Source organism: Streptomyces sp. NPDC007264 (assembly GCF_042869095.1).
In the GTDB taxonomy this organism is placed as follows: Bacteria; Actinomycetota; Actinomycetes; order Streptomycetales; family Streptomycetaceae; genus Streptomyces.
In genome coordinates this window covers 170496-227460 of record NZ_JBIAFD010000010.1, presented here as the reverse complement: position 1 = coordinate 227460, position 56965 = coordinate 170496, and the positions used below count along the sequence as shown (strand labels likewise).

Here is a 56965-nt window from a genome sequence, read left to right as displayed (position 1 = left end):
GTGTGCGACGGCGCGCCGGACCGGCTCCGCCGCCCTCACCGCGACCCTGTACGCCGCGTGAGAGCAACGTTCCCTTCCGGTCACTCACAGCCACAGGCAGGAAACGCGTCCTCCCTACCTTCGGGACTCATCACCGCGCACGACACCTGGGCACCGGAGAACCGTGGAGGCGTCATGACAGCCCCGAGCACAGCCCCCGCCCCTGGCAGGGGAGGCCGCTGGATCCAGCACTGGGATCCGGAGGACGAGACCTTCTGGAACGAGACCGGGGAGAAAGTCGCCCGGCGCAACCTCTTCTTCTCCGTGCTCTCCGAGCACATCGGGTTCTCGGTGTGGACCCTGTGGTCCGTGCTCGTGCTGTTCATGGGCCCGGAGTACGGGCTGACGCCGGCGGACAAGTTCCTGCTGACCTCGATGGTCACGCTGGTCGGGGCCGTCGTCCGCGTGCCCTACACCTTCGCCGTCGCGATCTTCGGCGGGCGGAACTGGACCATCGTCTCGGCCGCCCTGCTGCTCGTCCCGACCGTCGCCGCGTTCACCGTGATGGAGCCCGGCACATCCTTCTCCACCTTCCTGCTCGTCGGACTGCTGGCCGGTGTGGGCGGCGGCAACTTCGCCTCCTCCATGACCAACATCAACGCCTTCTTCCCGCTCAGGAAGAAGGGGTGGGCGCTCGGACTCAACGCCGGCGGCGGCAACATCGGCGTGCCCGTGATCCAGCTGGTGGCGCTCGCGATCATCGGCGCGAGCGGGGGACCGCGCGTGCTGCTCGGCATCTACATCCCGCTCATCGTCGTCGCCGCCACCCTGGCCGCGCTCTACATGGACAACATCGCGTCCGTGCGCAACGACACCGGCGCCGCCACGGACGCCGCGAAGGACGCCCACACCTGGATCATGTCGTTCCTGTACATCGGCACCTTCGGCTCCTTCATCGGCTACAGCTTCGCCTTCGGGCAGGTGCTGACCAACCAGTTCGGGCGCACACCGCTCCAGGCGGCCTACGTCACCTTCCTCGGCCCGCTGCTCGGCTCGCTGATCCGGCCCGTGGGCGGCAGGCTCGCCGACCGCTACGGCGGCGCGCGGATCACCGCCTGGGCCTTCGTCGCCATGGGCGCCGCCACCGCGGTGCTGATCGTCGCCTCCATGCAGAAGTCGCTCGCCCTGTTCACCGCCGCCTTCGTGGTGCTGTTCGTGCTCACCGGCCTCGGCAACGGGTCGACGTACAAGATGATCCCCGGGATCTTCCAGGCCAAGGCCGGCGCCCGGGGGCTCACCGGGGAGGAGGCCGCCGCGTACGGGCGCCGGCTCTCCGGGGCCTCCATGGGGCTCATCGGGGCCGTGGGCGCGCTCGGCGGCGTCGGCATCAACCTCGCCTTCCGCCAGTCCTTCCTCTCCTACGGCTCCGGCACGGGCGCCTTCGTCGCCTTCCTCGCCTTCTACGGCGTGGCCCTGGCGGTCACCTGGGCCGTATACCTTCGCCGTCCGGCCGTCCAGCCCCGGGCGGAGGTCGCCGCGGAAGCGAATCCCCAGCTCAGCTATGCCGAGGTGTGACGTAACACCAGTGACACGAAGCAGGACCGAGCCTGTCATGCGCCGTTGACAGGCTCGGTCGGCATGTAGGTACGACGACGACGTACGACGACGTACGACCCTTTTGCAGACTCGAGTGCGGGACGAGAGCCATGTACGACAACCAGCAGCGACCAGAACACGGCCCGCTCGCGGGGTTCACCGTGGGCGTGACGGCCGCGCGGCGGGCCGACGAGCTGGGCGCCCTGCTCCAGCGGCGCGGCGCATCCGTCCTGCACGCCCCGGCCCTGCGCATCGTGCCGCTCGCCGACGACGGCGAACTGCTCGCCGCCACCAAGGATCTGGTGGAGCAGGTGCCGGACGTGGTGGTCGCCACCACCGCGATCGGCTTCCGCGGCTGGATCGAGGCCGCCGACGGCTGGGGGCTCGGCGAGGACCTGCTCGCGCGGCTGCGCGGGGTGCGGCTGCTCGCACGCGGGCCCAAGGTCAAGGGGGCCGTACGGGCCGCCGGTCTGATCGAGGAGTGGTCGCCCGCCTCGGAGTCCATGGCCGAGGTCCTCGACCGGCTCCTGGACGAGGGCGTCGACGGCCGCCGCGTCGCCGTCCAGCTGCACGGCGAGCCGCTGCCGGGCTTCGTGGAGGCGCTGCGGGCCGGGGGCGCCGAGGTCGTCGGGGTGCCGGTGTACCGGTGGATGCCGCCCGAGGACATCGCGCCCGTCGACCGGCTCCTCGAGGCGACCGTCACCCGCGGCCTGGACGCACTCACCTTCACCAGCGCCCCGGCCGCCGCGTCCCTGCTCTCCCGCGCGGAGGTGCGCGGGCTGCTGCCCGAACTCCTCGGCGCCCTCCACCACGACGTGCTGCCCGCCTGCGTCGGTCCCGTCACCGCCCTGCCGTTGCAGGCCCGGGGCGTGGACACCGTGCAGCCGGAGCGCTTCCGGCTCGGCCCGCTCGTCCAACTGCTGTGCCAGGAACTGCCGGGCCGGGCCCGAGCGCTGCCCGTCGCCGGCCACCGCGTGGAGATCCGCGGCCACGCGGTGCTGGTGGACGGGGCGCTGCGGCCCGTACCGCCCGCCGGCATGTCCCTGCTGCGCGCCCTGAGCCGGCGGCCCGGCTGGGTGGTCTCCCGGGCGGAGCTGCTGCGGGCGCTGCCGGGTGCCGGGCGCGACGAGCACGCCGTGGAGACGGCGATGGCCCGGCTGCGGACGGCCCTGGGGGCGCCCAAGCTGATCCAGACGGTGGTCAAGCGCGGCTACCGGCTGGCGCTCGACCCGGCCGCGGACGCGAAGTACGCCGACGCGTGAGATCCGCCGCGCAGCAGCAGCGCGCGGGTGAGGCAGACCAGGGCGAGCGTGCACAGCAGGGTCCGTACGAGGTTCCAGGCGACCCAGGCGTCCTCGAAGTGGCCGCGCACGGCGGCCGGGTCGGTGAGGTGCGCCGCGGCGCCGGCGTGCGCGAGGCCGTCGTTGAGCGGCACGTTCGCGAAGGCGGTGACGAGGAAGGCGAGTCCGTGGGCGGCCAGGCCCCAGCGGATCCACCGCCGGTGCGGGGCCGTTCGCACCTGCCAGGCGGAGACCGCCGTGAGGAGCGGTGCGCCGACCAGGGGGAGCAGGAAGACGGGGTTCTGGATGACGTCGTTGACGTTCTGCATGACCTCGATGTAGACGCGGTCGTCGCTGCGGGCGAGCGCGGGCATCACGGCGCACGCGAAGACGAGGAAGGCACCGGCGATCAGGCCCGTGGCGACGGTGGCCGCGGCCAGGACGCCGTCGGCGAGGGCGGTGCGGGCGGCGCGGGCGGCGCGGGCGGTGCGGACCGTGCGGGCGGTGCCGTGCGGGGTCGTCCGTGTCATGACGGTGAGTCAACCCGGCCCGCGGGGTGGGGGACATCGCCGGGACGCGCGGCCGCATAAGCGGGCGTCCACGGTGCGACGGGCCGTAGGGCACCTTTTCGGGGCGCGCGCGGGCGGGCACTGTAGAGGTGTGTCGGGGAAGCCACGGCCCCCGGTGCGCCCTTGCGCGGACATCTCCCTCGGCGGACTCACCGGCCGTCGCTCGCGGCGGCAACTCCAAGGCGGTGACAGGCACATGGCATCGGACCCGGCCACGGCCCCGTACGAGCTGCGGTTCGACTCCGGGCGGATCTGCCTGGACCTGCTGGCGACCACGCATCCCGGGGAACGGCTCGACTCGGTGGAGCGGTTGCGGGCGTGGATCGCCGGGGCCGGGCTGGTCCCGGCGGGTACGCCCCTTGCGGGGGTGGACGCCGAGTGGCTGGCGGCCTTCCACGAACTGCGCTCCGACCTGGGGCGGTTGGTACGAGGGGAGTTGGACGGACAGCCGGCGGACGGCGCGTTGACGCGGGTCAACGCGGTGGCGCGGGCCGCGCCACCCGCGCCGTGCGCGCTGCGCGCGGAGGACGGCGGTCTCGTGCGGCGGCTGCGGACGCCGCCGGAGTGCGGGCAACTGCTGGCCGTGATGGCGCGGGAGGCGATCGAGCTGCTGACGGACCCCGGGGCGCGGGGGAGTCTGCGGCAGTGCGAGGGCGACAACTGCCCCATCGTCTACCTGGACACGTCCCGGGGCCGGCGCCGCCGCTGGTGCTCCAGCGAGGTGTGCGGCAACCGTGAACGGGTGGCACGGCACCGCCGCCGCGCCGCACTGGCCCGCGCGTAGGGGCGTTTGCTCCTTCTCCACAGAGATCCAGCAGAAGGGCCCAGCCCCGAAAACCGTCATCCAGGGCAAGTGGCGATCATTCAGCGGCAATCGGCGCCACCGTCTCGACAATTCCTCCACCATGCTTCGGCCAAATTTTCACACGGTGATCACGCCAAGGTCGGGAGTGAAGGACGAGGCGGTTGTGATCTGTGTCTCTTCGGGGCGGCGTGCGTATGTCCCCTTGGGGGAGAAATGGGTGCCCAGCGGTGCGGCGTCCCACACCTCTTCCGGGAATTTTGTGGTGTCACGTTGAACACGGCGGCGGCCGTCTGCGTACCCGGATACGAGCGACCGACTGGGGGAACCCCCGGACACCGGAGGTAGGCGTGCGCAAGGATTCCGCCGTGGCTGATGAACGCAGGCCAAGGGCCCGACATCGCATGACCTCGTCCCCGGCGTCCTCCTCGACGGAGCCCGACGAGGAACTGATGCGTGCCCTGTACCGGGAACACGCGGGACCCCTGCTCGCCTATGTGCTGCGGCTGGTCGCAGGCGACCGGCAGCGCGCCGAGGACGTCGTGCAGGAGACGCTCATCCGTGCCTGGAAGAACGCCGGTCAGCTCAATCGAGCAACCGGTTCGGTACGCCCCTGGCTGGTGACGGTCGCCCGGCGCATCGTCATCGACGGCCACCGCAGCCGGCAGGCCCGGCCGCAGGAGGTCGACCCGTCGCCGCTGGAGGTCATCCCCGCGGAGGACGAGATCGACAAGGCGTTGTGGCTGATGACACTGTCGGACGCGCTGGACGACCTGACCCCGGCTCACCGTGAGGTCCTGGTCGAAACGTACTTCAAAGGGCGTACGGTCAACGAAGCGGCCGAAACGCTCGGCATCCCCAGCGGAACGGTGCGCTCCAGGGTGTTCTACGCCCTGCGGTCGATGAAGCTGGCGCTGGAGGAGCGGGGGGTGACGGCATGAGCAATGTGTACGGGGGATTCGGAACCGGCGGCCCAGGCGCCGTAAGAGGTCCACAAGGCCAGGGCGACATCCACGAGACCGTCGGCGCGTACGCCCTCGGCATCCTCGACGACGCCGAGGCGACCGCCTTCGAGGCGCACCTCGCCACCTGCGACTGGTGCGCCCAGCAGCTGGACGACCTCGCCGGGATGGAGCCGATGCTGGCCGCGCTCGCGGACCTGCCCGACAGCCAGGGCAGCCCCGCCATCGGCGAGTCGCTGTCCGCGAAACCCAGCCCGCGGCTGGTGGAGCGACTGATCGACGAGGTCTCCGAGCGGCGCGCCCACAAGCGCCGACGCGGCTTCTACCTCGTGGCGGCCGCGGCCGCGCTGATCATCGGCGGCCCGCTCACCGTGATGGCGCTGAACGGCGGCGGCGACGGCGGCACCGTCGACCCGATGGCGGCCGGCCCCGCCAAGGTGGCCTTCCAGCACATGACCGACAAGCACGCGGCGACGGACCCGAGCAGCAAGGTCGACGCCGTGGTCGCGCTGGAGGCCAAGGACTGGGGCACGCACGCCGTTCTCCAGCTGAAGAACGTCAAGGGGCCGCTCAAGTGCTCCCTGATCGCGGTCGGCAAGAACGGGGAGCGCGAGACGGTCACCTCGTGGTCGGTCCCGACGTGGGGCTACGGCATTCCCGACGCCAAGACCGAAGAGGCGAAGAACCCGCTGTACGTGCACGGCGGCGCCGCCTTCAAGCCGAACCAGATCGACCACTTCGAGGTCATGACCTTCGACGGCAAGCGGCTGGTGGAGGTGAACGCGTAGCCGTCGCCCCCCGGCGAGCACCCCCCCGCGGCGGACGGACGAGCACGCCGCGGGTCGGCGTGTGCCGAAAGCCCGGCACGGGGGCGTAGCCTCGTCGGCCTCCCTTCGCGTACGGTGGACGGCTGCCCAGCACGTCAGAAGGGGGCCCGGTGGCCGCTCAGGTTCAACAGCAAGCCGCGCTCGGCCCGGTCGGCAGGTCCGCGCACGACTCGCTCCGCGACCGGGAGATCAGCGTCGAACAGGAACACCTCGACCGGGTGTACCGGCGCCTCGAGGAGAAGATCCACGAGGCGGAGTTCCTGATGCACGACGCGGCCAGGCGCGGGCAGGTCGGCACGCCGGGGGCGCTGGCGGAGCGCGACGCGCAGGTCTTCCGGGCGGGCATCCACCTCAACCGGCTCAACAGCGAGTTCGAGGACTTCCTCTTCGGCCGGATCGACCTGCTGCTCGGCAAGGACGGCAAGAAGGGCCCCGACGGCGCGTACACGGCGATCGAGCCCGCCGAGGGCGCGGTGCGCCCCGACAACACCGCCGACATCGCCGAGACCCTGCACATCGGGCGCATCGGCGTCCTCGACGCGGAGTACGCGCCCCTGGTCATCGACTGGCGGGCACCCGCCGCGGCCCCCTTCTACCGCTCCACCCCGGTCGACCCCGGACGGGTCGTGCGCCGCCGGGTCATCCGTTCCAAGGGCCGCAAGGTGCTCGGCGTCGAGGACGACCTGATGCGCCCCGAGCTGAGGGCCCGCCTCGACGGCAGTGAACTCGCGGTGATCGGCGACGGGGCCCTGATGGCCGCCCTCGGACGGGCCCGCAGCCACACCATGCGGGACATCGTGTCGTCCATCCAGGCCGAGCAGGACCTGGTCATCCGCGCGCCCGCCGCCTCCGTGACGTATGTCGAGGGCGGACCCGGCACCGGGAAGACCGCCGTCGCCCTGCACCGGGCCGCCTATCTCCTCTACCAGGACCGGCGCCGCTACGCCGGTGGCATCCTGATCGTCTCGCCGACGCCCCTGCTGGTCGCGTACACCGAGGGCGTGCTGCCGTCGCTCGGCGAGGAGGGCCAGGTCGCCGTCCGCGCCATCGGCTCCCTCGTGGACGGCGCCGAGGCCACCCTGTACGACTCCCCGGCCGTGGCCCGCGCCAAGGGCTCGTACCGCATGCTCAAGGTGCTGCGCAAGGCCGCGCGCGGCGCCCTGGAGCTGGGCGATCCGCCGACTCGGCTGCGGGTCGTCGCCTTCGGCCGCCGTCTGGAACTGGGGGCCGAGGAGCTGGAGCGGATCCGGCGCACCGCCCTGAACGGCACCGCCCCGGTGAACCTGCTGCGCCCGCGCGCCCGCAAGCTGCTCCTGGACGCCCTGTGGGAGCACTCCGGCGCGGCCGGCCGGCACACCGACCCCGAGCTGGCCGCCGAGCTGCGCTCCTCGTTCGACGAGGACATCACCTGCGAGGACTCCTTCACCGAGTTCCTGGACGCCTGGTGGCCGGAGCTGACCCCGCGGGCCGTCCTGGCGGCGATGGCCGACGAGCGGCGCCTCGGCCGCTGGGCGCGGCGCATCCTCACCCCCGGCGAGGTGCGCAGGGTGGCGCGTTCCCTGGGACGCGGCGGGCTGTCCGTGCACGACGTGGCCGCGCTGGACGAGCTGCAGTCGGTCCTGGGACTGCCGGCCCGTCCGAAGAAGAGGCGCGAGCTGGACCCGCTCGACCAGCTGACCGGCCTGGAGGAGCTGATGCCCGTACGGGAGGAGTCGCAGCGCGAGCGCGCGGAGCGGCTCGCCCAGGAGCGCACCGAGTACGCGCACGTGATCGTCGACGAGGCGCAGGACCTCACGCCGATGCAGTGGCGGATGATCGGGCGCCGCGGCCGGCACGCGACCTGGACCGTGGTCGGCGACCCGGCCCAGTCGTCCTGGTCGGACCCGGAGGAGGCGGCTCTGGCGCGCGACGAGGCGCTCGGCACCCGTCCGCGCCGCCGTTTCACCCTCACGGTGAACTACCGCAACCCGGCCGAGATCGCCGAACTGGCCTCGAAGGTGCTGGCGCTCGCCATGCCGGGTGCCGAGGCCCCGTCGGCCGTCCGCTCCACGGGCGTGGTGCCGCGGTTCACGGTGGCGGGGGACGTGCAGGGCCGGACCGTCCGCGCGGAGGCCGCACGGCTGCTCGACCTCGTCGACGGCACGGTCGGTGTCGTCGTGGCCATGCGCCGGCGTGCGGAGGCGGCCCGCTGGCTCGAAGGGCTCGGCGACCGGGTCGTGGCGCTCGGCAGCCTGGAGGCCAAGGGCCTGGAGTACGACGCGACGGTCGTCGTCTCGCCCGCGGAGATCGCCGACGAGAGCCCTGCCGGCCTGCGGGTGCTGTACGTGGCGCTGACCAGGGCGACCCAGCAGCTGACGGTGGTCTCGGGCGGCGGGGACGAGCCGGACGCGGACGGGGTGCCGGACCTGCTGCGGGACTGAGCGGACCGGGGGCGGCGGGACTGATCCGTACGGACGGCCGGGAGGACGAACTGGCGGTACGGGAATGGTCTTTCGGGATCCGTTTGTTAGCCTGGGTGTGGCACCGGCCCGATCCAAGCCCCCGGGCCCAACCTTCGTCGCTGAGAGCGACCACTTGCCGCGAGGCGAGCATGGCGGGTCGGTGTCACCTGGCGTTCCAGAGGTCCGCGTCACTCGTGACGCGGACCTCTTCCTCTTCTTGTTCCTTCCACCTCGGCCACCGCTTCTCGTATGGTGAAAATTGTCTTCCGAAGGTGGATCGGGCCGCCGCGGTGGCGACGTCCGGCGACGACTCGGTGAACAAAACGTTCGCAATGCGGCGTGGTTACCGCGTACTCCCCGGTAGGTGCGACGATCGGACGGCACAGCAGCGACAGGTGAAAGCAGAGGAAGTCGGTCATGGCTACGGCGCCCAGCGTCTCCTACTCGATGACGGTCAGGCTGGAGGTGCCCGCGAGCGGAACCGCCGTCTCGCAGCTCACCACCGCCGTGGAGTCCTCCGGAGGCTCGGTGACCGGCCTCGACGTCACGGCGTCCGGCCACGAGAAACTCCGTATCGACGTCACCATCGCCGCCACCTCCACCTCCCACGCGCAGGAGATCGTCGAGAAGCTGCGCGGCATCGAGGGCGTGACGCTGGGCAAGGTCTCCGACCGTACGTTCCTCATGCACCTCGGCGGCAAGATCGAGATGGCCTCCAAGCACCCCATCCGCAACCGCGACGACCTCTCCATGATCTACACGCCGGGCGTGGCGCGCGTGTGCATGGCGATCGCGGAGAACCCGGAGGACGCCCGCCGCCTGACGATCAAGCGCAACTCGGTTGCGGTCGTGACCGACGGTTCCGCGGTGCTGGGTCTCGGCAACATCGGTCCCAAGGCCGCGCTGCCCGTCATGGAGGGCAAGGCGGCCCTGTTCAAGCGCTTCGCCGGCATCGACGCCTGGCCGATCTGCCTCGACACCCAGGACACCGACGCGATCGTCGAGATCGTCAAGGCGATCGCCCCCGGCTTCGCCGGCATCAACCTCGAGGACATCTCCGCGCCCCGCTGCTTCGAGATCGAGGCGCGACTGCGCCAGGCCCTGGACATCCCCGTCTTCCACGACGACCAGCACGGCACCGCGATCGTCGTCCTGGCCGCCCTCACCAACGCACTTCGCGTGGTGGGCAAGGCGATTGAGAATGTGCGCGTCGTGATGTCGGGCGCCGGAGCGGCCGGTACGGCGATCCTGAAGCTGCTGCTCGCGGCGGGTGTGAAGAACGCCGTCGTCGCCGACATCCAGGGCGTCGTGCACGCAGGCCGCGAGGACCTGGTGGACGCCCCGGCCGACTCGCCGCTGCGCTGGATCGCGGAGAACACCAACCCCGAGGGCCTGACGGGCACGCTCAAGGAGGCCGTGCGCGGCGCCGACGTCTTCATCGGCGTCTCCGCCCCGAACGTGCTCGACGGTTCCGACGTGGCCGCGATGGCCGAGGGCGCGATCGTGTTCGCGCTCGCGAACCCGGATCCCGAGGTCGACCCGGCAATCGCCCGTCAGACGGCGGCCGTTGTGGCCACGGGCCGCTCCGACTTCCCGAACCAGATCAACAACGTCCTGGTCTTCCCGGGCGTCTTCCGCGGCCTGCTCGACGCACAGTCCCGCACCGTCAACACGGACATGATGCTCGCCGCCGCGACCGCCCTCGCGGACGTGGTGACCGAGGAGGAGCTCAACCCGAACTACATCGTCCCGAGCGTGTTCAACGACAAGGTCGCGGGCGCGGTCGCCGGAGCGGTGCGCACCGCGGCGCGGGCGGCGGGGGCGGCGGCGCACTAGTGCCCCGGCAGGCGACATTTGCCCGTCAAGGGGCGGCGTCCGGTGCGTCGGGGGCGCTGTGACCCTTGCCACGGTGGCCCGGCCCGGCGCGTCGCGGACCCCCGGGCGCCCGGCCGCCCTAGGGTGGCGGCCAGGCCGGGCCCGGAGGCCCTGCCGTCCGTTGCCGGGAGCCGACGCAGCGTCACCGCTGTGAGGCGGTGGCGCTCTTCGTGTGACTCCCAAGGGTGTTCTCACGACTCCTACGGGTGCCGGATTGGCTTTCCCGCCGCAGGTGGGGGCAGGATGCGTCTTCGGGCGCGAGGGTCTGACGACGGACCCGGGTCCGGGGACTCACCGAGGACCCTGGCAGCATCGGCTTCGCCGTGCCCGACATGCGGCTCCGCCGCGTGGCACGCCTCAACGGCAAGAAGAACACGGGAGTAACAACATGAACCGCAGTGAGCTGGTGGCCGCGCTGGCCGACCGCGCCGAGGTGACCCGCAAGGACGCCGACGCCGTGCTGGCCGCGTTCGCCGAGACCGTCGGCGAGATCGTCGCCAAGGGCGACGAGAAGGTCACCATCCCCGGCTTCCTGACCTTCGAGCGCACCCACCGTGCCGCTCGCACCGCGCGCAACCCGCAGACCGGCGACCCCATCCAGATCCCGGCCGGCTACAGCGTGAAGGTCTCCGCGGGCTCGAAGCTCAAGGAAGCTGCCAAGGGTAAGTGATCTTGCCGTCGTACGCCACGGACGGCGTACGAGGCCGTACCCGCGACGGGACGGCACGACGAGGCCCGGTGCCGCCACTGGCGCGGAGCACCGGCCCGGTAAGGCCAAGGGGCGGTCACCCGGTCGGGGTGACCGCCCCTCGCTCACGTCCTCCTCCGGGCCCCGGCAGGACGGCGGGCGGAGAAGCTCGCAGGACCCGTCGGCCGAGAATTTCGTAGGCCCCCGGCCGAGAACCCGCAGGGCCCGTCAGCCGAGGGCCTTGCCCGGGAGTTCGACCTTCGCACCCAGCTCCACCAGCTTCTCCATGAAGTTCTCGTAGCCGCGGTTGATCAGGTCGATGCCGTGGACCCGGGAGGTGCCCTGGGCCGCCAGGGCCGCGATCAGGTAGGAGAAGCCGCCGCGGAGGTCGGGGATGACCAGGTCCGCGCCCTGGAGCTTCGTCGGGCCCGAAACCACCGCGGAATGAAGGAAGTTGCGCTGGCCGAAGCGGCAGTCGGAGCTGCCCAGGCACTCGCGGTACAGCTGGATGTGGGCACCCATCTGGTTGAGCGCCGAGGTGAATCCGAGGCGGGACTCGTAGACGGTCTCGTGGATGATGGACAGGCCCGTGGCCTGGGTCAGGGCCACCACCAGCGGCTGCTGCCAGTCCGTCTGGAAGCCCGGGTGCACGTCCGTCTCCAGCGCGATGGACGCCAACTGCCCGCCGGGGTGCCAGAAGCGGATGCCCTCGTCGTCGATCTCGAAGGCGCCGCCCACCTTCCGGTAGGTGTTCAGGAACGTCATCATCGAGCGCTGCTGCGCGCCTCGGACGTAGATGTCGCCCTCGGTGGCCAGCGCCGCCGAGGCCCAGGACGCGGCCTCCAGGCGGTCCGGGAGCGCGCGGTGGGTGTAGCCGCCGAGCTTCTCCACACCGGTGATGCGGATCGTGCGGTCGGTGTCCATCGCGATGATCGCGCCCATCTTCTGCAGCACGCAGATGAGGTCCTCGATCTCCGGCTCCACGGCCGCGTTGGACAGTTCGGTGACGCCCTCGGCGAGCACGGCCGTCAGCAGCACCTGCTCCGTCGTGCCGACGGACGGGTACGGCAGCCGGATCTTCGTGCCGCGCAGCCCTTTGGGCGCCTCCAGGTACTGGCCGTCCGCGCGCTTCTCGATGACGGCGCCGAAGTGCCGCAGCACGTCGAAGTGGAAGTCGATCGGCCGGCCGCCGATGTCGCAACCCCCGAGGCCCGGGATGAACGCGTGACCCAGCCGGTGCAACAGCGGGCCGCAGAACAGGATCGGGATGCGCGAGGAGCCCGCGTGGGCATCGATGTCAGCGACGTTCGCGCTCTCGACATGCGTCGGGTCGAGCACCAGTTCGCCGGGCTCCTCACCCGGACGGACCGTCACGCCGTGCAGTTGCAGCAGCCCGCGCACGACGCGCACATCGCGGATGTCGGGGACGTTGCGCAGCCTGCTCGGAGCGCTGCCCAGCAGGGCGGCGACCATGGCCTTCGGTACGAGGTTCTTCGCACCGCGGACACGGATCTCGCCCTCCAGCGGGGTTCCGCCGTGGACAAGGAGGACATCGTCGTTGACGGTCATGTATCTCGTTCCGTGGAGTGGGCAGGGGCCGGAGACGTAAGCGTAATGGCCGCCCACCCCCCTTCAGTAAGCCCACGCACCTCCCAGCAACGTCATAGGTTTGCCACAACACGAACCGTGCGTAACCGGACGCACATGGTGACCGTCGTGGCACGGCCGCATTCACCCGTGTACCCCGATTGCCTCCCCATGCGGGGGGAAGATGCGGGATCATGTCTGGCATGACCGAGGTGTCCTCGCTCACAGGGCGGCTGCTCGTGGCCACGCCCGCCCTGGCGGACCCGAACTTCGACCGCGCGGTGGTGCTGCTTCTCGACCACGACGAGGAGGGCTCGCTCGGTGTGGTCCTCAACCGCCCCACCCCCGTGGATGTGGGCGACATCCTGGAGGGCTGGGCGGACCTGGCGGGCGAGCCGGGTGTCGTCTTCCAGGGCGGGCCGGTCTCCCTGGACTCCGCGCTGGGTGTCGCGGTGATCCCCGGCGGTGCCTCAGGGGAGAGCGCCCCGCTCGGCTGGCGCCGGGTGCACGGCGCGATCGGCCTGGTCGACCTGGAGGCCCCGCCCGAACTGCTCGCCAAGGCGCTGGGCTCCCTGCGCATCTTCGCGGGATACGCGGGCTGGGGGCCCGGCCAGCTGGAGGACGAGCTGGTGGAGGGGGCGTGGTACGTGGTCGAGTCGGAGCCCGGCGACGTCTCGTCCCCGGCGCCGGAGCGACTGTGGCGGGAGGTCCTGCGCCGTCAGCGCAGCGAGCTCGCGATGGTGGCCACCTATCCGGACGACCCTTCTCTGAACTGATGCCGGTGCGCTTCAGTACGCTTGGCGGTATGAGCACTCTTGAGCCCGAGCGCGGTACCGGTACGGGGACCCTCGTAGAGCCGACGCCACAGGTGTCGCACGGCGACGGCGACCACGAGCGCTTCGCCCACTACGTCCAGAAGGACAAGATCATGGCGAGCGCCCTGGACGGCACGCCCGTCGTGGCGCTGTGCGGCAAGGTGTGGGTGCCGGGCCGAGATCCGAAGAAGTACCCCGTCTGCCCCATGTGCAAGGAGATCTACGACTCCATGAGCGGCGGGGACGAGGGCAAGGGCGGCGACAAGTAGCCGCCCGGTCGGCCCTTCGACGACTGACGGTCCCCCGGGACGCCTTTCGGCGCGTCCCGGGGGTTTTCGCGCCTGTTTCCGGCCCTCCTCCGTTGCGCGGAGTGCGTCGGGCGGTCACAGAGTGGTTGAGACCTCTTGTGGGCATGTTCATGTAGTCCATAGCCTCCGGTGTGTTGTGCAGAGCAAAACGGCCATTGCGCATGTTGCAACGCGCTAGCTCCCGGAGGATGCTCCATGAAGCTCCCTGTCCGCACCGCCGCCCCCCTGGCCGCTCTGCTGCTCGCGGCCCTCACCGCCACCTCGTGCGCCCCCCGGGCCTCCGGCGGCTCCGCGTCCGGCAAGGACGAGAAGTCCGGCACCCTGCGCGTCTGGCTCTTCCGGGAGGTCGACAACGCGCCGAAGCAGGGGGTCGTCGACCGGACGGTCGCCGCCTTCGAGAAGGAGCACGAGGGGACGGACGTCACCGTCGAGTACATCCCCGTCGAGACCCGCGCCCAGCGCGTCAAGGCCGCCTTCAACGACCCCAGGAGCGCGCCCGACGTCATCGAGTACGGCAACACGGACACCGCCGGCTACGTCAAGGACGGCGGACTCGCCGATGTCACCGAGGACTTCACCGGCTGGAGCGAGTCCAAGGACACCGACCCCACCGCCCGCCAGTCGGTCACCGTCGACAGCCGGATCTACGGTGCCCCGTTCTTCGTCGGCGTGCGCGCCCTCTACTACCGCACCGACGTCTTCGAGGAACTGGGTCTGCACGTGCCCAGGACCCAGGCCGAGTTGATCTCGACCGCGCGGACGATCCACACCGCGAGGCCCGACCTGTACGGCCTCGCCGTCGGCGGCGCCTACACCTACGGCGCCATGCCGTTCATCTGGGCCCACGGCGGCGAACTCGCCGTCGGCAAGGGCGGTTCGTACAGCGCCGCCATCGACAGCGCGGAGGCGCGCAAGGGCATCGCGGCGTACACCTCGCTCTTCGGTGACGGCAACTGCCCCACCGCCAAGTGCGCGGGCATGGGCGGCAACGACACCGTGACCGCGTTCGCCTCCGGCGAGGCCGCCATGGCCATCGGCGGCGACTTCAGCCACCAGGCGATCGAGGCGGGGAAGGTCAGGGGCCGATACGCCGTCGTGCCGCTGCCGGGCCTGAAGGAGGGGGAGATCGCGCCGGCCTTCGCGGGCGGGAACAACATCGGCGTTCTGAAGAGCACCACGCACCGCACGCTCTCCGTCGACCTGATGGAGCGGCTCGCGTCGAAGCGGACGCAGGGCGAACTCTTCGACGCCATGGGCTTCCTGCCGACGTTCGTCGACGTGCGGAAGCGGGTCGCGCGCAAGGAGCCGTTCGTCGGGCCGTTCGTGCGCACCCTCGCCGCGGGCACCAGATTCGTGCCCGCCTCGCCGGCCTGGGCGCAGATCGACTCCTCGCTCGTCCTGCCCACGATGTTCCAGGAGGTCGTCAGCGGCAGGAAGGACGTCGAGGCGGCCTCGGCGGAGGCGGCGAAGAAGATGAACGACGCCTTCGGCTCCGTGGGCTGACCGGTGGCGGCACAGGACACGCTCGCGGACGTCGCCGCGCCCCCCACCGCGGTCACGCCACGCCCACGGGGACACCGGCGGCCCGGCTGGACCCCCTGGCTCTATCTCGCCCCCGCTCTCGTCGTGCTCGGCGGCCTGCTGGTGTACCCCGTCTACCAGCTCGGCCTGATCTCCCTGCTGACCTACACCCAGGCCCAGGTCAGCGGCGGCGAACCGGTCCGCTTCCAGGGATTCGGGAACTACGCCGCCCTCTTCGGCGACGACCAGTTCTGGTCCGTGCTGCTGGCCACGGTGGGGTTCGCGGCCGCCTGCGTCGTCTCCACCCTGGCCGTGGGCTGCGCGCTCGCCGTGCTGCTCACCCGCGTCCGCGCCCTGCCGCGCCTCGCCCTGATGCTGGCCGCGCTGGGGGCCTGGGCGACCCCGGCCGTCACGGGCTCGACCGTCTGGCTGTTCCTCTTCGACCCCGACTTCGGGCCCGTGAACCGTGTGCTGGGGCTCGGCGACCACTCGTGGACGTACGGGCGCTCCAGCGCGTTCCTCCTCGTGCTCCTCGAAGTCGTCTGGTGCTCCTTCCCGTTCGTGATGGTGACGATGTACGCCGGCATCCGTGCGGTGCCGGCCGAGGTCCTGGAGGCGGCCGCGCTCGACGGCGCCTCGCAGTGGCGGATCTGGCGCTCGGTGCTGGCCCCGTTGCTCCGGCCGATCCTGACCGTGGTCGCCGTCCAGTCGGTGATCTGGGACTTCAAGGTCTTCACCCAGATCTATGTGATGACGAACGGCGGCGGTATCGCGGGACAGAACCTGGTGCTGAACGTGTACGCCTACCAGAAGGCGTTCGCGTCCTCCCAGTACGGCCTCGGTTCGGCGATCGGCGTCGTGGTGCTGCTCGTCCTGCTGGCCGTCACGCTCGTGCATCTGCGGCTGCTGCGCGGCCAGGGGGAGGAACTGTGAACCTGGTACGCGCGGCCGTGCGGCGCCCCGGCCGTCTGGCGGCCGAGGCATCGGCGCTGCTCGTCGCGGCACTCGTCGCCTTCCCGCTCTACTGGATGGTGCTGAGCGCCGTCAAACCGGCCGGCGAGATCCGGTCGACCGAGCCGCGGCCGTGGACGCTGTCACCGTCGGCGGATTCCTTCCGGCGCGTCTTCGGACAACAGGAATTCGGCCGGTACTTCCTCAACAGCCTTCTCGTGGCGGGCTCCGTGGTCGTCGCCTCCGCGCTGATCGCGTTTCTCGCGGCGACGGCCGTGACACGATTCCGCTTCCGTTTCCGTACCACCTTGCTGATCATGTTTCTGATCGCCCAGACCGTGCCCGTGGAGGCCCTGACGATCCCCCTCTTCTTCCTCATGCGGGACCTGGGTCAGCTCAACACCCTGGGCTCGCTGATCCTGCCCCACATCGCCTTCTCGCTGCCCTTCGCGATCTGGATGCTGAGGGGTTTCGTGAAGGCCGTTCCCGACACGCTGGAGGAGGCCGCGTCCATCGACGGGGCGAGCCGTGCGCGATTCCTCTGGCAGATCCTTTTCCCGCTCGTGCTGCCCGGTCTTGTGGCGACGAGCGTGTTCTCCTTCATCTCCGCCTGGAACGACTTCCTGTTCGCGAAGTCGTTCATCATCAGTGACGTCTCGCGGTCCACGCTGCCGATGGCGCTCCTCGTCTTCTACCGGCCGGAGGATCCCGACTGGGGCGGGTTGATGGCGGCGTCGACGGTGATGACGATTCCCGTACTGGTCTTCTTCGTACTCGTACAGCGCCGGCTGGTCTCAGGGCTGGGCGGAGCGGTGAAGGGCTGACGACATGCGCGATTTTCCCGACTCCCGTCGCCCCGGACCCGAGGTGGCGCCGATCCCCGCCCCCAGGAGCATCTCGCCGTCCACCGGCGCGGGCACGGGACACGTCATCGACGAGGGAACCGGGATCGACGCGGCCCCCGGAACCGAGGGGGTCGCACGCTGGCTGAGGGCGACCGTGGGCGCGGCGACCGGGCTTCCGCTGCCGCCCCGCACCGGCGGTGCCGACGCCGCGAACCGTGTGCTGCTGCGGATCGTCCCCGCGCTCGCCGGGGAACTCGGCAGCCCCGAGGCGTACCGCCTCACCGCCGACGGACACGCCGTCGTCATCGACGGAGCGAGCGGGCGCGGCCTGTTCTGGGGCGCCCAGACGTTCCGTCAGCTGCTCGGCCCGGAGGCATTCCGTCGTGCCCCGATCACCGGTGGGCGGAAGTGGGCGGTGCCCGCCGTGACGATCCACGACGCACCCCGTTTCCGCTGGCGCGGCTTCCTGCTCGACGTCGCCCGGCACTTCATGCCCACGGAAGGAGTTCTGCGCCACCTGGATCTGATGGCCGCCCACAAACTCAACGTGTTCCACTTCCACCTCACCGACGACCAGGGCTGGCGCATCGAGATCAAGCGGTATCCGAGGCTCACCGAGATCGGATCCTGGCGGGCGCGCACGAAAATCGGCCATCGCGCCTCGACGCTGTGGGAGGAGAAGCCGCACGGCGGTTTCTACACGCAGGACGACATCCGCGAGATCGTCGCGTACGCGGCCGAGCGGCATATCACCGTCGTCCCCGAGATCGACGTGCCCGGACACAGCCAGGCGGCCATCGCCGCGTATCCGGAACTCGGCAACACCGACGTCATCGACACCGCCTCCCTCACGGTCCGGGACGACTGGGGCGTCTGCGTCAACGTACTCGCCCCCACCGACAACACGCTGCGGTTCTACGAGGGGGTCTTCGAGGAAGTCCTGGAACTGTTCCCGTCCGCCTTCGTGCACATCGGCGGCGACGAATGCCCCAAGGACCAGTGGCGGCGGTCCCCGGCCGCCCAGGCGCGCATCAGGGACCTGGGGCTGGCCGACGAGGACGAACTCCAGGCGTGGTTCGTCCGGCATTTCGCCACCTGGCTCGGCGAGCGCGGACGCCGGCTCATCGGATGGGACGAGATCCTGGAGGGCGGTCTGGCCGACGGCGCGGCCGTGTCCTCCTGGCGCGGGTACGCGGGCGGCATCACCGCCGCCCGCGCCGGCCACGACGTCGTGATGTGCCCCGAGCAGCAGGTGTACCTGGACCACCGTCAGGCGGGCGGCGAGGACGAACCGGTGCCCATCGGATACGTGCGCACCCTGGAGGACGTCTACCGCTTCGAGCCGGTCCCGCCCCAGTTCACCGAGGAGCAGGCGCGGCACGTACTCGGCACCCAGGCCAACATGTGGACCGAGGTGACGGAGGATCAGGCACGCGTGGACTACCAGGTCTTCCCCCGGCTCGCGGCGTTCGCCGAGGTCGCCTGGAGCGACCTGCCCGCCCCCGCGGACCGCGACTTCGCGGACTTCGAGCGGCGGATGACGGCCCACTACCGGCGACTCGACGCCCTGGGGGTCGCCTACCGGCCACCTGGGGGACCGCGACCCTGGCAGCGGCGACCCGGCGTGCTCGGACGCCCGATCGAGGGTGCGCCCCCGAACGTGTGAGGCGCTTCCCGAGGGGAGGGCGGGGGGCCGGTCTCCCTGCCAACGTGACCCGCACGGAAGAAAGTCCCACAAGGCTCACCGAAGAGCGGCAATGTGCCTCCAGCGGTGATGTCGTGGCAAAACGGACCATCGCGCTGGTGGGGGGCGAATGCCTCCTAGCGGACCCCCGCGTCGGCAGCGGGGGAAGATGTGCCAGAGTTGCCACGTCCGCCCTGTCAGCACGTACCGTACGGCAGCACAGGTGGGACCAGGTGGGGCAGCGGGAAGGGGCAGCCGGTTTGACCACGCACGCACCGCAGGCGGCGCAGGCCGTGACGCTGCCCGCCTCGCTGGACGAGGCAGTGGCGGTCCTCGCCGCCATGCCGGCCGCCGTCCCCGTGGCGGGCGGCACCGACCTGATGGCCGCGGTCAACTCCGGGCAGCTGCGGCCCGCCGCGCTCGTCGGGCTCGGCCGCATCAGCGAGATCCGCGGCTGGCAGTACCAGGACGGCCACGCGCTGCTCGGCGCCGGCCTCACGCACGCGCGCATGGGACGCCCCGACTTCGCGGCCCTCATCCCCGCCCTCGCGGCGGCGGCGCGCGCGGCCGGGCCGCCGCACATCCGCAACGCGGGCACCCTGGGCGGCAACATCGCCTCGGCGGCCCCCACCGGAGACGCGCTGCCGGTGCTGGCCGCCCTGGAGGCCACGCTGATCATCGCGGGCCCCGACGGGGCCCGGCGTGAGATCCCGGTCTCGCACCTGCTCGCCGGCGTGGAGATGCTGCGCGCCGGTGAACTCATCGGCTACGTGCGCGTGCCGCTGCTGCACGCCCCCCAGGTCTTCCTGAAGGCGACCGGGCGCACCGGGCCCGGCCGCTCCCTGGCGTCCGTGGCCCTCGTCCTCGACCCGGCCCGGCGCGGCGTGCGCTGCGCCGTCGGCGCCATAGCACCGATGCCGCTGCGCCCCCTGGACGCCGAGCAGTGGGTCGCCCGCCTCATCGACTGGGACAACAACCGCGCGATCGTCCCCGACGCCCTCTCCGCCTTCGGGGAGTACGTCGCCGCGGCCTGCATCCCCGACCCGGCCCCGGCGGAGGACGGCACCGTGCAACAGCTTCCGCCCGCCGTACTGCACCTGCGGCGCACCGTCGCCGCGCTGGCCCGACGAGCACTGGGGAGGGCGCTGTCGTGACCGACGACCGGCACGAGGAGCAGGACGGCCGCGGCTCCTGGGAGCGGCTGCCGCAGGGGGACTACGACGACGGCGCCACGGCCTTCGTCCAGCTCCCCGAAGGAGGGATCGACGCCCTCCTCGCCTCCGACAGCCCGCTGGCGGCACCGGGCCACGGCTATGTGCCCCCGACGTTCACGCCGGCGGACACGGGCGCGAACCCGGCGGCCGGCGACATCTGGGGCACGCCCGCCGAGGGCGCCCGGTGGCCCGAGCCGGACACCGCCCAGGGGGAGGGCGGCGACGGCTTCACGTACCACCCGGGGTCGACCGGGCAGTGGGACTTCCAGGAGGCGGCGGGCGCGCAGCAGCCCACCGCCCCGGGGCACGACGTCACCGGCGAGTGGTCCATCCCGGTGGCGGGCGGTGACCTGCCGGACGAATCGGGCGAGTTCAGTACGTCGTCGCTCGTCGAGCAGTGGGGCGGCACCCCGCCCCCGACCCTGCCCGGCGGCGCGGCCGCGCCCTGGGCGACGGAAGCGGGCGGACAGCCGTGGCCGGAGCAGGACGGGGAGCCCCCCGCCGACCCGGCCGCGGAAGCGCCCGCCCAGGGCCCTGGAGAGCCGTCCGGAGGGTCGTACGGGTACGCGGGGGCAGCGGGTGCCCCCGGGGCGCCGGAGGCCGCCCAGGAGCCCGTCGGGCCCGTCGGTGCGCCCGACGCCGGGCGGACGCAGGACCCCGTACCCCCCGCCGCCGTGCCGGATCCGGCACCGCAGGCCGCCGACCCGCAGGAGCCCGCTCCCGAACAGGACGCCGAACAGGACGCCGGGCAGGACGCCGGGCAGGATCCCGCGCCCGCACACGACGAACACTCCCTGGCTTCGTACGTCCTGCGGGTGAACGGCGCCGACCGGCCCGTCACGGACGCGTGGATCGGCGAGTCGCTGCTGTACGTGCTGCGCGAGCGGCTCGGTCTCGCCGGCGCCAAGGACGGCTGCTCGCAGGGGGAGTGCGGCGCCTGCAACGTGCAGGTCGACGGACGGCTCGTCGCGTCCTGCCTGGTGCCCGCCGCCACCGCCGCGGGCAGCGAGGTACGCACGGTCGAGGGCCTCGCCGCCGACGGACAGCCCTCGGACGTGCAGCGGGCGCTCGCCCGGTGCGGCGCCGTGCAGTGCGGCTTCTGCGTGCCCGGCATGGCGATGACCGTGCACGACCTCCTGGAGGGCAACCCCGCCCCCACGGAACTGGAGACCCGGCAGGCGCTGTGCGGCAACCTGTGCCGCTGCTCCGGCTACCGCGGAGTCCTGGAGGCCGTCCAGGAGGTCGTCGCCGAGCGCGAGGCGCACGCCGAGGCCGAGGCGCCGGACGGCGAAGAGGCCCGCATCCCGCACCAGGCGGGCCCCGGGGCGGGCGGCGTCCACGCCTCCGCGTTCGGGAACACGGCCCCGCACGAGCACCCGTACGGCCAGGACGGAGGCCAGGCGTGAGCAACGAAGCCGCCACCGCGACCACCCCCGCGGCCGCACCGGCCCCGGAGCCGCTGCCGCACGGCCTCGGCGCCTCCCTGCCGTCCTCCGACGCACGGGCCAAGGCCGAGGGCACGTTCCCCTACGCGGCCGACCTGTGGGCCGAAGGCCTGCTGTGGGCGGCCGTGCTGCGCTCCCCGCACCCGCACGCGCGCATCCTCTCCATCGACACCCGCCACGCGCGCGAGATGCCCGGCGTCCGCGCCGTCGTCACCCATGAGGACCTGCCCGCCGGCGCGCTCCACGGCCGCGGCGCGGCCGACCGCCCCGTGTTCGCCTCGGAGGTCGTGCGCCACCACGGCGAGCCCATCGCCGCCGTCGCCGCCGACCATCCCGACACCGCACGCCTGGCCGCCGCCGCCGTCATCGTCGAGTACGAGGTGCTCGACCCGGTGACCGACCCCGAGCAGGCGTTCGAGGCGGAGCCCCTGCACCCCGACGGGAACCTCATCCGGCACATCCCGCTGCGCCACGGCGACCCCGCCGCCGCCGGAGAGGTCGTCGTCGAGGGCCTGTACCGCATCGGCCGCCAGGACCCGGCGCCCATCGGCGCGGAGGCCGGCCTGGCCGTGCCCCGGCCCGACGGCGGGGTCGAGCTGTACGTCGCCTCCACCGATCCGCACACCGACCGCGACCGCGCCGCCGCCGTCTACGGGCTGGCACCCGAGCAGGTGAAGGTCGTGGTCACCGGGGTGCCCGGCGCCACCGCCGACCGCGAGGACCAGAGCTTCCAGCTGCCGCTCGGACTGCTCGCCCTGAAGACCGGCTGCCCGGTGAAGCTGACCGCCACCCGCGAGGACTCCTTCCTGGGGCACGTCCACCGCCACCCCACCCTGCTGCGGTACCGCCACCACGCGGACGCCGAGGGCAGGCTGGTGAAGGTCGAGGCGCAGATCCTGCTGGACGCGGGCCCCTACGCGGACACCTCCTCCGACGCCCTCGCCGCGGCCGTCTCCTTCGCCTGCGGCCCGTACGTCGTCCCCAACGCCTTCATCGAGGGCTGGGCCGTGCGCACCAACAACCCGCCGTCGGGCCATGTGCGCGGCGAGGGCGCGATGCAGGTGTGCGCCGCGTACGAGGCCCAGATGGACAAGCTCGCCAAGAAACTGGGTGTGGACCCGGCCGAGCTGCGGCTGCGCAACGTCATGGCGACGGGCGACCTGCTGCCGACGGGCCAGACGGTGACCTGCCCGGCACCGGTGGCCGAACTGCTCCAGGCGGTCCGGGACCACCCGCTGCCCCCGCTGCCCAAGGACATCCCCGAGGAGGAGTGGCTGCTGCCCGGCGGCCCCGAGGGCGCCGGCGAACCCGGCGCGGTGCGGCGCGGCGTCGGCTACGGCCTCGGCATGGTGCACATGCTCGGTGCGGAGGGCGCGGACGAGGTCTCCACGGCGACGGTGAAGGTGCAGGACGGGGTGGCGACCGTGCTGTGCGCGGCCGTCGAGACCGGTCAGGGCTTCACCACGCTGGCCCGTCAGATCGTCCAGGAGACGCTGGGCATCGACGAGGTGCGCGTCGCCCCCGTCGACACCGACCAGCCGCCCGCGGGCGCCGGCTGCCGGGGCCGCCACACCTGGGTGTCGGGCGGCGCGGTGGAACGCGCGGCGAAGATGGTCCGCACGCAGTTGCTGCAGCCCCTGGCGCACAAGTTCGGCATGTCGACGGAGCTGCTCCAGATCACCGACGGGAAGATCACCTCGTACGACGGCGTGCTGTCGACCACCGTCACCGAGGCCATGGACGGCAAGGAACTGTGGGCCACGGCGCAGTGCCGCCCGCACCCCACGGAGCCGCTGGACGAGACCGGCCAGGGCGACGCCTTCGTGGGCCTCGCGTTCTGCGCGATCCGCGCCGTGGTGGACGTCGACGTCGAGATCGGCGCGGTACGGGTCGTGGAGCTGGCACTGGCCCAGGACGTGGGCCGGGTGCTGAACCCGGCACAGCTCTCCGCGCGCCTGGAGGCAGGCGTCACCCAGGGCGTGGGCATCGCGCTCACCGAGAACCTGCGCACCGCGCGCGGCCTGATCCGCCACCCCGACCTGACGGGCTACTCCCTTCCGACCGCCCTGGACGCTCCCGACATCCGGATCGTCAAGCTGGTCGAGGAACGGGACGTGGTCGCGCCCTTCGGGGCGAAGGCGGTCAGCGCGGTCCCCGTGGTGACGTCCCCGGCGGCGATCGCCTCCGCCGTCCGCGCGGCGACGGGCCGCCCGGTCAACCGGTTGCCGATCCGCCCGCAGGCGGCGGTGGTGACGCAGTGACGGGCGACGACGGCACGTCGGAGGACCGGAGCCCCGGCTCCGCCCCGGCGGACGACGGCCCCCGCTACGAACCGGCGCCCGCCATGGGCAGACTGATGCTGGGTCTGCTGATCTTCGTGCTCGCAGCATTGGCCGTCGTCCTGGGCGGCGTGTACCTCACCTGACCCGCCGGCACCGCGATGGCGCGGCCGCACGGTCCGTGTGCGGGTCCGCGTTGTCAGTGGGTCCGGCGTTGTCAGTGGGTCCGCGTATCGTTCTCGGTGTCGGGCAAAGGCCGTTCGACGGCGGCGGGGGTGTCCCCCGCCCGGCGGGGGCACGCGGCACGAAGCACACGGGGGAAGCACATGGGCACGACCGAAGCGGCCGACGTGATCACGCTCACCGAGGCGGATCTGCATCCCCTGGTGACGCACGCGGAGACGCGAGACCTGCTGACGGGTCCCGGACTGCCGTCCGGCGGCACCCTGGTGCACTTCGGGGCGCTGGGCGGGCGGCCCGTGCTGCGCCGGGTGGCCGAGCTCGTCGACGACGCGGAGAAGCTCGCCGAGGAGCTGCGCGACCAGTTCGTCATAGGGTCGCTGCGCAGCCTCGACCAGGACCTGAAGTCGCTCCTGCTGGACGGCGCCACGGGCAGGGTCTCCACCGCGTACGTCTACCCGCGCGATCCCGGCCTGATGGACCGCTCCCCGCTCGCCCCCTCCCTGGGCGCGCTGCTGCGGTTCGCGGCCGCCACGGAGGAACTGACCGCGTGCCGCGGCCCGTTCGCGTCCGCCGGGTACGGCGCCAAGGCGGTGGCGGAGGCGTCCGAGCGGCTCTCGTCGGCGTTCGCCGCGATCGCCGGGGAGGACGGCCTGGCGGCGTACTGGCGGATGGCCGCGCTGATCCGCCCCCTGGCCCGGATCGCACGCCCCGGCGCGGACCTCAGGCTCGACCTGCCGCCGGGACTGCTGGACGACGACTTCGGCCCGGCCGCGGTCATGCACTTCGAGGACGTCGACTTCCCCTGCGCGCTGACGCACGAGCCGACGCGCCGCTTCCTGCGCGAGGTGGGCCTGCCGGAGGACGGCTTCTGGTACAGCCTGGACACGGACGTCCCGCTGGCCACCCTGGCCGAGTACCACGTGGACGAGCCGGGCGCGGAGGCCTACCTCCCCGAGAGCGCGGACCGGCTGATACGGCTCGGCTACCTGGTGGACGACAGCAGCCTGGTCGTCGACGGCGCCACCGGGGCGGTCCTGTACTGGAGCGAGCCCGAAGGCATCCTGCGCCCGCTCAACGCGGACGTCTCCACCCTGGCGTTCACCGTCTGGCTGGTGCACCGGGAGCAGGCGCTGGCCGAGGACCACGGCCTCACGGACGCGTACGAGGAACTGGCCGCCACCATGGTCGAAACCCTCGCCGCCGTCGACCCGATCGCCTGCGACCGGACCCCGACCGCCCCGGAGGACGACGGCTGGCGCTACTGGCGCGAGGTCTTCGAGGACGAGGCGAACGGCGGCCTGTAGGCGCCGGCACGACACGGCAACGGCACATGACCGGCAACGCCACATGACCGGCCACGCCACGGCCGCCCGCCGCCCGCGCCGCACGGCGCGCACAGCCGCGGCACCCCCACGAGGCATCGGTTTGCGCTGTTTGCACCGTTTGCGGCGACGGTGTCCTGATCACCGACGGTGAGTTGACAGGTCAGGCAGTCGGAGGCCGTGGCGGGAATCGAACCCGCGTCACTCGCTTTGCAGGCGAGTCCCTCAACCACTCGGGCACACGGCCGGGACCAGGTGCGGCACGGTTTCACTCGTTCCGACCCGACGCATCGACCGTAGGGCGGGCGGCCGGAGGGGCTCAAGGGAAGCGCGGGCGCTGCAACGGGACTGCCATGCCCCGTTCACAAAGGGGCGGCCGAAGCGGGTCCTACGACCAAGGTCCGAACCGGCCCCCGTCCACGGCCAGGAGTCACCGCGGTCCCAGCCCCTTACGCTGACCTGCATGGCAGCCCTGGAACCCCGCGACACCGACGTCGCCCACGCCGCTCCCGCCCCCTCCGGCGACGCCACCGGTGTGCTGAGCCGGCCGTACCGGGCGCTGAGCGTCGGCATCGTCTCCGTCGTCCTGGTCATCGCCTTCGAGGCGACCGCGGTCGGTACGGCGATGCCGGTCGCGGCGCGGGAGCTGGACGGGGTGTCCCTGTACGCCTTCGCGTTCTCCGGGTACTTCACCACCAGCCTGCTCGGCATGGTGCTCGCCGGGCAGTGGTCGGACCGCCGCGGCCCGCTCGGCTCGCTCAGCTGCGGCATCGCCGCCTTCGCGGCCGGGCTGCTGCTGTCCGGGACGGCCGGGGCGATGTGGCCGTTCATCCTGGGGCGGGCCGTGCAGGGGCTGGGCGGCGGACTCGTCATCGTGGCGCTGTACGTGGTCGTGGGCCGGGCCTACCCCGAGCGGCTGCGGCCCGCCATCATGGCGGCGTTCGCCGCGGGCTGGGTGATCCCGTCCGTGGTCGGCCCGCTGGCGTCGGGCGCGGTGACCGAACACCTCGGCTGGCGCTGGGTGTTCCTCGGCATCCCCCTGCTCGTGGTGTTCCCGCTGGTGCTCGCGCTGCCGCAGATACGGCGCAGGGCGGGCGGCCCCGCCGAGAAGGCCGTCCCGGGCTCCTTCGACGTCCGCCGCATCCGGCTGGCGCTCGGCATCGCCGTGGGCGCGGGCCTGCTCCAGTACGCGGCCCAGGACCTGCGCTGGGTCTCCCTGGCGCCCGGCGTGGCGGGCGCCGCGCTCCTGGTCCCGGCGGTGCTCGGGCTGCTGCCCCGCGGTACCTACCGGGCGGCGCGCGGACTGCCGTCCGTGGTGCTGCTGCGCGGAGTGGCGGCCGGCGCCTACCTCTCCGCGGAGAGCTTCGTCCCGCTCATGCTCGTCACCCAGCGGGGACTGTCCCCGACCCTCGCCGGGTTCTCGCTCGCGGCGGGCGGCGCGACCTGGGCGCTGGGCTCGTACGTGCAGTCGAGGCCACGCCTGGAGCCGTACCGGGAACGGCTGATGACGCTCGGCATGCTCGTCGTCGCGGCCGCCATCGCCACGGCGCCCGGCGTGCTGATCCAGGCGGTCCCGGTCTGGACCGTCGCGGTCGCCTGGGGCTTCGGCTGCTTCGGTATGGGCCTGGTGATCTCCTCGACCAGCGTCCTGCTGCTGCACCTGTCGGCTCCCGAGGAGGCGGGCGCCAACTCGGCCGCCCTGCAGATCTCCGACGCCCTCTCCAACGTCCTGTTGCTCGCGGCGGGCGGCGCCGCGTTCGCGGCGCTCGGAGGCGGCACGGTCGCCCGCACGGCCACCGGGGCGACCGCCGACGGCTCCCGGCCGGCCGCGTTCGCCGCGGTGTTCCTGCCGATGGCGGCGGTGGCGCTGGTGGGCGCGTGGGTGACGACCCGACTGCGGGAGCGGTGAGCGGGGGCCGGTCCGGTGGTCGGTGAGGCGGGGGCAGGCCGGGGGTCGGTGAGGCGGGGGTCGGCCCGTGACCGGTGAGGCGGGGGCCCGTCCGGTGGTCGGTGAGGCGGGGGCAGGCCGGGGGTCGGTGAGGCGGGGGGCGGTCCGCGACTGGTGGGGCGGGGGCCGGTCCGGTGGTCGGTGACGCGGAGGCAGGCCGGTGGTCTGTGACCCGTGTCGCACCGTGGCCGGATGCGGCGGCGTCCGCGGGAGGGGCGGGTGAGGTCCCCGGTAGGGTGGCCCGGTTGTCATACCCAGCCGAGCGGCCCGACCACCACCACCCACGGAGACCGTGACTACCACCCGCCCGTCATCCGCCACCGCCCTCAACGGGGAGCCCTCCCGGCCCGCCCACGCTCCCAGCGGCTCCTCGCACTCGCACCACCTCTCGCCCGCCTTCCCCGGCCGTGCGCCCTGGGGCACCGCCGGCAAGCTGCGCGCCTGGCAGCACGGGGCCATGGAGAAGTACATCCAGGAGCAGCCGCGGGACTTCCTCGCCGTCGCCACGCCCGGCGCCGGCAAGACCACCTTCGCGCTGACGCTCGCGTCGTGGCTGCTGCACCACCACGTCGTCCAGCAGGTGACCGTGGTCGCGCCCACCGAGCACCTGAAGAAGCAGTGGGCGGAGGCCGCCGGGCGGATCGGGATCCGGCTGGATCCCGAGTACAGCGCGGGGCCGCTGAACAGGGAGTACCACGGCGTCGCCGTCACCTACGCGGGCGTCGGCGTCCGCCCCATGCTGCACCGCAACCGCGTCGAGCAGCGCAAGACCCTCGTCATCCTCGACGAGATCCACCACGCGGGCGACTCCAAGTCCTGGGGCGAGGCGTGCCTGGAGGCGTTCGAGCCCGCCACCCGTCGACTCGCCCTCACCGGCACGCCGTTCAGGTCCGACACCAATCCCATCCCCTTCGTGGCGTACGAGGAGGGCAACGACGGGATCCGGCGGTCCGCCGCCGACTACACGTACGGATACGGGTCCGCCCTCGCCGACGGAGTCGTGCGGCCGGTCATCTTCCTCTCCTACAGCGGCAACATGCGCTGGCGCACCAAGGCGGGCGACGAGATCGCCGCCCGGCTCGGCGAGCCCATGACCAAGGACGCCGTCAGCCAGGCGTGGCGCACCGCCCTCGACCCGCGCGGCGACTGGATGCCCAGCGTGCTGCGCGCGGCCGACCAGCGTCTCACCGAGGTCCGCAAGGCCATCCCCGACGCCGGCGCCCTCGTCATCGCCTCGGACCAGGAGTCGGCTCGCGCCTACGCCAAGCTCATCCGTGACATCACCGGACACCGGGCGACCCTCGTGCTGTCCGACGACTCCGGCGCCTCGAACCGCATCGACGAGTTCAGCGGCAACGACGACCGCTGGATGGTGGCGGTGCGCATGGTGTCCGAGGGCGTCGACGTGCCCCGGCTCGCCGTCGGGGTGTACGCGACCACCATCTCCACCCCGCTCTTCTTCGCCCAGGCGGTCGGCCGCTTCGTACGGTCCCGGCGCCGCGGCGAGACGGCGTCCGTCTTCGTGCCGACCATCCCCGACCTGCTGACCTTCGCCAACGAGATGGAGGTCGAGCGGGACCACGTCCTCGACAAGCCGAAGAAGGACGGCGAGGAGGACCCGTACGCCGAGGAGGAGAAGCTCCTCCAGGAGGCCGAGAAGCAGCAGGACGAGGACACCGGCGAGCAGGACATGCTGCCGTTCGAGGCACTGGAGTCCGACGCCGTCTTCGACCGGGTCATGTACAACGGCGCCGAGTTCGGCATGCAGGCCCACCCCGGCAGCGAGGAGGAGCAGGACTACCTCGGCATCCCGGGCCTGCTCGAACCCGACCAGGTGCAACTGCTGCTGCAGAAGCGGCAGGCCCGGCAGATCGCGCACAGCCGCAGGAAGCCGGACACGGAGGCCGACCTGCTGGAGCTGCCCGCCGACCGGCGGCCCGTGGTCAGCCACAAGGAACTGCTGGAGCTGCGCAAGCAGCTCAACACGATGGTCGGTGCGTACGTCCACCAGAGCGGCAAGCCGCACGGTGTGATCCACACCGAACTGCGCCGCGTCTGCGGCGGCCCCCCGAGCGCCGAGTGCACCGCGGGCCAACTGCGCCAGCGGATCGCCAAGGTGCAGGAGTGGGCGACCCGCATGCGGTGACGGCGACGTCCGGCCCGGACGTCGGTGTCACCGACGTCCAGGCCTGGACGTCCGGATCCCGGCCGGGCAGGAGACCCGGACGTCGGAGGTCCGGACGTCGGAGGTCCGCACGGCCGGTCCCGCGTCTCCACGGTCGGCCGACGGGCCGCCATGAAGAGGCGTGATGTCACGAACCCGCTGCGTTTTTCGGGTCGCGTCACGCTTTATCCACTCCATATCACCGCAAAGAGATCAGGCGCGGGCCGTCCACTGCCCGGATTCTGGACGGAGCCTTCCGCTGAGCGAACCGGCTCGCTACTGTCCCGCTACGCACACGCCCCGTGGCAGCGCCGCCGCGGAGCGCAGCCGTGAAGCGACGAGTCCGGGAGCCGCCCGGGTCGCCGGCCGATCGGGGGCCTCTGAGACGCGTCGCCGACGGGACTCGACGACGCATCCGCCGCGAGGGGGCCGCCGACCTCACCACTAAGGAGTGGGCGTCGTGACCGCGGAGACTTCCCAGACGCTCGATCGGGGCCTCAGGGTCCTCAAGCTGCTGGCCGACACGGACCACGGGCTGACCGTCACCGAACTGTCCAACAAACTGGGCGTGAACCGGACCGTGGTGTACCGGTTGCTGGCCACGCTGGAGCAGCACTCGCTCGTACGCCGCGACCTGGGGGGCCGTGCCCGGGTCGGGCTGGGTGTGCTGCGCCTGGGGCGCCAGGTCCACCCGTTGGTGCGCGAGGCCGCGCTGCCCGCGCTGCGGGCGCTCGCCGAGGACATAGGGGCGACCGCGCACCTCACGCTCGTCGACGGGACGGAGGCGCTGGCCGTCGCGGTCGTGGAGCCGACCTGGACCGACTACCACGTGGCGTACCGCGCCGGGTTCCGGCATCCGCTCGACCGGGGAGCCGCCGGCCGCGCGATCCTCGCCGCCCGCGAGCAGCCGGTCGCCGAGCCCGGGTACACGCTCACCCACGGCGAGTTGGAGGCGGGTGCGAGCGGGGCGGCCGCGCCGCTGATCGGGGTGACCGGGGTGGAGGGCAGCGTGGGGGTCGTCATGCTGTCGGATTCGGTACCGGAGAGGGTGGGCCCCCGGGTGGTGGACGCCGCCCGCGAGGTGGCGGAGGCGCTGCGCTAGCACCCCGGCAGGCGACGTCTGCCCGTCGGCGGCCGGGGACGGGCGTCGACGGGACCTGAGGGCCGACGGGACCGGGGGCCTCCACGACGCCGCTCCTCGCGCCCGCCGGCGCCCACCGGGACCCGGCCGGGCACCACCGTCGCGTTAGATTGGCCCCGTGCTCTCTCGCCTCTCCCGTTCCCGGGCCGTCGCCGTCTGCGCCCTGCCCGTCGTGGCCCTGCTCGCCACGGCCGTGTCCGTGCCGCTGCCGTTCGCGGTGGCGCAGCCCGGCATGACGGCCGATGTCCTCGGCGAGAACGACGGCGCCCCCGTGATCACGATCAGCGGGACGCCGACCCGCGCGACCACCGGCCAGTTGCGAATGACGACGATCGAGGCGACGGGCCCCGACACGGACGTCTCCCTGGGCCAGGTGATCGACGGCTGGTTCCGCACGGACCGTGCGGTGCTGCCGCGCGACTCGGTCTACCCGAGCGGCAACAGCGTCAAGGAGATCGAGCAGCACAACGCCGAGCAGATGAAGCAGTCCCAGGACGCGGCGACCCGGGCGGCGCTGAAGTACCTGGACCTCGGCGGCAAGAAGGTGAAGGTCACGCTGAAGCTCGCGGACGTCGGCGGCCCCAGCGCGGGGCTGCTGTTCACCCTCGGCATCATCGACAAGCTGGACGGCGACGGCAGCGGCGGCGACCTCACGGGCGGCCGCACCATCGCCGGTACGGGCACCATCGACGAGGCGGGACGCGTCGGGGCGGTCGGCGGGGTCGCCCTCAAGACGCGGGCCGCACGCCGCGACGGCGCGACGGTCTTCCTGGTCCCGAAGGCGGAGTGCTCCGACGCGAAGGCGGAACTGCCGAAGGGGCTGCGGCTGGTCCCGGTGACCACGCTGAAGAGCGCGGTCGACGCCCTGGTGGCACTGGAGAAGGGCAAGGGCCCGGTCCCCGGCTGCTAGCTGGCTAGCGCTGTGGCCGGAAAGGCTCCTGGTCCCCCTCCCGGTCCTCCGCCGCCTGCTCCACCAGCGGGATGATCCGCAGCGGAACGGGATTCTCCATGACGATCGCGGTGGCGGCGCGGACGATGCCGTCGAAGCCGACGACCCGGTCGATCACGCGCTGGAGGTCTGCGTTCGACCGGGCCACCAGGCGGCACAGCATGTCCCCGCTGCCGGTGGTGGTGTGCAGTTCGAGCACCTCGGGCACGCTCGCCAGATGGGCCCGGACGTCCGGCCCCTGCCCCTGCCGGATCTCCAGCGTCGCGAACGCCGTGACGGGATAGCCGAGCGCCGCCGGGTCCACCTGCGGCCCGAACCCACGGATGACCCCGTTCGACCGGAGCCGGTCCAGCCGCGCCTGGGCGGTGCCGCGCGCGACCCCGAGCCGCCGGGACATCTCCAGCACCCCGATCCGGGGCTCCCGCGCCAGCAGCACGATGAGCCGGGCGTCCAGGTGATCGATCGCCATGCCGCGCTCCTCGATGGTCATCATGTGCAGAACGCCCGCCGATACGGGGCCTCCGCTGTGCATATTGTCCAGCACATACGCAAACTATTGCGCACCTTGCGGAGACGGGTGAGGCTGCCGCTATGACGCAGACCACACACCACACCCCTGACACGGCGCGCGAGGCGGACCCCTTCCCGGTCAAGGGAATGGACGCGGTCGTCTTCGCGGTGGGCAACGCCAAACAGGCCGCGCACTACTACTCCACCGCCTTCGGCATGCGGCTCGTCGCCTACTCGGGACCCGAGAACGGCAGCCGCGAGACCGCCTCGTACGTCCTGGAGAACGGTTCCGCGCGTTTCGTCCTCACCTCCGTCATCAAGCCCGCCACCACCTGGGGCCACTTCCTCGCCCAGCACGTGGCCGAGCACGGCGACGGCATCGTCGACCTCGCCCTGGAGGTCCCGGACGCGCGCGCCGCGTACGCCTACGCCGTCGAGCAGGGCGCCCGCTCGGTCGCCGAGCCGTACGAGCTGAAGGACGAGCACGGCACGGTCGTCCTGGCCGCCGTCGCCACCTACGGCGAGACCCGCCACACCCTGGTCGAACGCACCGGTTACGACGGCCCGTACCTGCCCGGCTTCAGCGCCGCCGACCCGATCGTCGAGCCGCCCGCGCACCGCACCTTCCAGGCGATCGACCACTGCGTCGGCAACGTCGAACTCGGCCGGATGAACGAGTGGGTCGGCTTCTACAACCGGGTCATGGGCTTCACGAACATGAAGGAGTTCGTGGGCGACGACATCGCGACCGAGTACAGCGCCCTGATGTCCAAGGTCGTCGCCGACGGGACGCTCAAGGTCAAGTTCCCGATCAACGAGCCGGCCATCGCCAAGAAGAAGTCCCAGATCGACGAGTACCTGGAGTTCTACGGCGGCCCCGGCGTCCAGCACGTCGCGCTCAACACCAACGACATCGTGCGGACGGTACGCACGATGCGCGCGGCGGGCGTGGAGTTCCTCGACACCCCGGACTCGTACTACGACACCCTCGGCGAATGGGTCGGCGACACCCGTGTCCCCGTCGAGACCCTGCGGGAGCTGAAGATCCTGGCCGACCGCGACGAGGACGGCTATCTGCTGCAGATCTTCACCAAGCCGGTCCAGGACCGTCCCACGGTCTTCTTCGAGATCATCGAGCGCCATGGCTCCATGGGCTTCGGCAAGGGCAACTTCAAGGCCCTGTTCGAGGCGATCGAGCGGGAGCAGGCCAAGCGGGGCAATCTGTAACGCCGGTCGCCGCGCCGCCGCCCGCTCCCCGAGCGGCCCCACGGACCATGCCCCGTGGGGCCGTCTCGTGCGTGCTCCTCGCGCAGACGGGTTCACAGTGCCGCCCCCGGGTGCGACTCTGTGATCATGAGCCGTATCGAAGCCCCGCGCGACGAGGCCACCGGCGCCCTCGTCGACCGCCTGCGGACCGGCCTGCCCGCCGAGGCCGTCCTGGCCGACCCCGAGGTCACGGCCTCCTACGCGAACGACATGGCCAGCTTCTGCGCGTCCGGCACCCCGGCCGTGGTGGTGCTGCCGCGCACCGTCGAGCAGGTCCAGCACGTCATGCGGACCGCCACCGAGCTGCGGGTCCCGGTCGTCCCGCAGGGCGCCCGCACCGGCCTGTCGGGCGCGGCCAACGCCTCCGACGGCTGCATCGTGCTGTCGCTGACGAAGATGGACCGCATCCTGGAGATCAGCCCGGTCGACCGGATCGCGGTCGTCGAGCCGGGCGTCGTCAACGCCACGCTCTCCCGTGCGGTGGGCGAACACGGCCTGTACTACCCGCCGGACCCCTCCAGTTGGGAGATGTGCACGATCGGCGGCAACATCGGCACGGCTTCCGGCGGTCTGTGCTGCGTGAAGTACGGGGTGACGGCCGAGTACGTCCTCGGTCTCGACGTCGTGCTCGCCGACGGGCGTCTGATGTCCACCGGCCGCCGTACGGCCAAGGGCGTCGCCGGTTACGACCTCACCCGGCTCTTCGTCGGCTCCGAAGGCTCGCTCGGCATCGTCGTGGGCGCGACCCTCGCGCTGAAACCGCAGCCGCCCCGGCAGCTGGTGCTGGCCGCGGAGTTCTCGTCCGCGACCGCCGCCTGCGACGCCGTCTGCCGGATCATGGCGGGAGGGCACGTCCCGTCCCTGCTCGAACTGATGGACCGTACGACCGTCAAGGCCGTCAACGACCTGGCGCACATGGGCCTCCCCGAGAGCACGGAGGCCCTGTTGCTCGCCGCCTTCGACACTCCTGACCCGGCCACCGACCTCGCCGCGGTCGGCGCGCTGTGCGAGGCCGCCGGCGCCACCCAGGTCGTCCCGGCCGACGATGCGGCCGAGTCCGAACTGCTCCTGCAGGCGCGGCGGTTGTCGCTCACCGCGCTGGAGGCCGTCAAGGGCACCACGATGATCGACGATGTGTGCGTGCCCCGCTCCCGGCTCGGCGACCTGCTCGAGGGGATCGAGCGGATCGCCGAGAAGTACAAGCTCACCATCGGGGTCTGCGCGCACGCGGGCGACGGCAACACGCACCCCACCGTCTGCTTCGACGCCCAGGACCCCGACGAGTCCCGCCGCGCCCGCGAGTCCTTCGACGAGATCATGGGCCTCGGCCTGGAACTCGGGGGCACGATCACCGGCGAGCACGGCGTGGGCGTCCTGAAGAAGGAGTGGCTGGCGCGGGAGCTCGGCCCGGTCGGCCTGGAGATGCAGCGGGCGGTCAAACAGGTCTTCGACCCACTGGGCATCCTCAACCCGGGCAAGCTCTTCTGACCCCGGCGCCGCGGGAACGCTGCCGCGGCCCGCGTACCTCGTTTCGGAGCATTTCTTTCGGGGTGTGTTCCGGGTATGTGAAGGGCGTGCGCGGTGTCGCCCGGAAAGGGGCGGGTCCGGGCGGAGCGGACGTGGCGCATGCCCCCGTCTGATAGATGTGGAGGCTCCAATGACCCCGCGAGCAGATACGGGACGACGGACATGAGCGCCCCAACCCCGGCACCCGGTGACGACAGGCCCCGTGAAGGGTATTACCCGGATCCGTCCATTCCTGGATATGTCCGGTACTGGAACGGCGCCGCCTGGGTGCCGGGCACCAGCCGGCCGGCGCCCACCGAAGGCGAGCCGCTGTCCCCGCCGTCCGGCGCGGCCCCGGCGCGGCCCTCGGTGGAGGAGACCGGCCCCCACTTCTTCGACGAGGACCCGGTCGACGAGCCCCGCGCGGCGGGTCCCGCCGACGCCCCGCACGGCAGCCGCCCGGAGCCCGCCTCGGCCTGGGGCGCCGACCGCTCCCAGCAGTCCGGCTTCGGCAGTGACCAGGACCGCCGGGTCTCGTGGGGCGCCGCCGGGGGCGCCGACCCGCGGCTTCCGCTCGCGGCCCGCCCCGACGACATCGCACATCGCGCGGACGGCACCGCGACGGTCCCGCCGGCCGGGTCCGGCTCCCTCGCCGCGGGCGGCTCCGGCGCCGACCCCTCCCCGGCACCCGACGGCACGATGACGTTCCGGCGGCCGAGACGCGGCGACGGCGACGCCGCCGCGGGCCGCGACACCTCCGGCACCGGGGGCCCCACGCCCTCCGAGGGCACCGTGACGTTCCGTGCGCTCTCCCCGCGCACGGGGGAGCAGGGCGGAAGCACGGAGGCGGCCGATTCCGGTTCGAGCCGGCCGGCCGTGCCGCATCCGCCGGACTCCCAGGCCGCGGCCCGCCGGGCGCTGGGTCTGGACCCCGGGGCCCCCGCCCCGCCGCCGCCCGCCCCGCCGCAGGCCCAGCCGCGACCGCAGCCTTCGGCGCCGGCGGCGCAGCCGCCCGCGACGGGCCTGCCGCCGCGGCCGCCGGCCGGTTCCGCCGCGCAGCAGCCCGCGGCCACGGGCCCCGGGCAGCCCGCCGCGGCCGGAGGCACGCCCATGACGACGGGCCCGGGCGGCGGCCAGCCCTCCTGGGCGCAGCAGGTGCACCGGCTGGCGAGCTCGGGCCCCGACGGCGAGCCGCCCGTCGCACCGTGGAAGCCACCGGTCGAGGACGTCTTCCAGGCGGCGGCGCGGGCGCAGGCGGCGGCGCGTCCCGCCGGTCTCGGCAGGCGTCTGGCGGCCCGGCTGCTGGACACCCTGGTCCTGGCGGCGGTCACGGGCGTGGCCGCGGTACCGCTGGCCACCAAGGCGATCGACCATGTCAACGCCAAGATCGACGCGGCCGAACTGTCCGGGCAGACCGTCACGGTGTGGCTCCTCGACGGCACGACCTCGGTCTACCTGGCCGTCGTGGTCGCGGTGCTCCTCGGCTTCGGCGTCCTCTACGAGGCGCTGCCCACGGCCAGATGGGGCCGCACCCTGGGCAAGAAGGTGTGCGGCCTGGAGGTGCGGGACATCGAGGGCCACGAACCGCCCGCCTTCGGCGCGGCCCTGCGCCGCTGGCTGGTCTACAGCGTCCCCGGACTGCTGGCCGTGGGCGTCGTCGGCGTCCTGTGGTGTCTGTTCGACCGCCCGTGGCGCCAGTGCTGGCACGACAAGGCGGCGCACACGTTCGTGGCGGGCTGACCCGGACGGACCTGTACGGATGCGGAGCCGGAGGGTTCGCGGTCGACTCGGGCCATGAGCACCGAACCGCCGCCGCCGGACTCCGCCGGCTCCCCGGACAACGACCGCTTCAGGAAGCAGCCCCCGCCGTCCGGCGGCGGCCCCGAGGGCGCGCCCCCACCGTCCGGGGGCGGCGGCCCCCAGGGGACGCCTCCGCCGCCCGAGGGCGGCCCTTACGGCACGCCCCCGCCCTACGGGGGCACCGGTCCGTACGGAGGGTCCCCGCGCGGCGGCGGAGGCCCCTACGGCGGTGGAGGCCCGTACAACGGCACGGACCCCCTCGCGGGCATGCCCCCGCTCGCCGACAGCGGCAGGCGCGTGCTAGCGCGCATCATCGACATGATCATCGTCGGAGTGGTCGTCTGGCTGCTGTCCTGGGCGTTCCGCACCACCCAGTACAACGTCGACACCAACCGGATCGAGTACAGCAAGTCGGTGGGCCAGTCCGTGATCGCCGCGGTGCTCTACGTCGCCTACGACACCGTCATGATCGCCAGGACGGGCCAGACGTTCGGCAAGAAGCTGCTGAACATGCGGGTGGCCAACCTCGTCGACGGCTCCACCCCATCCGTGCAGACCGCGCTGATCCGCGCGGCGGTGCTGTGGCTCCCGTTCGCGTTCTGCTGCGCCTGCATCTGGACCGCGATCTGCGGCGGCTGGAGCTTCTTCGACAAGCCCTACAAGCAGGGTCTGCACGACAAGGCGGCCAAGACGGTGGAGGTCAGCACGGTCTGAGGGGGGGCGGGGGAGCGGAGTGGTGCGTGCGGACGCACCTGCGGGCCCGTGGATCACGGGCCCGCAGGTCGTGTGCTCTGTCCGAACAGGTGCGGGGTGCCGCGAGGTGTTGCTGTGCACGCCCGGTTCAGGGGTTTGCCGGCTCCCGTGCGGACTCGGCGGGTGCGGCGGACCGCATCGACGCTCTCGGGCGTCCGGCCGGGGTCCGCTGCTGTGCGGAGGGCAGCCCGGCGGCGGCCGGCGCGGACCTCGGCACGGGGACCGTCACGGCGACGAGCAGTCCGAGGGCGAGCGCCGCAAGGGCGATCACGGCGATCCCCAGCCCCGAACTCGTCTGTGACAGCAGCAGCATGGCGAGGGTGGAGAAGATCACGGTGCAGGAACCGTAGGCGAGCTGTGCGGCAGTCGGACGAGGCATGGCGATTCCTCGGGGTGGGGGTCTCCCCCCGGTGCCTCTCGCGATGGGGGAGGATGCGGACAACTACGGTGTTCTGTGGGGCATATGCGGCCGAACTGCGAATCGTGGGCTGACAACGGTGTCGGCAGGGCAATCCGTCGTCATTCCGACGCTTCACCTACCGACTCTATTCGCCTGCATGCCCGAGTGGAACGCCCGGTAAGCGTGACCTAACCCACGGTGCCGGTGCACAGGGGGCGCACGGAGTCATGCAGTCCACCAACTGGACACGTGCGCGCGCCGGTTGACAGGCGATTATGCCGTTCGTATAGCGAACGCCCGGTTCCATTAATGCACTTGGCCTGTTCAAGTCAAGACCTGTCTTTTCTCTTAAACCTCCGGTCAAATGACGTCACTTGACACACGCGTACACCGGCGCGCGGACCTTCCATCGACCAGGACTCCCTTCCGCGCGAGCCCGGACGCGTCGGGGAGGACATCAAGTGACCAGTAGACCCTGGACGTTCAGAGCGGCCGCGACCGTCGTCGCGTTCGCGGCGGCCACCGCCACCCTCTCGGTGTCCGCCGTGGCACAGCCCCGGACGGACGCCTCGGCGGCCGACGCCCGCCGGCACGACCCACAGCCGGCCAAGAGCAGGGAGCACGACTTCGACGGGCCGCTGAGCAAGACCCAGGATGCCCAGCGGGAAGAAGCGCTCAACCGTGTCATCTCCGGCAAGGCCACGGTGACCGACCGCGGTGCCTCGAAGGTGGTACGTCTCAGCAACGGCAAGTACGTCGAACTCGCCCGCGAGCGGACCGACAAGATCTTCACGATCCTCGCGGAGTTCGGCACCAAGACGTCGGAGTACGGCGGCACCGCCGGCCCCGCACACAACCGGATAGCCGAGCCGGACCGCGCCACGGACAACAGCACCGCGTGGCAGGCGGACTACAACCGGCAGCACTACCAGGACCTCTACTTCTCCACGGACAAGAAGAAGACGTCCCTCAAGCAGTTCTACGAGAAGGCGTCCTCGGGGCGTTACTCGGTCGACGGCGAGGTCCAGGACTGGGTCAAGGTCGACTACAACGAGGCCCGGTACGGCACCAACCAGTGCGACACCTGCGTGTGGAACCTGGTCAGCGACGCCCTCGCCAAGTGGGTGGCCCAGCGCAAGGCCGCCGGTGACACCGACGCGCAGATCAAGGCCAAGGTCGCCCAGTACGACCAGTGGGACCGCTACGACCACGACGGCGACGGCAACTTCAACGAGCCCGACGGCTACATCGACCACTTCCAGATCGTGCACGCCGGCGAGGACGAGTCCGCGGGCGGCGGCGCGCAGGGCGAGGACGCGATCTGGGCCCACCGCTGGTACGCGTACGGCACGGACGCCGGCAACACCGGCCCCGAGGGCAACCAGCTCGGCGGCGCCCAGATCGGTGACAGCGGCGTCTGGGTCGGCGACTACACCATCCAGCCGGAGAACGGCGGACTCGGCGTCTTCGCCCACGAGTACGGCCACGACCTCGGCCTGCCCGACAACTACGACACCACCAACAGCGCCGAGAACTCCACCGGCTTCTGGGACCTGATGTCCTCCGGCTCCTGGCTGGGCACCGGCAAGAACAGCATCGGCGACACCCCCGGCGACTTCACCGCCTGGGACAAGCTGCAGCTGGGCTGGCTCAACTACAAGACGGTCTCGCCGAGCACCAGGCCGCTGGCGCGGCTCGGGTACACGGAGTACAACACCAAGGACCCGCAGGCGCTGATCGTCACGCTGCCCGAGAAGACCGTCACCACGGACCTGGTCGCCCCGGCGAGCGGCTCCTACCAGTGGTGGAGCGGCAGCGGCAACAGCCTCAACAACACGCTCACCCGTGATGTCGACCTGACCGGCACGGCGTCGGCCGCGCTGTCCCTCAAGGGCTACTACGACATCGAGACGAACTACGACTTCCTCTACACCGAGGTCTCGACCGACGGCGGCGCCGACTGGACCCCGCTCGACGGCACGGTGAACGGCGCCGCCATCCCGCGGGACGCCAGCGACCAGCCCGCCCTGACCGGCACCGCCGCCGGGTACACCGACCTCGTGTACCCGCTGGACGCCTACGCCGGAAAGGCGATCAAGCTGCGCTTCCGCTACACCACCGACAGCGGTGTCGCGCAGAAGGGCTTCACCGCCGACGACATCGCCGTCACGGCCGGCGGCTCCACCGTGTTCAGCGACGGCGCCGAGAACGGCACGGGCGACTGGGCGGTGAACGGATTCTCCGTCAAGGGTGCGTCCTTCACCGGCGACTACCCGCAGTACTACATCGCGGAGAACCGCCAGTACGTCTCGTACGACGCGACCCTGAAGACCGGCCCGTACAACTTCGGCTACCTGAACAGCAAGCCGAACTGGGTCGAGCACTACCCGTACCAGAACGGTCTGTTGATCTGGCTGTGGGACACCTCGCAGGCCGACAACAACGTCAGCGAGCACCCGGGCGAGGGCCTGATCCTGCCGGTCGACGCGCACCCGGCGCCGCTGAAGTGGGCCGACGGTACGTACATGCGCAGCCGCATCCAGGCGTTCGACTCCCCCTTCACCCTGGAGCCGACCGACACGATCACGCTGCACACCAACGGCACGGCCGTGAAGATCAAGAGCCAGAAGGGCGTCTCGGTCTTCGACGATCACAAGAGCACCTACTACTCGACCGCGACCCCGTACTCGGGCGTGAAGGTGCCGGACACCCACACCAGGATCAAGCTGCTGCACCAGTCCCCGGACGGCAGCGTGCTGACGGTGGCGGTGCTGCCGTCACCGTGAGGCACGAGGGCGGCCGCCACTGACACCGTGGTGCACGACAAGATCGCCAAGGACTCGCCCGGAGGCCCGACGATCACGGTGTCAGTGGAACCGCTCACAAACTGAATAGCATCTGCGCAGGTCAGAGCATGATCGGCCGCACCCCTCTGGCGGGTCGCGGCCGATCGTGTTTAGGTGCGTGCTGTGGCTCTCTTATTGACACCAGGTCTCACGGGGGTGTGACACACATGGCCGCAGGAGGTTTCTGCAAGCTGCCGAACGGCAGCGTGGTGGTGGCGCTGAACCTGCCCAGCCCGGGCTCGGGCAGCGGTTCGGTCCGCGTGCTGGTCCTGGCCCAGAACCGCGCACGGGCCCTGACCCGCCTGCGCAACCTGGGACTGCGCGCGGTCTACCTGCGCGGGAACGCGGCCCCGCCGACCCCCGACGAGATCACGGCCGTCCTGCACCATCCCGACGGCCTGGTATGGCGCACGGCTCCCGACGCGGCGGCCCAGGAGCTGTCCCAGGAGCTGTGGCACCCGATCAGGTCGCTGCTGCGGGAGCGGACGGCGCAGGTCTGAGCCCGTGCGCTACACGACGGGCTTGCCGGACAGCTGCACGCCCGCCTCGCGCATCTCCTCCAGCGCACGCTCCGTGGTCCCCTCGGCCACGCCGGCGGTCAGGTCCAGCAGCACATGGGCGCGGAAGCCCTGCCGCACGGCGTCCAGCGCCGTGGCGCGCACGCAGTGGTCCGTGGCGATCCCCACCACGTCCACCTCGTCGATCTCCCGCGCCCGCAGCCAGTCCGCCAGCGGCACCCCGTTCTCGTCGGTCCCCTCGAACCCGCTGTACGCCGCCGCGTACGCCCCCTTGTCGAACACCGCGTCGACGGCGCCGGAGGCGACCGCCGGGGCGAAGTTCGGGTGGAAGCCCACCCCCTCCGTGCCCGCCACGCAGTGCGCGGGCCACGAGTGGACGTAGTCGGGGTTGTCGGCGAAGTGCCCGCCGGGCGCGATGTGGTGGTCGCGGGTGGCCACGACATGGCGGTATCCGGCGGGGGCCTGCCCGATCAGCTCGGTGATCGCGGCGGCCACGTCGGAGCCCCCCGCCACCGCGAGGCTGCCGCCTTCGCAGAAGTCGTTCTGCACGTCTACGACGATCAGGGCGCGGCGCATGGTCGATGTCCTTCGGTTCGGCGGCGGTCGGAGTGGAGGGGCCCGGGCCCGGCCGTCTGTACGAACTACCGAGCCTAGAGACTTCGGGGGCGGGACGGGAGGGGGCGAGCCGTGGTCGGTCGGGTGCGCGGGTGCGCTGCCGTTGCATTCCCGCCGACCGCCCGTTCATGCGCCCGTGGGGCGGTGCGGCCGTGGGGCGCCGGCCGTGCCGCCCGGCCGGACGGCACCTGTCAGACGTATTCGGTGGGGATCACCGGCTCCCCGCGCGACAACTGCGTCGCCGACAGCGGCAGACCGGCGCGCGCGGCCGCGTGCCGGTCGCGGACCGCGTCCAGCGGTTCGCGGGTCACGACCTGGCCGCCCTTGACCAGCTGGACCAGCAGCTGCCGGTCCGCCAGCCCCTCCGGAACCGGCCCGCTGCCGATCACCTCGGCCTCCGCCACCCCGTGCCCGTCGAGCCGCCGCGCCGCCCACTTGCGCCCGCCGACCGACGTCTTGCCGCCGGACGACCTCTTCGCCACCGGCACCAGCGGTGCCTTCGGGTCCGCCGACTCGGCGCGGGCGACCAGCTTGTAGACCATCGAGGCGGTCGGATGGCCGGAGCCCGTCACCAGCTGGGTGCCGACGCCGTAGGCGTCCACGGGCGCCGCCCGCAGCGAGGCGATCGCGTACTCGTCCAGGTCCGAGGTCACAATGATCTTCGTGTCGGTCGCGCCCAGCTCGTCGAGCTGCTGCCGCACCCGGTGCGCGATCAGCAGCAGATCGCCGGAGTCGATCCGTACGGCGCCCAGCTCGGGCCCGGCGACCTCGACGGCCAGGCGCACCGCCTCGGTGACGTCGTAGGTGTCGACCAGCAGTGTGGTGCCGCGGCCGAGCGAGTCGACCTGGGCGCGGAAGGCGTCCCGTTCGCTGTCGTGCAGGAGCGTGAAGGCGTGGGCGGACGTCCCGACCGTCGGGATCCCGTACCGGAAGCCGGCGGCCAGATCGGAGGTGGTCGCGAAGCCGCCGACGTACGCGGCGCGCGCCGCGGCCACGGCGGCCAGTTCGTGGGTGCGCCGGGCGCCCATCTCGATCAGCGGCCGGTCACCGGCGGCGGAGGCCATGCGGGAGGCGGCGGCCGCGACCGCGGAGTCGTGGTTGAGGATGGACAGGATCACGGTCTCCAGGAGCACGCACTCCGCGAAGGAACCCTCCACCCGCATGACCGGCGAGCCCGGGAAGTACACCTCGCCCTCCGGGTAGCCCCAGACGTCGCCGCCGAAGCGGTACGCGGCCAGCCACTGGAGGGTGTCCTCGTCGACGACCCCGCGTTCCCGCAGGAAACCCAGCACGCCCGCGTCGAAGCGGAAGTTCTCGACCGCGTCCAGGACGCGCCCGGTGCCCGCCACGACTCCGTAGCGGCGGCCCTCGGGCAGTCGGCGGGTGAAGACCTCGAAGACGGAGCGCCGCTCCGCGGTGCCCGCCTGGAGGGCGGCCTGGAGCATCGTCAGCTCGTAGTGGTCGGTGAAGAGGGCCGTCGAGGGAACGTCCACCGGCAGCCCCAGGTCCGCTACGTCCACCAAAGCTCTCCTCGTGCAGGGGACGGGTACGGCCGCCGATCGTACCCTCATCTCGTCAGTTTGACGATTTATGCGGGTGGGTGCGGGGCGGTGCGGGTGGCGACGGGGTGGGCGCGGGGTGGCCGCGGGGCGGCGCGGGGCTCGTTTGTGCGCGCACCCCCCTGTGGTGGCAGCATGGGCCGTGTGACGGCTCCCGCACCTCTAGAGATCGAACGGACCGAGTCGGCGGAGGAACAGTTCGCCGTGACCGAGCCCGATGTCCCCTGGGTGACGGTCGTCCACAACGACCCGGTCAACCTGATGAGCTATGTGACGTATGTCTTCCAGGCGTACTTCGGCTACTCCAAGGACAAGGCCACCAAGCTCATGCTCGACGTCCACCACAAGGGCAGGGCGGTGGTGTCGGCGGGGACGCGCGAGGAGATGGAGCGCGACGTCCAGGCCATGCACGGCTACGGTCTGTGGGCCACTCTTCAGCAGGACCGCAAGTAGCCACGACCGCCCGGGGCCGGCAGGCCCGCCAAGCAGCGAAAGACCTCATGCCAGGACACTTCGAACCGCTCCCCGGCGGCGGCGCGGCCGTCGCGCTCGACGACGTCGAGATCTCCATCATCCGGTCGCTGGCGGTGCAGTTGCTGGAGCTCATCGGGCCCGGCCCCGCCGAGAACGGCTCCGGCGACCCGCTCGCCGAGCTGTTCGCGGAGGGCCCGAGCGAGCCGCCCTCGGACCCGGTGCTGCGCCGCCTGTTCCCGGACGCCTACGGCGGCCCCGGCGGTGGGTCCGCCTCGCCCGAGGAGGCCGAGGAACAGCGCGCGCACTCCGCCGAGTTCCGCCGCTTCACCGAGAACGACCTGCGGGCGCGCAAGCGCGAGGACGCCCTCGCGGTGATCCGCTCCCTGGACGCCCTGACCTCGGTGGACAAGGAGGGCGGCGTCCTCAAGCTGTCGCGCGGGGAGTCCGAGCGGTGGCTCGGCGCCCTGAACGACCTTCGGCTGGCGATCGGCTCACGCCTGGAGGTCGTCGACGAGGAGGACACCGACCACCTCTACGGTCTGCCGGACGAGGATCCGCGCAAGCCCATGGTGATGGCGTATCTGTGGCTCGGCGGCCTCCAGGAGACCCTCGTCACCACCCTGATGCCCTGACATCTCCGGACACAGGGCCCCGTCCGACGGCCGTCCGGCGCCCGCCGGACGGCTCTGCCGTGCCCGTACGGCGGCCCTGTGGCGGTCCTGCGTCGATCGCTCGATGTTCGCTCAGAGGACGCTCAAATCCGGATAACGATCACGTCACCGTCGCTGCCGCGCATGTCTGCGCCGGTGCGTCTTTGTCCGCTTTTTCCCATGTCGTGCGTCACATGTCGCACGGCCGGTCGTCGACGCGGCCGTGATACATCTTCACGACCGCCCGGCGGGACGCCACCCATGTCCCGCCGGGCGCGCCACCGAGCCGGCGGACCGCCGGCCAGGCGCAGCTCCATCACATCCGGGGGGGACCGGAAAGCGGTCCGAAGCCACGGGACTGGCTCGGACCGGAGTGGAGAAAGGCGCACCAACATGACCTCGTCGCAGGTCGGCAAGCAGCACGACGAGCGGCACGACCGCAAGGGAGGCGTGGGCGGCGACGCCCCCGAGGAGGGGTACGAGCGCGGGCTCGGCAGTCGCCAGGTCCAGATGATCGCGATCGGCGGCGCCATCGGCGTCGGCCTCTTCCTGGGTGCCGGGGCGAACATCGCCAAGGCCGGGCCCAGCCTGATCGTCATGTACGCCCTCGCGGGCGCGATCGTGTTCTTCATCATGCGGGCGCTCGGCGAGCTGCTCCTGTACCGCCCGGTCTCGGGCTCCTTCGCGGAGTACTCCCGCGAGTTCCTCGGCCCCTTCTTCGGCTACTTCACCGGCTGGACGTACTGGCTGATGTGGGTGGTGACCGGCATGGCCGAGCTGACGGCCGCCGCGATCTATGTGCACTACTGGTTCCCGTCCGTCCCGCAGTGGGTGACGGCACTGGTCTTCCTGGTGGTCCTGTTCGTGGCCAACCTGATCTCGGTGAAGCTGTTCGGCGAGATCGAGTTCTGGTTCTCGATGGTCAAGGTCACCGCCCTGGTCGGCATGATCGTGATCGGCCTGGGCGTGCTCACCTTCGGCTTCAGCTCGGCCGGCGACACCGCGTCGGTGTCCAACCTCTGGCAGTTCGACGGCTTCTTCCCGAAGGGCGTCGGCTCCTCGCTGATGACGCTCCAGGGCGTCATGTTCGCCTACCTCGCGGTCGAACTGGTCGGCGTCACGGCCGGGGAGTCCGAGGACCCGGAGAAGACCCTGCCGAAGGCCATCAACACCCTGCCCTGGCGCATCGCGCTCTTCTACGTCGGCGCCCTCACCGTGATCCTGTGCGTGGTGAAGTGGACGGAGTTCGCGCCCGGCGTGAGCCCGTTCGTCGAGGCGTTCGCGAAGATCGGCATCCCGGCCGGCGCGGCCATCGTCAACTTCGTGGTGCTGACCGCCGCCCTGTCCTCGTGCAACTCGGGCATGTACTCCACGGGCCGCATGCTGCGCACCCTCGCGGACAACGGCGAGGCCCCGAAGGGCTTCAGCCGGCTGTCGTCGTCGAAGACCCCGGCCCTCGGCATCACGGTCTCGGTCGCCTTCATGGGCATCGGCGTGGTCCTCAACTACGTCGTCCCGGAGAAGGCGTTCGGCTACGTCACGTCGGTGGCCACCGCGGCCGGCATCTGGACCTGGCTGATGATCCTGATCAGCCATGTCCTCTACCGCCGTGCGGTGGACGCGGGCCGGCTGCCCGCCTCCTCCTTCCCGGCGCCCGGCGGCGCGGTGTGCAGCTGGATCGCGATCGTGTTCCTGCTCGTCGTCACCTGCCTGATCGCGTACGACGCGGACTCCCGGGTCTGCCTGTACGTCATGGCGATGTGGGCGGCGGCCCTGGGCGGCGGCTGGGCGGCGCTGAAGGTGCGCAGCCCGCAGGTCGCCGAGCAGGGCGAGCAGGCGTTCGAGCAGGTCGGCTGAGCCACGGCTGAGCCGCGGCCGAGCCACGGCTGAGCCGCGGCCGAGCCGCGGCCGAGCGCGCCGCGGCGGCCGGGCGGCGGACCCGTCCCGCACGGGTGTCCGGCATGTGGGCCGTCTCGTACCACTCCTCGGTACGGGACGGCCCCTCCCGCCGGTCTGCTTATCCTGGCGGGCATGCTGACCATCACCCAGGCCCTCGTCGACCGGATCGTCGCCCACGCGCGCCAGGACCACCCCGACGAGGCGTGCGGCGTCGTCGCGGGCCCGGCCGGTTCGGACCGTCCCGAGCGGTTCATCCCGATGCTGAACGCCGCCCGCTCCGCCACGTTCTACGAATTCGACTCGGGAGACCTGCTCAAGCTCTACCGCGACATGGACGACCGCGACGAGGAGCCGGTGATCATCTACCACTCGCACACCGCCACCGAGGCGTACCCGTCCCGCACGGACATCTCGTACGCCAACGAGCCGGGCGCCCACTACGTCCTGGTGTCGACCGCCGACGCGGACGACGCGGGCCCGTTCCAGTTCCGCTCCTTCCGGATCGTGGAAGGGGAGGTGACGGAGGAGGAGGTCGCGGTGGTGGAGAGCTACTGATCCCGCAGTCCGGTCAGAATTCATCCAGCATGCGAGATCACACTCCGGGCCCCGGGGCGGGAATCGATACGATGACCCCATGGTTTTCCACGACGTGAGCAAGAAGACGCCGGGCGCACTGCTCGTGGCGCGGCTGCACGTCGACCTGTGCAGGCTGAACAGCGCCATCTGTTGACGCCGACCTGCCGCCGTTCGGCCGTGAGCCGCGGCACTCACCCCGCGTACGACCATGCTCCCGCGCCGCCGCGCGCCACCGACCAGACTTCTTCCGACAGGAGCCCTCAACCATGGCCATCGAGGTCCGGATCCCCACCATCCTCCGCCAGTACACCGACGGGCAGAAGGCCGTCGACGGCAGTGGGGACACCCTCGCCGAGCTGTTCGCCGACCTCGAGACCCGCCATGCGGGCATCCAGGCCCGCATCGTGGACGGCGGCGAGCTGCGCCGCTTCGTCAACGTCTACCTGAACGACGAGGACGTCCGCTTCCTCGACGGCATCAACACCAAGGTCGCCGACGGCGACAACGTGACGATCCTGCCGGCCGTGGCCGGCGGTATGGCCTGATCCCATGAGGTACGACTCCCCGCTCGCCGCGGTCGGCAACACCCCCCTGGTGCGCCTGCCGCGGCTCTCGCCGTCCGACGACGTGCGCATCTGGGCCAAGCTGGAGGACCGCAACCCGACCGGCTCGGTCAAGGACCGTCCCGCGCTGTTCATGATCGAGCAGGCGGAGAAGGACGGCCGGCTGACCCCGGGCTGCACGATCCTGGAGCCCACCTCGGGCAACACCGGCATCTCCCTGGCCATGGCGGCGAAGCTCAAGGGCTACCGCATGGTGTGCGTGATGCCCGAGAACACCTCGCAGGAACGCCGGGACCTGCTGGCCATGTGGGGCGCCGAGATCATCTCCAGCCCGGCCGCGGGCGGCTCGAACACGGCCGTACGCGTCGCCAAGGAGCTGGCGGCCGAGCACCCGGAGTGGGTGATGCTGTACCAGTACGGCAACCCGGACAACGCGGGCGCACACTACGCCACCACCGGTCCCGAGATCCTCGCCGACCTCCCCTCCGTCACGCACTTCGTGGCCGGACTCGGCACCACCGGCACGCTGATGGGCGTGGGCCGCTATCTGCGCGAGCACAAGCCCGATGTGAAGATCGTCGCGGCGGAGCCGCGCTACGACGACCTGGTGTACGGCCTCAGGAACCTGGACGAGGGCTTCGTACCGGAGCTGTACGACGCGTCCGTGCTGACGACGCGTTTCTCGGTCGGCTCCGCGGACGCGGTGACCCGCACCCGTGAACTCCTCCAGCAGGAGGGCATCTTCGCGGGCATCTCCACGGGTGCCGCGCTGCACGCGGCCATCGGCGTCGGCCAGAAGGCCGTCAAGGCGGGTGAGAACGCCGACATCGTGTTCGTCGTGGCCGACGGGGGATGGAAGTACCTGTCGACCGGCGTCTACACGGCCGCCACGACGGAGGAGGCCGTCGAGACGCTGCAGGGGCAGCTCTGGGCGTAGCGCGGTGACGTGCCGGGGCGGGGCAGGGGGCCGCCCCGCCGGGCTCTCCTGGTGAGTGCCGCGCCGCCATGGGCCCGCTTATGTCATGCTCATGCCTTTGGGGTGCCCGCCCCCGTCCCGCCCCCTCGCGGCCCGGGGGAGCGGAGGGGATCCTGATGACGGGGGGAAACGTCCCATCGGCACCAAGGTCCGAGCACGGCAGAAAGGCGGCCACCTCATGCGCCGTACGACGCTCCAGCGCACGACCGGCGTCGCCCTCTCCGCGGTGGTGGTCCTCCTCACGGGCTGCGGCACGCACACCGGCGGCACGGGTCCAGGGACCGGTACGGGCCCCGGGAGCGGCACGGCGTCGCCGTCCCCCACGCGCACGGCCGGGGCCTGCACGGGCGAAGCCTCGCTCACCGCGGCGGACACCGGCCGCACCCTGTGCCTGACGGTGGGCGGCCGGCTCCGCCTCACGCTGGACGGCAGCAAGGACCGGCCCTGGACCCCCGTCACCGCCCACGGCGGCGCGCTGAGGGCCATCAACGCCGGGTTCGTCATCCAGCCCGGAGACGCCGTCGCCGCGTTCGAGGCGGTCGCGCCCGGAACGGCACGGCTGACCGCGACCCGTCCCCTGTGCGCCAAGCGGCCCGGGCAGACCTCGTGCCTGGGCGTCCAGCAGTGGACCGTCACGGTGGAGGTGACGAAGCCATGAGACCACCGCCCGGCCCCGTCAGCCCGCCAGATACCGCACCTGATCCCACAACACGGGATCCACCACACCCACCCGCCGCCGGAAGTCCCACAGCGGCACGTCCCGCAACTCGTCCGTCTCCAGGAAGCCGGGCCGGCCCTCGGCATCGCCCACCGCTCCCGGAGGCAGCGCGATCACGCCCGGCCGCTCGTCGTGGTACCGCGTGGTGATCTCCGCCACCGTCGCGCTGTCCCTCCGCACCGTGAGCACCAGGCACGGCCGCTCCCTGCCGCCCGGCCGGTTCCCGAACGGCATGCTCGCCCACCAGATCTCGGCCGGGCGCGGATGGACCCGGGGACGCCCCGGCGGCCGCGCGGCCGTCCGGCGGCGGTGACCGCGCCCCCAGCCGTCCACCAGCGTCGCGACCAGCGCGAGCAGCACCACCGCCGCCAGTGCCAGCCACCAGGACGTGTCCATACCGACGACGGTACCGGCGGCCGCGCTCCGACGCCCGCCCTGCCACCGTCCTCCCCGAGCGGCGCGCCGCGGGACGCGCGCCCCGACGCGCGCCCGGCGCGCCCCCGGTCCAGCCGAACCGGTGACACGGCAGGTGAGTTCCCCCACAACGGCCCCTGGTGGAGGAGCGACCGGCCCTTTTGCGCCTTACGCTCGACGGACCGCACGACCCCCGTCACCGTTTCCGTTCATGCCTTCTGCTATTCCTGCCAGCGCGGAGGTTCCAGCTTTATGAAGCTCACCGTCGTCGGCTGCTCGGGGTCGTTCCCGTCCGCGGAATCGGCCTGCTCGAGCTACCTCGTCGAGGCCGACGGCTTCCGGCTGCTTCTCGACATGGGCAATGGCGCCCTGGGCGAGCTGCAGCGCCACTGCGGTCTCTACGACCTCGACGCGATCTTTCTCAGCCATCTGCACGCCGACCACTGCATCGACATGCTCGGGTACTTCGTCGCCCGCTACTACCGTCACGACGGCGGCCGGGCCGACCCCATCCCGGTCTACGGCCCGGAGGGCACCGAGCAGCGCCTGACCACCGCCTACGCCGACACGCCCTCGGCCTCCTCGATGAGCGAGGTCTTCGACTTCCACACGGTCAAGCCGGGCACGTTCGAGATCGGCCCCTTCACCGCGCACACGGAGCGGGTGGCCCACCCCGTGGAGGCGTACGCCATCCGGGTCGAGCACGGCGGCAGGGCGCTCACGTACTCCGGCGACACGGGGGTGTGCGAGGGCCTGGTCGAACTCGCGCGCGACACGGACCTGTTCCTGTGCGAGGCCGCGTTCACCTACCGCAAGGAGAACATCCCGGACCTGCACCTCAACGGCCGTGAGGCCGGGGAGACGGCCGCCCGCGCCGGGGCCCGGCGCCTCGTCCTCACCCACATCCCCCCGTGGACGGACCCCCAGGTCAACCTGGCGGACGCCCGCGTGGCCTACTCGGGGCCGGTGGAACTGGCGGTGCCGCGCGCCTCGTACGAGATCTGAGCACACACACGACGCTCCCCGGACCGCGCGGTGGTCCGGGGAGCGTCGTGCGTGCGGGCGCGGCGCCCGACGGCGGTGCTACTTCGCCTCCGCCCTCTGCAGCTCCGCCAGTTCCTCGTCGGACTCACGGCCCGGCGTGGGCAGGTTGAACCGGGTGATCGCGAAGCGGAAGACCGCGTAGTAGATCCCCGCGAAGCACAGGCCGACCAGGACCAGGCCCCAGGGGTTGGTCGCGATGCCGAGATTCAGGCCGAAGTCGACCACGCCGGCCGAGAAGCCGAAGCCGTCCTTCATGCCGAGCGCCCAGGTCAGCGCCATGGAGACGCCCGTGAGGACCGCGTGGATCGCGTACAGCACCGGCGCGATGAACATGAAGGTGAACTCGATGGGCTCGGTCACACCGGTGACGAAGCTCGTCAGGGCGATGGAGAACATCATGCCGCCGACCACCTTGCGGCGCTCCGGGCGGGCGCAGTGCACGATGGCCAGGCAGGCCGCCGGCAGACCGAACATCATGATCGGGAAGAAGCCCGTCATGAACTGGCCCGCGGTCGGGTCGCCGGCGAGGAAGCGGCCGATGTCACCGCTCTTGCCGTGGTAGTCGCCGGCCTGGAACCAGGGGAACGAGTTCAGCAGGTGGTGCATGCCGATCGGGATGAGCGCACGGTTGGCGACGCCGAAGATGCCGGCCCCGACGGCGCCCGAACCGACCAGCCACTCACCGAAGTTGTGCAGCCCGGCGCCGAGGACGGGCCAGATGTAGCCGAAGACGATACCGATGACCAGTCCGGCGAAGGCCGACAGGATCGGGACGAGCCGGCGGCCGCCGAAGAAGCCGGCCCAGTCCGGCAGCTTGGTGCGGTGGAAGCGCTGGTAGAGCAGGGCGACCACGATGCCCATCACCACGCCGCCGAGGACCTTGGCGTCCACCGGCGCGTTCACCAGGACGACCTTGCCGTCGACGGCCTGCGCCACCTTCGGCAGGTTCTTGTCGGTGAACGTGGCCAGCACGTTCTTGAAGACCAGGTAGCCGACGACCGCCGCGAGCGCCGTCGAACCGTCCGACTTCTTGGCGAAGCCGATGGCGATGCCGACGGCGAACAGCAACGCCATGTTGTCGAGGATCGCGTTCCCGCCGGCCGCCATGAAGCCCGCGATCTTGGTGAGGAAGGAGGGGAAGGACGGTCGCCCCAGCATGTCGGTGTTGCCGAGGCGGACCAGGAGGGCGGCGGCGGGCAGGACCGCCACCGGCAGCATCAGGCTGCGGCCGATGCGCTGCAGAACAGCCATCGCGCCGGCGCCCTTCTTCTTCTCGGCCGCGGGGGCGGCGCTGAGCGTGGACACAACTTCCTCCAGTGGGCAAGGCGCCGCCCGGGGACAGGGGAAGGGGGACGGCGGCGTCTCCTATGTGCGACACGACGGCGCGCCCGGGACCGGGGCGGCCGCACGTGGTCTACACCACATGTGGTGTAGACCTGTTGTAGCACGGTGAAGGGGGGATGAGGAACCCGTCATTTCTGTGGCCTCGGGCATGGGGGGAAATAATGCCGCACTTCCTGTCGAACCCCACCGAGTCCGCCGATGCGGCCCGCTCCGGACCCCGGTCGGCGACCGGACGGCGGCGGGGGTTGGCGACGGTTCCCCTGGTGGTGTAGACCAGTTGACGACCGCAGCGGTTCGGATCAGGGAGACAGGACATGGCCAGCAAGGCTGAGAAGATCGTCGCCGGGCTCGGCGGCATCGACAACATCGAGGAGATCGAGGGCTGCATCACCCGGCTCCGCACCGAGGTCGCCGACCCCTCGCTGGTCGACGAGGCCGCCCTGAAGGCCGCGGGCGCCCACGGCGTCGTCAGGATGGGCAGCGCGATCCAGGTCGTCATCGGCACGGACGCGGACCCGCTCGCGGCGGAGATCGAGGACCTGATTTGACTGCTCCCCTCCCTGGAGGGTTCTCTCCTCCAGAGCTGAGCGGGGATCCCTGGCTCAGACGGCCTCCCGGACCGGCGGTCCGGGAGGTCTTACGCCCTCGACACCAGCCGGGTTCAGACCTGCCCGGACGAGCATCACGCGGGCGGAGTTCTTGTCCCTGGGGGAGACTTGCCCGCAGGCGGTGCAGGTATAGGTGCGTTCGGACAGCGGCAGTGCGTGCTTGGCTCTCGCTCCGCAGCGCGCGCAGTCCATGGTGGTGTGCGCGGGGTGCACGAGGTACACGACCCGCGCATGCTTGCGTCCCATCTCGGTCAGGGCGCGCTTGGTGGCGCTGATTGCCGCGTCGGCAGCCTTGCGGGCCGTCGAGGTCTTGGCGAGGAACTTGGGGCGGAAGTCCTCAACCGCGATGGCATCGTGGTCGGCGACGACTTTCTTGGCCCACTTGCGGCTGGCGTCCTGCCGCTGCCGAGCGGCCTTCTTGTACGCCTTCGCACGCAGGCGCCTGGCTTCGCGGTAGCCCTTTGAGGCCGCCTGACCCCTGGCGGGTTTGCGGCGCGCCATCATGCGGTCGTACCGGGTCAGCCTCGCCTGGGCCTTTCTGCCGTGTTCGGCGTGCGGCAGATCGTGCCTGTCCGACGTGGTGCTGGCGGTCTCGCGTACGCCCCAGTCGATCCCGATCACCCTGCCCGTGGCAGGCAGCGGCTCGGTCCGGGCCGGGACGACGAATGAGCAGTACCAGTGGCCGATGCCGTCCTGATAGACGCGCGCCGAGGAGGGTGCGGCGGGCAGCTCGCGCGACCACACCACCGTCAGGACGATCCCGCCCGCCAGGTGGAGACGTCCGTCCTTCAGCCGGAAGCCGCGCCGGGTGTAGTTCAGGCTCGGCAGGGCCTCGCACTTCTTCTTGTGCTTCGGCATACCGGCGCGCTGCCGCATCGGCAGCCGGTTCTTGATGTCCTTCTGCGCCTTGGCACGGGACTTGCCGAAGTCCCGGACGGTCTGCTGCTGGGGAACCGAACTGCCCTCGCGCAGCCACGCCGTCGCCGCGCGAGCCCGGGTCAGCATCTTGTCGAGTTGCGCCGGACCGCAGGTGCGTGTGTCCTCGTCGGCGGCCCGGTTCCGGTTGTACGCGTGCGTCTGCCTGGACTTCGCAACGCACTCGTTCCAGACCCACCTGCAGCGGTTCCACTCCGCCTGCAATGCCGTGCAAGCGGTCGACGACACGCGCAGCCGGTACGTGTACCGGGCATGTCCGGCCTCGTCGGTCTCCCGCAGTATCGTCATGATGCCTTCGTAGCGTCGGGCTTTGTTCCTCAGCCAGAGATCCCGGAAGACCCACACGAACGTGTGGCCGCCCGCGGCGGACCGGCACCTTCCTCGCTCCCCCGCGCGCCGGGCCGGGCGCAGGGAGAAGGGGGTCCCTCCCCCCGTGGAAGGGGCCCCTCCGGTGTATACGGCTAGGCTCGGGCCATGTCTCGAATCGACGGCCGTACCCCCGAACAGCTCCGCCCCATCACGATCGAGCGGGGTTGGAGCAAGCACGCCGAGGGCTCCGTCCTCGTCTCCTTCGGCGACACCAAGGTCTTCTGCACCGCCTCTGTCACCGAGGGCGTGCCGCGCTGGCGCAAGGGCGGCGGGGAGGGCTGGGTCACCGCCGAGTACGCCATGCTGCCCCGCTCCACCAACACCCGGGGCGACCGCGAGGCCGTCAAGGGCAAGATCGGCGGGCGTACCCACGAGATCAGCCGGCTCATCGGCCGCTCCCTGCGCGCCGTCGTCGACTACAAGGCACTCGGCGAGAACACCGTCGTGCTGGACTGCGACGTGCTCCAGGCGGACGGCGGCACCCGCACCGCCGCGATCACGGGCGCGTACGTCGCCCTCGCCGACGCGGTGGCCTGGGCCCAGCGCAAGAAGCTCGTGAAGGCGGGCCGACAGCCGCTCACCGGCACGGTCTCGGCCGTCTCCGTCGGCATCGTGGGCGGCGTGCCGCTCCTGGACCTCTGCTACGAGGAGGACGTCCGGGCCGAGACCGACATGAATGTCGTCTGCACCGGTGACGGCCGTTTCGTGGAGGTGCAGGGCACGGCGGAGGCGGCGCCCTTCGACCGCGAGGAGCTGACGGCCCTGCTCGACCTTGCGGTCGCGGGCTGCGACCGGCTGGCGGCGATCCAGAACGCGGCGCTGGAGGCAACCGCGTAGGACCGTTCGGCGTTTTCAGGGATAGCCGAGGGGCCGTCGCGGCGGGCGCGCCGAAAACACCGTGCGCCCGCTCGCGGCCCTGTACGACCATCGACACCTCGGGCGAGCCGGACCGGCCGGCGCGTCCACGGAACCATGCAGCACCGTCAACGGGGAGGAACCGTTCCATGGCCGTGCGCCACCGCCGCCGCATCATCACCGCCACGTTCGCCGCCGTCGCCGTACTCGCCGCCGTGGGCGCGAGTTCGGGCTGTGACGCCGTCAACAAGGCGATCGACTGCGTACAGACCGCCGACGCGATAGCCGACAGCGTCACCGACCTCCAGCAGGCCGTCGAGAACGCGGCCAACGATCCGACGCAGACCGGCCAGTCCCTCGACTCCATCGAGCGGAACCTGGACAAGATCGGCGACAGGACCGACAACGTCGACGTCAACAAGGCGGTCGACGACCTCCGCAAGGCCGTCGGGAACGTCCGCGACGCCGTCGAGAACGGCGACAAGACCCCCGACGTGGGCCCGGTGACGGACGCGGCGGGTGAGCTGACGAAGGTGTGCACCTCGTAGGGGGGAGAGTGCGGCGGACGGCCGTGCCGCACGGATACTGGTGGGCATGACCCGCCTCATCCTCGCCACACGCAACGCCGGAAAGATCGCCGAACTGAGGGCCATCCTCGCCGACGCGGGCCTGCCGCACGACCTGGTCGGCGCGGACGCCTACCCCGACGTCCCCGACGTCAAGGAGACGGGCGTCACGTTCGCCGAGAACGCCCTCCTCAAGGCCCGTGCCCTCGCCCGGGCGACGGGCCTGCCCGCCGTGGCCGACGACTCCGGCCTGTGCGTCGACGTCCTGAACGGTGCGCCGGGCATCTTCTCGGCGCGCTGGGCGGGCCGGCACGGCGACGACAGGGCGAACCTGGAGCTGCTCCTGGCCCAGCTCGCGGACATCGACGACGCCCACCGGGGCGCCCACTTCGCCTGCGCCGCCGCGCTGGCGCTGCCCGACGGCACGGAACGGGTCGTCGAGGGACAGCTGCGGGGCACGCTGCGCCACACCCCGTCCGGGACCAACGGCTTCGGTTACGACCCGATCCTCCAGCCGGAGGGAGAGTCCCGTACCTGCGCGGAGTTGACACCCGAGGAGAAGAACGCGATCAGCCACCGGGGGCAGGCGTTCCGGGCGTTGGTGCCGGTGGTGCGGGACGTGCTCGGCTGAGATCCGGACGCGCCGCGGGCCCGGTCCGTCGTCCGGACCGGGCCCGCGCCGCGTCGATGTGCGGTCGGTGGGACTCGAACCCACACGGGATTTCTCCCACGGGCACCTAAAACCCGCGCGTATAGCCATTTCGCCACGACCGCCAGAAGCGGACACCCGCTTTTCCGTGCCGCTTCGTGCCCGACAGTCTACGGGGGAGTCCGCGGGCGCCGCGGGCCGCCCGCCGTGCCGGGCGGCACCACGGCGCCCGCGGTGGACGACAGTTCAGGCGGCGCCTCGGACGCCCAGATCCTTGATGATCTTCGCCACGTGCCCCGTCGCCTTCACGTTGTACAGCGCGCGCTCGACCTTGCCCTCCTCGTCCACGATCACCGTGGAGCGGATGACGCCGACGATCGTCTTGCCGTACAGCTTCTTCTCGCCGAAGGCGCCGTACGCGTCCAGGACCTTCTTGTCGGGGTCGGCGAGGAGCGTGACCTTCAGCTCCTCCTTCTCACGGAACTTCGCCAGCTTCTCCGGCTTGTCGGGAGAGATCCCGATGACGTCGTAGCCCGCGCCTGCCAGCAGCTCCAGGTTGTCCGTGAAGTCGCACGCCTGCTTGGTGCAGCCCGGGGTCAGCGCGGCGGGGTAGAAGTACACGATGACCTTGCGGCCCCGGTGGTCGGCCAGGGAGACCTCGGCGCCGTCGGCGTCCGGCAGGGTGAAGTCGGGGGCGGGGTCGCCGGGCTGGAGTCGCTCGCTCATCGGTACCTCACAGGGCAAGGGGCGGATTACCCGACGAGCCTAATCCCCTTCCGGCCCCCCATAGGGGTGCCGCGGGGGTGCGCTCCGCGCCGAGCTGACAGACTGTCGACCACAGACGCAGGAATGACGCGGAACACGTCGCACATGACCACGGAGGAAGCACGGTGGCGGACACGTCGAGCACACCGGACACCAGGACTCCGGCGCAGATCGAAGCGGACATAAGGCGCCGCCGCGAAACGCTGGCCGAGACGCTCGACGAGATCGGCGTCCGGGTGCACCCGAAGACGATCGCCGCGGACGCCAAGGCCAAGATCGTCTCTCAGGTCGACCGCACGTTCGGGCGTGCATACGTCCGGGCCAACCAGGTCGTCAGCCAGGTGAAGGCGCAGCTGGTCACGCAGGAGGGCACGCCGCGCCTGGAGCGCATCGTGCCCGTGGCGCTGGTCG

Annotated in this window: 53 protein-coding genes and 2 tRNA genes (1 of these 55 running past the window's edge); 43 read left to right on the top strand and 12 right to left on the bottom strand. The window is 71.8% G+C overall.

Annotation, left to right across the window (positions count from 1 at the left end):
• Positions 1-174: 174 nt before the first annotated feature.
• Together ACFYMU_RS19615 and ACFYMU_RS19610 are read left to right on the top strand one after the other, a co-directional pair.
• The gene (locus tag ACFYMU_RS19615) at positions 175-1554 is read left to right on the top strand and encodes a nitrate/nitrite transporter (protein WP_388374428.1); all 1380 of its coding nucleotides are present in this window, start codon (positions 175-177) and stop codon (positions 1552-1554) included.
• A gap of 131 nt (positions 1555-1685) precedes the next feature.
• A complete protein-coding gene (locus ACFYMU_RS19610) occupies positions 1686-2837 on the top strand; it encodes a uroporphyrinogen-III synthase (protein ID WP_388374426.1) in 1152 nt (383 codons plus the stop codon).
• Here ACFYMU_RS19610 and ACFYMU_RS19605 read toward each other — a convergent pair.
• The gene (locus ACFYMU_RS19605; protein ID WP_388374424.1) at positions 2786-3385 is read right to left on the bottom strand and encodes a DUF1772 domain-containing protein; all 600 of its coding nucleotides are present in this window, start codon (positions 3383-3385) and stop codon (positions 2786-2788) included. The genes ACFYMU_RS19610 and ACFYMU_RS19605 overlap by 52 nt on opposite strands.
• A gap of 235 nt (positions 3386-3620) precedes the next feature.
• On the opposite strand from ACFYMU_RS19605, the gene ACFYMU_RS19600 reads away from it, so the two are divergent.
• From ACFYMU_RS19600 to ACFYMU_RS19575, 6 genes are all read left to right on the top strand, one after another.
• Positions 3621-4208, top strand: coding sequence for a CGNR zinc finger domain-containing protein (locus tag ACFYMU_RS19600; protein ID WP_388374422.1), 588 nt, complete (start codon positions 3621-3623; stop codon positions 4206-4208).
• A 422-nt stretch (positions 4209-4630) separates the two neighbouring features.
• Complete coding sequence (locus ACFYMU_RS19595) at positions 4631-5167, top strand: sigma-70 family RNA polymerase sigma factor (RefSeq protein WP_388374420.1); 537 nt, start codon at positions 4631-4633, stop codon at positions 5165-5167.
• A complete protein-coding gene (locus tag ACFYMU_RS19590) occupies positions 5164-5976 on the top strand; it encodes an anti-sigma factor family protein (RefSeq protein ID WP_388374418.1) in 813 nt (270 codons plus the stop codon). Before ACFYMU_RS19595 ends, ACFYMU_RS19590 begins: the two co-directional genes overlap by 4 nt.
• A gap of 149 nt (positions 5977-6125) precedes the next feature.
• Positions 6126-8435, top strand: a complete 2310-nt coding sequence (locus ACFYMU_RS19585; RefSeq protein ID WP_388374416.1) for a HelD family protein — start codon at positions 6126-6128, stop codon at positions 8433-8435.
• Positions 8436-8873: 438 nt separating this feature from the next.
• Positions 8874-10292, top strand: a complete 1419-nt coding sequence (locus ACFYMU_RS19580; protein WP_388374414.1) for an NAD-dependent malic enzyme — start codon at positions 8874-8876, stop codon at positions 10290-10292.
• Positions 10293-10719: 427 nt separating this feature from the next.
• Positions 10720-11001 (top strand): HU family DNA-binding protein, encoded by a 282-nt coding sequence (locus ACFYMU_RS19575; protein WP_007382399.1) that lies wholly within the window; start codon positions 10720-10722, stop codon positions 10999-11001.
• A gap of 246 nt (positions 11002-11247) precedes the next feature.
• Here the strand turns inward: ACFYMU_RS19575 and murA are convergent, their stop codons facing one another.
• Positions 11248-12588, bottom strand: coding sequence for a UDP-N-acetylglucosamine 1-carboxyvinyltransferase (gene murA, locus ACFYMU_RS19570; RefSeq protein ID WP_388374412.1), 1341 nt, complete (start codon positions 12586-12588; stop codon positions 11248-11250).
• Positions 12589-12809: 221 nt separating this feature from the next.
• On the opposite strand from murA, the gene ACFYMU_RS19565 reads away from it, so the two are divergent.
• The 11 genes from ACFYMU_RS19565 (at position 12810) to ACFYMU_RS19515 (ending at position 25155) form a co-directional block, all read left to right on the top strand.
• Entirely contained in the window at positions 12810-13382 is a 573-nt protein-coding gene (locus ACFYMU_RS19565; protein ID WP_381087903.1) for a YqgE/AlgH family protein, read from the top strand.
• A 29-nt stretch (positions 13383-13411) separates the two neighbouring features.
• The gene (locus tag ACFYMU_RS19560) at positions 13412-13690 is read left to right on the top strand and encodes a DUF3039 domain-containing protein (protein ID WP_388374410.1); all 279 of its coding nucleotides are present in this window, start codon (positions 13412-13414) and stop codon (positions 13688-13690) included.
• 234 nt (positions 13691-13924) lie between these two features.
• Positions 13925-15232 carry an extracellular solute-binding protein gene (locus ACFYMU_RS19555; RefSeq protein ID WP_388374408.1) on the top strand — a complete coding sequence of 436 codons (1308 nt, stop codon included), beginning with the start codon at positions 13925-13927 and terminating at the stop codon, positions 15230-15232.
• A 3-nt stretch (positions 15233-15235) separates the two neighbouring features.
• Positions 15236-16183, top strand: a complete 948-nt coding sequence (locus tag ACFYMU_RS19550; RefSeq protein WP_388374406.1) for a carbohydrate ABC transporter permease — start codon at positions 15236-15238, stop codon at positions 16181-16183.
• A complete protein-coding gene (locus ACFYMU_RS19545; protein WP_388374404.1) occupies positions 16180-17025 on the top strand; it encodes a carbohydrate ABC transporter permease in 846 nt (281 codons plus the stop codon). The genes ACFYMU_RS19550 and ACFYMU_RS19545 overlap by 4 nt, the downstream gene beginning before the upstream one ends.
• 4 nt (positions 17026-17029) lie before the next feature.
• On the top strand, positions 17030-18712 hold the full coding sequence (locus ACFYMU_RS19540) for a beta-N-acetylhexosaminidase (RefSeq protein ID WP_388374402.1): 1683 nt from the start codon (positions 17030-17032) through the stop codon (positions 18710-18712).
• 278 nt (positions 18713-18990) lie between these two features.
• Positions 18991-19884 (top strand): FAD binding domain-containing protein, encoded by an 894-nt coding sequence (locus ACFYMU_RS19535; protein ID WP_388374400.1) that lies wholly within the window; start codon positions 18991-18993, stop codon positions 19882-19884.
• On the top strand, positions 19881-21350 hold the full coding sequence (locus ACFYMU_RS19530; RefSeq protein WP_388374398.1) for a 2Fe-2S iron-sulfur cluster-binding protein: 1470 nt from the start codon (positions 19881-19883) through the stop codon (positions 21348-21350). Before ACFYMU_RS19535 ends, ACFYMU_RS19530 begins: the two co-directional genes overlap by 4 nt.
• Complete coding sequence (locus tag ACFYMU_RS19525) at positions 21347-23650, top strand: xanthine dehydrogenase family protein molybdopterin-binding subunit (RefSeq protein WP_388374396.1); 2304 nt, start codon at positions 21347-21349, stop codon at positions 23648-23650. The genes ACFYMU_RS19530 and ACFYMU_RS19525 overlap by 4 nt, the downstream gene beginning before the upstream one ends.
• A complete protein-coding gene (locus tag ACFYMU_RS19520) occupies positions 23647-23814 on the top strand; it encodes a hypothetical protein (protein WP_388374394.1) in 168 nt (55 codons plus the stop codon). Before ACFYMU_RS19525 ends, ACFYMU_RS19520 begins: the two co-directional genes overlap by 4 nt.
• Before the next feature lie 180 nt (positions 23815-23994).
• Positions 23995-25155, top strand: coding sequence for an SUKH-4 family immunity protein (locus ACFYMU_RS19515; RefSeq protein ID WP_388374392.1), 1161 nt, complete (start codon positions 23995-23997; stop codon positions 25153-25155).
• A gap of 193 nt (positions 25156-25348) precedes the next feature.
• On the opposite strand, the gene ACFYMU_RS19510 is transcribed toward ACFYMU_RS19515, so the two are convergent.
• Positions 25349-25420, bottom strand: a tRNA-Cys gene (locus ACFYMU_RS19510).
• 216 nt (positions 25421-25636) lie between these two features.
• On the opposite strand from ACFYMU_RS19510, the gene ACFYMU_RS19505 reads away from it, so the two are divergent.
• The 4 genes from ACFYMU_RS19505 (at position 25637) to ACFYMU_RS19490 (ending at position 31336) form a co-directional block, all read left to right on the top strand.
• Entirely contained in the window at positions 25637-27082 is a 1446-nt protein-coding gene (locus ACFYMU_RS19505; RefSeq protein ID WP_388374390.1) for an MFS transporter, read from the top strand.
• A 331-nt stretch (positions 27083-27413) separates the two neighbouring features.
• The gene (locus ACFYMU_RS19500; RefSeq protein WP_388374388.1) at positions 27414-29267 is read left to right on the top strand and encodes a DEAD/DEAH box helicase; all 1854 of its coding nucleotides are present in this window, start codon (positions 27414-27416) and stop codon (positions 29265-29267) included.
• Between the two features lie 478 nt (positions 29268-29745).
• Complete coding sequence (locus ACFYMU_RS19495; protein WP_388374386.1) at positions 29746-30387, top strand: IclR family transcriptional regulator; 642 nt, start codon at positions 29746-29748, stop codon at positions 30385-30387.
• A 157-nt stretch (positions 30388-30544) separates the two neighbouring features.
• On the top strand, positions 30545-31336 hold the full coding sequence (locus ACFYMU_RS19490) for a PDZ domain-containing protein (RefSeq protein ID WP_388374384.1): 792 nt from the start codon (positions 30545-30547) through the stop codon (positions 31334-31336).
• 4 nt (positions 31337-31340) lie between these two features.
• Here ACFYMU_RS19490 and ACFYMU_RS19485 read toward each other — a convergent pair whose 3' ends face one another.
• Positions 31341-31844 (bottom strand): Lrp/AsnC family transcriptional regulator, encoded by a 504-nt coding sequence (locus ACFYMU_RS19485; RefSeq protein WP_388374382.1) that lies wholly within the window; start codon positions 31842-31844, stop codon positions 31341-31343.
• A gap of 122 nt (positions 31845-31966) precedes the next feature.
• Between ACFYMU_RS19485 and hppD the strand changes: the two genes are divergently transcribed.
• The 4 genes from hppD (at position 31967) to ACFYMU_RS19465 (ending at position 37171) form a co-directional block, all read left to right on the top strand.
• On the top strand, positions 31967-33112 hold the full coding sequence (gene hppD, locus ACFYMU_RS19480) for a 4-hydroxyphenylpyruvate dioxygenase (RefSeq protein ID WP_388374380.1): 1146 nt from the start codon (positions 31967-31969) through the stop codon (positions 33110-33112).
• 120 nt (positions 33113-33232) lie between these two features.
• Entirely contained in the window at positions 33233-34639 is a 1407-nt protein-coding gene (locus ACFYMU_RS19475; RefSeq protein ID WP_388374378.1) for an FAD-binding oxidoreductase, read from the top strand.
• 201 nt (positions 34640-34840) lie between these two features.
• Positions 34841-36397: an RDD family protein gene (locus ACFYMU_RS19470; protein ID WP_388374376.1), complete on the top strand. Its 1557-nt coding sequence runs from the start codon at positions 34841-34843 to the stop codon at positions 36395-36397.
• A 54-nt stretch (positions 36398-36451) separates the two neighbouring features.
• Positions 36452-37171: an RDD family protein gene (locus tag ACFYMU_RS19465; protein ID WP_388374374.1), complete on the top strand. Its 720-nt coding sequence runs from the start codon at positions 36452-36454 to the stop codon at positions 37169-37171.
• Between the two features lie 127 nt (positions 37172-37298).
• Here ACFYMU_RS19465 and ACFYMU_RS19460 read toward each other — a convergent pair whose 3' ends face one another.
• A complete protein-coding gene (locus ACFYMU_RS19460) occupies positions 37299-37589 on the bottom strand; it encodes a hypothetical protein (protein WP_388374372.1) in 291 nt (96 codons plus the stop codon).
• A 482-nt stretch (positions 37590-38071) separates the two neighbouring features.
• Here ACFYMU_RS19460 and ACFYMU_RS19455 point away from each other — a divergent pair, with 482 nt between their 5' ends.
• Positions 38072-40396: an immune inhibitor A domain-containing protein gene (locus ACFYMU_RS19455; RefSeq protein WP_388374371.1), complete on the top strand. Its 2325-nt coding sequence runs from the start codon at positions 38072-38074 to the stop codon at positions 40394-40396.
• A 227-nt stretch (positions 40397-40623) separates the two neighbouring features.
• A complete protein-coding gene (locus ACFYMU_RS19450; RefSeq protein ID WP_388374369.1) occupies positions 40624-40956 on the top strand; it encodes a hypothetical protein in 333 nt (110 codons plus the stop codon).
• Positions 40957-40965: 9 nt separating this feature from the next.
• Here the strand turns inward: ACFYMU_RS19450 and ACFYMU_RS19445 are convergent, their stop codons facing one another.
• Positions 40966-41550: a nicotinamidase gene (locus tag ACFYMU_RS19445; RefSeq protein WP_388374367.1), complete on the bottom strand. Its 585-nt coding sequence runs from the start codon at positions 41548-41550 to the stop codon at positions 40966-40968.
• A gap of 230 nt (positions 41551-41780) precedes the next feature.
• Positions 41781-43109 (bottom strand): nicotinate phosphoribosyltransferase, encoded by a 1329-nt coding sequence (locus ACFYMU_RS19440; protein ID WP_388374366.1) that lies wholly within the window; start codon positions 43107-43109, stop codon positions 41781-41783.
• 174 nt (positions 43110-43283) lie between these two features.
• Between ACFYMU_RS19440 and clpS the strand changes: the two genes are divergently transcribed.
• The 8 genes from clpS to ACFYMU_RS19400 all read left to right on the top strand — a co-directional run bounded on the left by clpS (position 43284) and on the right by ACFYMU_RS19400 (position 48944).
• Complete coding sequence (gene clpS / locus ACFYMU_RS19435; RefSeq protein ID WP_388374364.1) at positions 43284-43601, top strand: ATP-dependent Clp protease adapter ClpS; 318 nt, start codon at positions 43284-43286, stop codon at positions 43599-43601.
• A gap of 47 nt (positions 43602-43648) precedes the next feature.
• Positions 43649-44254: a DUF2017 domain-containing protein gene (locus ACFYMU_RS19430; RefSeq protein ID WP_388374362.1), complete on the top strand. Its 606-nt coding sequence runs from the start codon at positions 43649-43651 to the stop codon at positions 44252-44254.
• A 411-nt stretch (positions 44255-44665) separates the two neighbouring features.
• Positions 44666-46129 carry an amino acid permease gene (locus ACFYMU_RS19425; protein WP_388374360.1) on the top strand — a complete coding sequence of 488 codons (1464 nt, stop codon included), beginning with the start codon at positions 44666-44668 and terminating at the stop codon, positions 46127-46129.
• 174 nt (positions 46130-46303) lie between these two features.
• Complete coding sequence (locus ACFYMU_RS19420; RefSeq protein ID WP_388374358.1) at positions 46304-46726, top strand: Mov34/MPN/PAD-1 family protein; 423 nt, start codon at positions 46304-46306, stop codon at positions 46724-46726.
• Positions 46727-46805: 79 nt separating this feature from the next.
• Positions 46806-46901 (top strand): putative leader peptide, encoded by a 96-nt coding sequence (locus ACFYMU_RS19415; RefSeq protein ID WP_311692371.1) that lies wholly within the window; start codon positions 46806-46808, stop codon positions 46899-46901.
• Between the two features lie 112 nt (positions 46902-47013).
• Positions 47014-47292, top strand: coding sequence for a MoaD/ThiS family protein (locus ACFYMU_RS19410; RefSeq protein WP_381088758.1), 279 nt, complete (start codon positions 47014-47016; stop codon positions 47290-47292).
• A 4-nt stretch (positions 47293-47296) separates the two neighbouring features.
• On the top strand, positions 47297-48247 hold the full coding sequence (locus ACFYMU_RS19405) for a PLP-dependent cysteine synthase family protein (protein WP_388374355.1): 951 nt from the start codon (positions 47297-47299) through the stop codon (positions 48245-48247).
• Between the two features lie 217 nt (positions 48248-48464).
• Positions 48465-48944 (top strand): hypothetical protein, encoded by a 480-nt coding sequence (locus tag ACFYMU_RS19400; protein ID WP_388374353.1) that lies wholly within the window; start codon positions 48465-48467, stop codon positions 48942-48944.
• An 18-nt stretch (positions 48945-48962) separates the two neighbouring features.
• On the opposite strand, the gene ACFYMU_RS19395 is transcribed toward ACFYMU_RS19400, so the two are convergent.
• Positions 48963-49400, bottom strand: coding sequence for a type II toxin-antitoxin system PemK/MazF family toxin (locus ACFYMU_RS19395; RefSeq protein ID WP_388374351.1), 438 nt, complete (start codon positions 49398-49400; stop codon positions 48963-48965).
• Positions 49401-49670: 270 nt separating this feature from the next.
• Between ACFYMU_RS19395 and ACFYMU_RS19390 the strand changes: the two genes are divergently transcribed.
• Complete coding sequence (locus tag ACFYMU_RS19390) at positions 49671-50423, top strand: MBL fold metallo-hydrolase (RefSeq protein WP_388374349.1); 753 nt, start codon at positions 49671-49673, stop codon at positions 50421-50423.
• A gap of 78 nt (positions 50424-50501) precedes the next feature.
• Here ACFYMU_RS19390 and ACFYMU_RS19385 read toward each other — a convergent pair whose 3' ends face one another.
• Positions 50502-51713, bottom strand: a complete 1212-nt coding sequence (locus ACFYMU_RS19385) for a PTS transporter subunit EIIC (RefSeq protein WP_388374559.1) — start codon at positions 51711-51713, stop codon at positions 50502-50504.
• A 407-nt stretch (positions 51714-52120) separates the two neighbouring features.
• Here ACFYMU_RS19385 and ACFYMU_RS19380 point away from each other — a divergent pair, with 407 nt between their 5' ends.
• On the top strand, positions 52121-52354 hold the full coding sequence (locus ACFYMU_RS19380; protein ID WP_388374347.1) for a glucose PTS transporter subunit EIIB: 234 nt from the start codon (positions 52121-52123) through the stop codon (positions 52352-52354).
• Positions 52355-52408: 54 nt separating this feature from the next.
• On the opposite strand, the gene ACFYMU_RS19375 is transcribed toward ACFYMU_RS19380, so the two are convergent.
• Positions 52409-53638 (bottom strand): RNA-guided endonuclease InsQ/TnpB family protein, encoded by a 1230-nt coding sequence (locus tag ACFYMU_RS19375; protein ID WP_388374345.1) that lies wholly within the window; start codon positions 53636-53638, stop codon positions 52409-52411.
• A gap of 186 nt (positions 53639-53824) precedes the next feature.
• On the opposite strand from ACFYMU_RS19375, the gene rph reads away from it, so the two are divergent.
• The 3 genes from rph to rdgB all read left to right on the top strand — a co-directional run bounded on the left by rph (position 53825) and on the right by rdgB (position 55771).
• On the top strand, positions 53825-54556 hold the full coding sequence (gene rph / locus ACFYMU_RS19370; RefSeq protein ID WP_388374343.1) for a ribonuclease PH: 732 nt from the start codon (positions 53825-53827) through the stop codon (positions 54554-54556).
• 167 nt (positions 54557-54723) lie between these two features.
• Positions 54724-55122, top strand: coding sequence for a hypothetical protein (locus ACFYMU_RS19365; RefSeq protein WP_388374342.1), 399 nt, complete (start codon positions 54724-54726; stop codon positions 55120-55122).
• Between the two features lie 46 nt (positions 55123-55168).
• On the top strand, positions 55169-55771 hold the full coding sequence (rdgB, locus tag ACFYMU_RS19360; protein WP_388374340.1) for an RdgB/HAM1 family non-canonical purine NTP pyrophosphatase: 603 nt from the start codon (positions 55169-55171) through the stop codon (positions 55769-55771).
• Between the two features lie 59 nt (positions 55772-55830).
• Here the strand turns inward: rdgB and ACFYMU_RS19355 are convergent.
• Positions 55831-55914 (bottom strand) — tRNA-Leu (locus tag ACFYMU_RS19355).
• Between the two features lie 121 nt (positions 55915-56035).
• Positions 56036-56515 carry a thioredoxin-dependent thiol peroxidase gene (gene bcp, locus ACFYMU_RS19350; protein ID WP_388374338.1) on the bottom strand — a complete coding sequence of 160 codons (480 nt, stop codon included), beginning with the start codon at positions 56513-56515 and terminating at the stop codon, positions 56036-56038.
• A gap of 164 nt (positions 56516-56679) precedes the next feature.
• On the opposite strand from bcp, the gene ACFYMU_RS19345 reads away from it, so the two are divergent.
• On the top strand, positions 56680-56965 hold the 5' portion of the coding sequence (locus tag ACFYMU_RS19345) for a DUF3618 domain-containing protein (protein WP_388374336.1). 53 nt of this gene lie beyond the right edge of the window; 286 of the gene's 339 nt are visible here — the first part of the coding sequence; the start codon lies at positions 56680-56682; the stop codon falls past the right edge of the window.

Coding starts and splice junctions, on each gene's coding strand:
- ACFYMU_RS19470 (WP_388374376.1), top strand. CDS start 34,841: ATGAGCGCCCCAACCCCGGCACCCGGTGACGACAGGCCCCGTGAAGGG.
- ACFYMU_RS19410 (WP_381088758.1), top strand. CDS start 47,014: ATGGCCATCGAGGTCCGGATCCCCACCATCCTCCGCCAGTACACCGAC.
- clpS (WP_388374364.1), top strand. CDS start 43,284: ATGGGCCGTGTGACGGCTCCCGCACCTCTAGAGATCGAACGGACCGAG.
- ACFYMU_RS19395 (WP_388374351.1), bottom strand. CDS start 49,400: ATGGACACGTCCTGGTGGCTGGCACTGGCGGCGGTGGTGCTGCTCGCG.
- ACFYMU_RS19505 (WP_388374390.1), top strand. CDS start 25,637: ATGGCAGCCCTGGAACCCCGCGACACCGACGTCGCCCACGCCGCTCCC.
- ACFYMU_RS19415 (WP_311692371.1), top strand. CDS start 46,806: ATGGTTTTCCACGACGTGAGCAAGAAGACGCCGGGCGCACTGCTCGTG.
- ACFYMU_RS19465 (WP_388374374.1), top strand. CDS start 36,452: ATGAGCACCGAACCGCCGCCGCCGGACTCCGCCGGCTCCCCGGACAAC.
- ACFYMU_RS19605 (WP_388374424.1), bottom strand. CDS start 3,385: ATGACACGGACGACCCCGCACGGCACCGCCCGCACGGTCCGCACCGCC.
- rph (WP_388374343.1), top strand. CDS start 53,825: ATGTCTCGAATCGACGGCCGTACCCCCGAACAGCTCCGCCCCATCACG.
- hppD (WP_388374380.1), top strand. CDS start 31,967: ATGACGCAGACCACACACCACACCCCTGACACGGCGCGCGAGGCGGAC.
- ACFYMU_RS19430 (WP_388374362.1), top strand. CDS start 43,649: ATGCCAGGACACTTCGAACCGCTCCCCGGCGGCGGCGCGGCCGTCGCG.
- ACFYMU_RS19580 (WP_388374414.1), top strand. CDS start 8,874: ATGGCTACGGCGCCCAGCGTCTCCTACTCGATGACGGTCAGGCTGGAG.
- ACFYMU_RS19565 (WP_381087903.1), top strand. CDS start 12,810: ATGACCGAGGTGTCCTCGCTCACAGGGCGGCTGCTCGTGGCCACGCCC.
- ACFYMU_RS19600 (WP_388374422.1), top strand. CDS start 3,621: ATGGCATCGGACCCGGCCACGGCCCCGTACGAGCTGCGGTTCGACTCC.
- ACFYMU_RS19420 (WP_388374358.1), top strand. CDS start 46,304: ATGCTGACCATCACCCAGGCCCTCGTCGACCGGATCGTCGCCCACGCG.
- ACFYMU_RS19385 (WP_388374559.1), bottom strand. CDS start 51,713: ATGGCTGTTCTGCAGCGCATCGGCCGCAGCCTGATGCTGCCGGTGGCG.
- ACFYMU_RS19390 (WP_388374349.1), top strand. CDS start 49,671: ATGAAGCTCACCGTCGTCGGCTGCTCGGGGTCGTTCCCGTCCGCGGAA.
- ACFYMU_RS19450 (WP_388374369.1), top strand. CDS start 40,624: ATGGCCGCAGGAGGTTTCTGCAAGCTGCCGAACGGCAGCGTGGTGGTG.
- ACFYMU_RS19595 (WP_388374420.1), top strand. CDS start 4,631: ATGACCTCGTCCCCGGCGTCCTCCTCGACGGAGCCCGACGAGGAACTG.
- ACFYMU_RS19405 (WP_388374355.1), top strand. CDS start 47,297: ATGAGGTACGACTCCCCGCTCGCCGCGGTCGGCAACACCCCCCTGGTG.
- ACFYMU_RS19365 (WP_388374342.1), top strand. CDS start 54,724: ATGGCCGTGCGCCACCGCCGCCGCATCATCACCGCCACGTTCGCCGCC.
- ACFYMU_RS19615 (WP_388374428.1), top strand. CDS start 175: ATGACAGCCCCGAGCACAGCCCCCGCCCCTGGCAGGGGAGGCCGCTGG.
- ACFYMU_RS19575 (WP_007382399.1), top strand. CDS start 10,720: ATGAACCGCAGTGAGCTGGTGGCCGCGCTGGCCGACCGCGCCGAGGTG.
- ACFYMU_RS19460 (WP_388374372.1), bottom strand. CDS start 37,589: ATGCCTCGTCCGACTGCCGCACAGCTCGCCTACGGTTCCTGCACCGTG.
- ACFYMU_RS19555 (WP_388374408.1), top strand. CDS start 13,925: ATGAAGCTCCCTGTCCGCACCGCCGCCCCCCTGGCCGCTCTGCTGCTC.
- ACFYMU_RS19515 (WP_388374392.1), top strand. CDS start 23,995: ATGGGCACGACCGAAGCGGCCGACGTGATCACGCTCACCGAGGCGGAT.
- ACFYMU_RS19380 (WP_388374347.1), top strand. CDS start 52,121: ATGGCCAGCAAGGCTGAGAAGATCGTCGCCGGGCTCGGCGGCATCGAC.
- ACFYMU_RS19540 (WP_388374402.1), top strand. CDS start 17,030: ATGCGCGATTTTCCCGACTCCCGTCGCCCCGGACCCGAGGTGGCGCCG.
- murA (WP_388374412.1), bottom strand. CDS start 12,588: ATGACCGTCAACGACGATGTCCTCCTTGTCCACGGCGGAACCCCGCTG.
- ACFYMU_RS19445 (WP_388374367.1), bottom strand. CDS start 41,550: ATGCGCCGCGCCCTGATCGTCGTAGACGTGCAGAACGACTTCTGCGAA.
- ACFYMU_RS19610 (WP_388374426.1), top strand. CDS start 1,686: ATGTACGACAACCAGCAGCGACCAGAACACGGCCCGCTCGCGGGGTTC.
- rdgB (WP_388374340.1), top strand. CDS start 55,169: ATGACCCGCCTCATCCTCGCCACACGCAACGCCGGAAAGATCGCCGAA.
- ACFYMU_RS19375 (WP_388374345.1), bottom strand. CDS start 53,638: ATGACGATACTGCGGGAGACCGACGAGGCCGGACATGCCCGGTACACG.
- ACFYMU_RS19400 (WP_388374353.1), top strand. CDS start 48,465: ATGCGCCGTACGACGCTCCAGCGCACGACCGGCGTCGCCCTCTCCGCG.
- ACFYMU_RS19425 (WP_388374360.1), top strand. CDS start 44,666: ATGACCTCGTCGCAGGTCGGCAAGCAGCACGACGAGCGGCACGACCGC.
- ACFYMU_RS19560 (WP_388374410.1), top strand. CDS start 13,412: ATGAGCACTCTTGAGCCCGAGCGCGGTACCGGTACGGGGACCCTCGTA.
- ACFYMU_RS19590 (WP_388374418.1), top strand. CDS start 5,164: ATGAGCAATGTGTACGGGGGATTCGGAACCGGCGGCCCAGGCGCCGTA.
- bcp (WP_388374338.1), bottom strand. CDS start 56,515: ATGAGCGAGCGACTCCAGCCCGGCGACCCCGCCCCCGACTTCACCCTG.
- ACFYMU_RS19485 (WP_388374382.1), bottom strand. CDS start 31,844: ATGGCGATCGATCACCTGGACGCCCGGCTCATCGTGCTGCTGGCGCGG.